We start from the raw sequence: 43,477 nt of genomic DNA, 5'->3' as shown, positions 1-43,477 counted from the left end.
ATGGGGAATAACCACACTTCATAGGCTCTGCCTTGCCTAAAAACCAAACATACTGCTGCAAACTCAATCATTAAAGATCAACACGCCCTACTCAAACAAACAGCGAGGTGATTCTCGCTGTTTATTTTTATTGTGCGATTACTATTTATGGCTAAAAATTCGCGCTAATAAGTCTGTGTAAATGGCCTCAATTTTAAGTAAATCATCAACCGGAACATGCTCGTTTACCTGATGAATAGTACTATTTTTAACGCCGCACTCAATAACTTGGGTATGCTGGTTTGCAAAAAATCGCCCATCAGAAGTACCGCCACTGGTACTTAACATGGGGTAACTCCCTGTTTGCGCATAAATGGTGTGCTCTAACTGCTGCAATAAACTCCACCCGTTTGTTGGTGCCGTATAATAGGGCTCACACGCTCGCTCCCATTCAACCTCCAGGTGCTGGGCGTATTCACTCAGCGCCGCTGATATACAGTGCTTTATTGCATTGCTTGTATAACCATGGCTATATCGCACATTAAAGGTAATTTCGCATTCACTAGGCACTAAATTATCAACAACATTTTTTATATTAATGCCGGTCACTTGCAAGGTGGTTTTAGAGCTTGGCTCATCGTCAGGCCATGTTAAATTACTTAAACAATTTACAATATTACCCGCAATATGCGCAGCATTTATAGTGTTCTGTGGGTAGGCAACATGTCCGGCCTTGCCGTGTACTTTTATACGAGAAGAAATAGCGCCTCGGCGACCATTTTTAATTGTATCGCCTACGTGTGTAGAGCTTGTCGGCTCACCAACAATACAGCCATCAAGTTGTATATTATTTTTTGCTAAACGCGCGGCTATTACCTCTGAGCCAAATTCGGCCTCTCCTTCCTCATCGGAGGTAATGAGCCAATAAAAACGCCCTTTTTTACTTTTAGTCTCTTTTAATAGTGCCTTAGTAGCACCAAGCATAGCCGCCACACCGCCTTTCATATCGGCAGCGCCGCGACCATACACGGCATTATTAATAATATTGCCAGCAAAAGGCGGGCTTAGCCAGTTGCCCGACTCTGCGGGCACAACATCAATATGCCCAGAAAACGCAACACATGGCCCTTCTTGCTCAAAACTAACGTAGGCAATTAAATTAGTAACGCCTTCACAAATAAACTGCTCACAGTTAAAGCCAAGCGCAGTTAACTCATTGCTAAGCCAATCTATGGCTCCGCCTTGATTAGGCGTTACAGACTCAAACCTAATAAGCGTTTGCGTATTTTTTACCACCGCGCTTAAAGGTTTACTTACACTGTTTTGTGATACTTTTGCAACAGACATAACAACACACTCAATAACCATAAGAGAGATTATTAAAGCGCGAGAATATGACCAAATAATGGCAAAGTTAATACAGTGCGATGACCGTTAAATACATAGCTGTGTCAATTAATTAAAATACTTTTTGCACTGACTTTAATCTAAATCAAGAAAAGGGTTCAGATACTTCAAACATTTTTGAAACTTTGATCTAGAACAGGTTTTCAACGCTCGGAGATTGTAATAATAGCGTCAATCAAAAAGTAGTTATTGGAGCACAACATGAAAACCCAAATCAGCATTGCCTTACTTACCTCTTTACTTGCTATTACCCCTGCGGCACACGCTAACCTTAGCGTTAATGTTGGCGCTATTAATGTAAATCCAGATAACAGCAGCTCGGCAATTAACGAAGCGCCAACACTGGGTCTCAAAGGCGACTCTGACACGCAGCTAGGTATTACAATCGATTATGCATTTAACGATAAGTGGGTGGTAGAGCTTATTGCCGCTACGCCGTTTTCGCACGATGTAAATGGCGCGGGTGAGTTAGCTGGCAATAAAATTGCCGACATCAAACAGCTTCCGCCATCATTAGTTGCGCAATACCACTTTTTAGATACAAGTTACGCGCTACGCCCGTTTATTGGTGTAGGGTTAAATTACACCACCTTTTTTGACGAACAGCCTTCTCAAGCGCTAAAAGCAACCCTAGGCACTGATGATGTTGAAGTAAAACTCGATGATTCGTTTGGCTTTATTGCACAAGTAGGCGCTAACTATAAAATCGATCAACATTGGGGGCTGCATGCCATGGTATCAATGATTGATATAGATACCGATGCCACAGTGTATGCAAACGGTGCAAAAGCCCTTACATCAACCGTTGAGCTTGACCCTGTCGTTGCCATGTTTGGTGTAAGGTACAGTTTTTAAATAAGTTTACAGCGCCTATGTTCTATGTGTTTAAGGCCGAAAGGCCTTATTTTATGAAAATTATTTAGGAAGGTTATTCACCTTTTTTTGCTCAAGCATTTCTTTCCAATGCATAATTTCACTTGGCAAAATAGGCGCTACACCATCAAACTCCGCTACTTCAAGCATTTCTTCAATACTGACAATGCCTTTTTTGTTTTTAAACACACCGCGCACATACGCTATAGCGTGCAGGCCACGCGCAGAATGAAACTTTTGTTCAATGTAAAAATATTTATGATCCCACCCCACCAGCTTGGTACTAATGGTATAACGCTGCATAGGTTTAATATCGCGAATATAAGTAATGGCTGTAGCATTAACAATAGGAAACCAACGGCGCTTCATTACTTGTTTTAATAGACCAATTCGCTCAATCATCCAAGTGCGTGACAAGTCCATCATAGCCAAATAACGCGAGTTTGTTAGATGCAGGTTTATATCGCAGTCTGTTGGCAGCGCTTTGTAATCAATATCGACAGTATCAAGTAACTGTTGGTAGTCGCGGTTGCGCTTAATTTTAAAAAATAATAAAAGAAGTCTAATATATAAGTTCACGAGAAGGTCTTACCAGTATAAAGTTAACTCAGTGTAACATAGCCACTTGTTAAGGCGAATGTTCTGTTTTAATCTCAAATTATAAATATAAAAAAGTCATAGTATGAAATATAAATTAGCGACACTTTTCACAACCAGTTTATTATGCATTAGCACCAGCGCACTGGCCGATTTTACAATTAAAGGCCCAGGTACGGTAACTTACCCAACAGGTATAGAAAAAACCTTTAATTTTGGCTTTGCATGGCAGCAGCAGCTTGGTAAATTTTCGATAGGTAGCAAAAGCTACGATATGTCGCAATTACCTAACTCATACTCGGTAGCAATCACTTTAGCTAAAGACGATAGCCAAGTGTGGGTACAAGAGTTTAATAATGGCTTTATTGAAGCGTTTGATTGGCAAATAGGTAAACATACTGTCAGTTTAAAAAAGCAGCAATTTAAAGACCCCGTAAAAGGCAATTACGTGATTGAGCTGAATGGCCGCAGTTACTTTTTTACTCGTAATAACGCAAGCATAGTGATTAATTTTGATGAAAATGGCATAGAAACTATCGCCATTGATGGGGTTACTAAAAACATGGGCACTAAGAGCTAGTGCCCAGTAAAGCGGCTATTAAACTTTAACAGTTTTGCGATTAATACCGTAATCTCGTAGTTTATTTGCCACTGCAGTGTGGCTAAGCCCTAAACGCTTAGCTAATTGTCTTGAGCTTGGGTAAGCCGGATACAATTTGCGTAGCAAGGTTGCTTCAAAACGTTTTACAGCTTGATCTAACGACCCTTCAAAATCTGACTCTAAGTAGCCTAAATCGTGGGTAAAGGTGGGCAATTGCAAATGCTCTACACGTAGCTCGCTATCATCAAGTAACGACACCGCCCGATAAATTGCATTTTCTAGCTGGCGCACATTACCTGGCCACGGGTACTCTTGTAAAAAGCGTAAGCACTCTTGTGATAAAAGCGGAATTGCGTGGCCGTTTTGCTGTGCGTACTTTTGAATAAAGTGCTCGGCTAATGGGCCCACATCAGCTTTACGGTCTCTCAGTGGTGCAATCTCTAATGTGAGTACATTAATTCGATAGTATAAGTCTTCTCTAAATACGCCCTCTTGCACCATCGCGGGTAAATCTTTTTGTGTGGCTGCAATTATACGCACGTTTACTTTTACTTCGTTTTCGTCGCCCACTTTTCTAAATGTGCCGTCTTGCAAAAAGCGCAGCAGCTTTGTTTGTAGCTGTGTAGACATTTCGCCAACTTCATCTAAAAACACAGTACCGCCATCTGCTTGCTCTAGGACCCCGCGTTTAGGTGCGGTGTTTTCTTCATATCCGGCGTAACCAAATAATTCAGATTCAGCCACATCATCGGGCAAAGATGCGCACGAAAGTGCAATAAACGGCTTAACCGAACGATTAGAGGCATAGTGGCACGCACGAGCAAGGAGCTCTTTACCTGTGCCAGTTTCTCCGGTTATTAAAATGGGGGCTTCTAGCTGCGACATTTTTCGTGCTTCGCGCACTACACGGCGCATAGCAGTACTAAAGTTGTGAATAGTTGCAAAGCTTTCTTGCCCGTAACGTCTAAAGGCACTGACCTGCTGACCAAGGCGGCTTTGCGATTTTATATTTATAACCGCACCAGCTAACACGTCACCTTCACCACCTTGCGGGACGGCAATCGGTAAAATATCGGCAATAAAGTCTTCACCGGCAACATCTACCCGGGTTGTTTGTCCAAGTACTTCTTTGCCTTCTAACCAACGCGTAAAGTTAAACCCTTTTAGTAGGTTATTAATATTGGCCCCTACCACTTCTTTTTCGCTCAACTGTAGGTCTTTACAGGCAGCGTCGTTACACAAACGTACCCACCCTTTTGCGTCAATCGAGATAACGCCATCGGGAAGTGCACGCAGCAGTGTATTTAATTCGTTATGCTCTCGCTCAGAGGGTAAAAAGGCGGTTGTGCGAACATCATGTACGCCATCAATCAAACGAATAGAAGGCATAATTTTTTGAAATTGCTCAAATTCAATTTCAGGAAAGCTTACATACATACGGCAATTTACCGAATCAACCTCAATCCCTTTTAAGTCAACATCGTAGTTTACTAAAATATTTAGGATCTCTTGGGCAATACCTACACGGTCGGCACAATGAATATCTAGACGCATACATCCTCGAATAAGGAAAAACTATATTAGCCGAATAATACGCTAACTCCGTTATTCAATACAGTAAATTGTAAACAAATTTGGACAAGCCATCGTCTTTATCACTGTAAACTCACGCCTATAAACATCAAACTGTAATAACGTGCAGCTTAAAACTAAAAAACGCAGCGTGTAAGCTGCGTTTTAAAAGGGGTCGTGCAAATATGCTATTAATTTTGCGGGTATGGGGTCCAGTCTCCGCCATCTAATTGAATATAAGGGCGCTTATTAACATACATCATTATTGTGTCAGCGTTTTCGGCTACTTTAGGTGCACGAGGCAGCGTATCAACTAAGTCGGCAATATTGCCATTACCTGCAAAAAAGTTTGTGCTAAGCACGCCACTAATTAGCTCCGATAAACCAAAGTAACTTGTTGATTCGCTTACAAGCGCTTGTGAATAGCTTTGTACATTTTTACCAATAAACTTAATCGCCACCGGAACAGATACAATACTTGGGCTTGGTATCTCACGAAGCCCAGCAAACTGCACTTTATCGCCTTTTAATGCTGCGCCGTGTTCAGGTACTATCATCAGCATGACATTACGACCACGTTTTTCTAGGTTTTTAATAAACCCGTTAATATCGTTAAATAAGTTTTTATGTCTAATTGGGTAACTTTCAAGGCTACTCATGCGGGCTTGATTCGCTAGTTGATTGCCATCATGCAAACTGGTGGTGTTGTAATACATAGCACATGGCGCGCAGTCTTCACCTTTATCATTTAACCATGAGTTTAGTACTGCCCCGTCTGAGTAAATAGGTTTGTTGTCAAACCCGTATTGAGCTACAGGTAAGTTAGTTATATCGTAAGGCTGCTCATCTATTTTACCAAACTTTTTCACCAAACCTTTAAACTCATCAAAGTGGCCGTCGTGGTTCATAACCACATTGCTTTTGTAACCTAAGTTTTCTAAATTTTTAAACAAATGACACTGCTCTGGTGCATTTTCAAATAAGGCAGTTTGGCTTGTTTGACCACAACTTGCTCGTAGAAGGCGAATTGCAGCAGGCCCAGAGTAAGAAGTAGCCGAATTAAAATCAGAAAACACCACATCAAAATCGCTATATAAATCATCAAGGCTTACGCCAATAGCCTCTAGATCAGCCACGGCCATCGAGCAAATATTTAGTACTATGACATCAAATAACTCGCCATTATATTGCTGAGGGAACTGGCTTGCTAGCAAACTTTGTTGCTGATAAAACTCTTTTAATTGCTGATCAGGCGATTTTGCTTCTTGTGTTACCACCTGTGCTTGTGCACGAGGCGCTGCTGTTTGAACATTATTAGCCGCCACTGGCTGTGTAATTAAATTATCCTCGTTGTTTGTCCCCTGCCAGGCTACAAACATAAGCCCAACTATTGTTACGGTGGTAAAGCGTATCCACTGTGAGCAATACCAAAAGCACACAGTAATAACAAACAGTGCCAATAACATATCAACATTAATGACACGCGCCATGAGCTCTAAAAAGTAGCCAAAGCTAAAGTCTTGCACGTTACCAGCTTGGCGTGTTAAACGGTCTATAGGGGGCAACCACGAATCTTTATAAAGTAAAACAATGGCCATTACTGCGCCTAACCAATGTTTGGCTTTATTTAGTAAAGGGTGCGTGTAAGAAATAGCAAAAAAAGCAGCCAGCGCAGCATTTGCTAATAAGCCAAAGTCGATTGCACCATAATAAAAAAGTGCAAACTTAACTAAAAAATAGAGGTTCCACACCCCTAAGCCTGATAATTTCACTATTTACCCTTCTTTATTCTATTTGGTTTGTAAGGTTCGAGTACTTCATGTTTAAACGTAAGCTGAGCATAGTATTTTTTTATTTTTTTCAGTATCAACGACCCCGACATACATAAAAATACGCCAACTAGCATCGCTAAAATTGCTGTAATCAATAATTGATTGATACTCATACGTTACTCTTTATGGCCATTTTAAACGGCACAGCATCTGCGCGCTCGTTTTTAGTAAACTCTGGTGTTTCTAAATCAGCTGCAACACTTGCATCTATTTTTTGCGAAAATTTATAGCTTTCATTCTCTTTTAATTGGGCAGAGTAATCGGTTATATCTTGGCCCGCATAATAACGCCTAAGCTGTTTACATTCTTGCTGAATATAAAAATGATCGGAAATAATATTTTGCTGCGCAAAAAAATCGTTTGTTTCTAATTTAAACAAGTGCTTTATCGCATTGTTTACATCATTTTCGCGACACGCATGTAAATACAAATACACGGTGTTTTCTACCAAACTGAATACGTCACCCTCTCGCTTTATATGAAATAAATGCAAAGGGTGGATTGGGTCAATCCGAGGCAAAAGCTCTAATTTAACTAACACCCCGCTTACCCCTAAATTTACAGCTGAGTCGCTGTGAACTTCTACCTGTTTGGTAAATTCTATAAAAGGCAGGTAACCTTTAGAAAAGGTATTTTCGGTAAATTGAAGTACATGTTCAATAGAAGGCGGTAACGGTCTTGAAAATTGAAACCCTTGAATTGACTGAACTTGTGAGAGCAACCTTGAAGGCTCTGAAAAACTATACAAAATAAGATTAACACCTAAGGTCAAAAATAAGCATTCATCTTGATGGCGGATCACCCCGTCAACGTTCTGAATCACTAATTTAAGCCAGCGACCACAGTTTTTTCTCAGCTCAAAACATTGCTTGGCAAGCAGGGCTAAATCGGTATAACGCGAAACTGCAAATACCAATGTTGCCGCCTCTAATTTAGGGCCTTTTGAAAAAAGCGCATTGTTGTCTTTTATTATTTTATATTTTGCAGGAAGCTTGGTCCCTTCAGGAATAGCTCCTTGTACAATCCACACGTCGTCTTCATCTGCAAATACACCCGATGTTGAGGTTTGTTGTTCCGTAATACTATTTTGCTGCACTTTAAAGCAGCCATTTTCAATCATTAATGGATACTGTACAGAGGCGATGATACCTGTACTGTGATGCCAATAATCGTACTCTAGTACGCGCACTGTGGAATCATTCTCAACATATACTAACCCGTCGAGGTCCGAATTTAACCGCCTTAATAAAAAGCGATAGTTAGTCACCTCAGGGCCTGAAACTAAAAATAAGACAGTTGCTCCTGATTGTGTACTAAATTTTTTATAGGCCTGAACACTTTGCATCAGTTGCTTTTGATCCAATGAAGCTAAATCAGTCGTACTAAAGTGAACAATGACTAATGCGTTATTTAGCTGTTTATAAGCATTTAGCTCTTTTAGGGTATTGTTAATTATTTGTTGCTTTGGCCAGTCGCGCGTATCTGCCGAAAACCTAAACGGATGCACTTTGTGTTGGTCAAATGCATGATTTAATGCATCGCTAAAAGGACCTTCAAAAAATGTTTCTATTTGAGAAGAAACAATATAAATATCAGAGACTGAGGGGTTATTAATTGCATGTAATGCCAGTTCAGTAGCAAAATTGTCTAAAGGGGCTAAAATTGCATATAACGATGCAGGTTTTAGCTCTGCAGCAGAGGGCTGCAAGCCTGAAATGTTAAAGTTTTGCACTGAATTTAGCCTATAAAAAATACTTTTTTACTAGTTTTACCCGCTATTCTATATATAATAGACAAATATTGTCCACTTTAAATAAAAATAATAAACTTTAGCACAAAGGCAACAATGCGTAATTTAACGACAAAAAGCTCTGAAACCTTAACATCAAATGACATTGAGAACCTTGCACGACGTTTTGGCGGCAAAAGTGAAGATTACGTTGAAATTGTTAATAAACAAAAAAATAAACAAACAATAAAAAAATATGCATTACTGAACGAAATACACCGTGCAGTAAATGCGTAAGTAGTAATTGAAACGACAGGTAAACAATCCTTTGCAAAGAATTTTTCTAAAAGGCATTAAAGGCGGCACTGGCGCTACTTCTATGGTTGCCAACTTAGCCTGCGTATTAAAAAAGTCGGGCTCTGACGTTATCACTATAGATTTAGACTCTAAAAGCGATTTGGGCCTGCACTTTGGCCTGCCTTGGCAGTACAACCAAGGCTGGAGTAACGAGCAGGACTTTGAACAAGCCCTTGAGCACTTTCATCAAGATAGTGATGGCATAGTGTTTTTACCTTTTGGCGATAAAAGTGTTAGTACCGCAGCGTTATTCGATTTTATAAACAATTGCAATAAACTGGATTATAACAATAATGCTTGGCTTCTTTTTGATTGCCCTGCACATATTGATATCACCCACTATCCGCTCGATAAAAACGACATAGTGATTGAAATAGTTAATTGTGATGCTATTTGCCACAGCTTAATTTATAAAAAACTACAAACGTTAAAACACACTGACAACCAGTGGAAACACTTCTTTTTAGTCAATCGTTATAACTCTGCATCAACACTTGAGTTTGACCTGTTTTCTTTATGGCAATCTACCTTGCCGCTTATGGCACCCTTTTTTATAAATAGTGATGAAGTAATTAAAGAGTCTACAGCCTATAGAAATGTAGCGCTTAATTGTGCGCCTTACAGTGTTGCTAACGATGACTTTGAAACACTTGCCGGCTGGCTTGTAAGTAAATCGGCCCTGTAGTTATGAGCTTTTCTTTATTTTATAAGCGCCCAATACACAGTACTTTGTATTTACTGTTAAGCATTATTTTTACTGAAAAACTTGTACGTTATATTTTATTTAAGTTTCATAGTTATTTTAACCAGCACAAAGTAAACGTAATAGAAGCCTTTTTAATGCCTTTTATTACGCTGATTAGTTCATTGTTTATCAATATAAAAGACCACAAAATTAACTTTGAACTTGTTTCGTATGATTACTACCCGCATCTTCGCTTGCCGTACCGCACGTTTATTTATTCAAATATTTTGCGCTTTATCATTCAAAGCGTTTATTTGTTATTTTTTAAATACAAACCTAAAAATAACTCTGTAAGGGAGCGGCTATCAAATCAGTTTTATAATGGGGTAAGTTATTCACTTAAACAGTTGCGTTGGTTTGACTTAAAACTAGGTAGATTACTAAAGCGTTTGTTATCAAAAAACGTTAAGGGTCCTAAAAAAAGTGCTTTTAAAACCATGGCTGACGCTAAGATTTGGCAAAATAAACTAATAAAATATGTGGTTGTAGCCTTTATATTGTTTTTACTGGCTATTTTTATAACCATTCCGTTTAGCCTAGAAGCGCAAGCCGTGTTTATTAGTTTTATTTTGATAGTGGCATACGGGCTTAAGCGCGTTAAAGGGCAAATGGCCACGATTGTAATGATCACCCTATCGGTAACCACTTCATCGCGTTATTTATGGTGGCGCTACACAGAAACCCTCAATTGGGATGACCCTGTTGCACTTACGTTAGGCGCAGGCTTGCTGCTGGCAGAAACCTATGCGTGGCTAGTGCTCATTTTAGGCTTTTTTCAAACTATAAACCCCCTTGAGCGTAAACCTGTTCCGTTGCCAGAAAACACTGACTTATGGCCAACAGTTGATGTATACATTCCTACTTATAATGAACCATTAAGTGTTGTACAACCTACCACGCTTGCGGCGATGAGCATTGATTGGCCTGCAGATAAGCTCAACGTGTATATTCTTGATGATGGCAAACGCCCTGAGTTTAAAGAATTTGCTCAAAAAGTGGGGGTGGGTTATTTAACACGACCCGATAATAACCACGCTAAAGCCGGTAATATGAATAGCGCCATGCGCTACACTAACGGCGACTACATTGCTATTTTTGACTGTGACCACGTACCTGCCCGCTCATTTTTACAAATGACCATGGGGCAATTTTTAAAAGACAGCAAAGTATGTTTAGTTCAAACACCGCATCACTTTTTCTCAGCAGATCCGTTTGAGCGTAATTTAAATAACCACAGCCAAATCCCTAATGAAAACATGCTTTTTTATGGGTTGATCCAAGATGGTAATGACATGTGGGATGCCACCTTCTTTTGTGGCTCATGCGCTGTTTTAAAACGCGAAGCACTCGACAATATTGGTGGCTTTGCATTTGAAACGGTAACCGAAGATGCCCACACTGCTCTGCGTATGCAACGTGCCGGTTATAAAACCGCTTATATAAATATCCCACAAGCTGCAGGCCTTGCCACCGACAGCCTCTCTGCACATATTGGCCAGCGTATTCGTTGGGCTCGGGGTATGGCACAAATATTTAGGCTCGATAACCCAATTTTAGGTAAAGGGCTCGATATACCACAGCGCCTGTGCTACTTAAACGCCATGCTGCACTTTTTATCGGGCATTCCGCGTATTGTATTTTTAACCGCGCCACTGGCGCTCATATACTTTAATGCTTACATTATCTATGCGCCGTTTTTAGCTATTTTTATTTATGTAGTGCCTACACTCATACAAATAAAAGCGACCAACTCACGAATTCAGGGTAAATATCGCTACTCTTTTTGGGGTGAAGTGTATGAGTCTGTTCTTGCCTGGTACATATTAAAGCCGACAACCGTTGCGCTAATAAACCCTAATAAGGGTAAGTTTAACGTAACAGAGAAAGGCGGCTTAAATGATAAAGAACATTACGATTGGGGTATATCTAAACCCTACTTGGTACTTTTACTCATAAACTTAGTTGGCATGCTTGTAGGTGTTTTACGCTTAGGCTTTGGCGATCCGAGCCAAGTGGGCGTTTTGTTAATCAGCATGGGCTGGGCAATTTATAATATTATTATTTTAGGCGCTGCGGTAGCCGTTGCTGCAGAAGCTAGGCAAGTAAGGCAGTCACACCGTATTAAGGCAAACTTTCCGGCGGGCGTGCGCTTAGCAAATGGGCATACGTTAAAAGTTAAAATAACCGATTACTCTGATAATGGGGTAGGCATTGAAACAGAGCACGCTCATTTATGCCGAGTAAACGACAAAATAGAGCTATTAATGAGCCGCGGTAATAAACAGTTTTCGTTTACAACGTATGTATGTAACACCCGAAACAAACAAATAGGCTTAACGTTAAAAGATCTCTCGCTCGAAAAGCAAAAAGCATTTATACAGTGCACCTTTTCAAGAGCGGATGCGTGGCTTGACTGGCAAAATAATTTTCGTCATGACCGCCCTTCATATAGCTTTAAAGAAGTACAAAAAACAAGTTTAAGAGGATTTAGCAATTTATTGTTTCATGCTCCTAAGCCATTACAACCCTTTGTAAAACTAATGACAAAAATTGTTGTATATATAAACTCTTTCACCCCTAAAAAACCAATAGTGCATAATAATTATGATTAAAAATTTGCTTAATACATTTCTAATACTGTTTTTAACATGCAGTGCTTACAAAGCATGTGCTATTGAGCCAATGCACGATAAATCTGTGTTTATAAATGGCTACCCAGAAAGCGCCAACGTGTCTAGTTTAAGATTAGACTTTGCTGCTTTGGGCTTTAATGGCTACAAGCTTGATGGCATAAACAACAACTCAAGAGTGGATTTTACCAACCGTATTGATAAATTAAGCACCGATTTACAGCTTAATTTTTCGTACACAAACTCGCCATCATTGATTGCTAACGTGTCGCATTTAAAAGTGTATTTTAATGAAAACTTGGTCACTGTACTGCCCATAAATGAGCAACTAAGTGTGGTTAAAAATACCGTTAACCATAGCCTAAAACTCAATGCTAAGTATGTACAAGACTACAACCAAGTACGGTTTGAGCTTGTTGGTTATTATGATTTACGTTGCCAAGATTACTTTAGTCGCTCTATTTGGACCGAAATTAATAAATCGAGCAATATCACGCTCAATCAAAAGCAACTGGCAATAGATAGCCGTTTAGAGTATTTACCAGAGCCCTTTTTTGATGCCAAAGATTACAATAAGTTAAGCTTACCGTTTGTGTTTGCAAAAACACCTAACACCAAAACAATTGAAGCGGCTGCGACTCTTTCAAGCTGGTTTGGCGCGCAAGCTGACTGGCGTGGTGCTGATTTTCCGGTGGTGATTAACAAATCATTAGATACGCACAGCGTGGTTTTTATTACCAACGATTCAAAGCCTGACTTTTTAAAAGACTATCCCGATGTGGAAAAGCCAACCGTTGAGATTATTTCAAACCCACTACATAGATACAGCAAAATGTTGCTTATTTTAGGGCGTGATGAAGACGATTTAAAAACCGCCGTCACGGGATTGGCCTTTGGCCATAAAGTCATGACCGGCAGAACAGCTAGCATAGAAGCAATTAACCAACTACCGCTTCGCAAGGCGTACGATGCCCCGCGCTGGTTACGCGCTGATAGAGCTGTACACTTTGACGAATTAATTGATTTTGACAATCAGCTACAAGCACAAGGGCTAAATAACGGACCCGTAAAATTAAACGTGCGTTTTGCTCCAGATTTATTTACTTGGCGCGAAAAAGGCATCCCCATTACATTGCAATATCGCAGCACACCCGAAAGCGAGTCTTTGGACTCTCGGTTAAATATGTTGATTAATCAAAAGTTTATTAGTGGATATTTGTTAGATAACGACGACTCTGCACTCAATACTACAAAAACATTATTGCCGCTTATTGCCAATACCGATACTACACAAAACGCAGAAAACTTTTCACTTAATGGCATAAACTTAGCCACTCGGAACGAGCTAAACTTTGATTTTAGATTTGGTGTGCTGAAAAAAGGTGAGTGTGCAATAGCACCACCTGGTGGTGAGTTTGGTGTTATTGATGGTAATTCTAATATTGATGTAAGTGGCTTTGATCATTACATTGCCCTGCCAGATTTGAATGTTTTTGCGAACAGTGGCTTCCCGTACACCAAATATGCCGATTTACAGCAAACACTTGTACTAATTGACCCGCAGCCTTCTGCAAAAGCGTTAACTTTGCTGTTTAATCTTACCGGTCATTTTGGCGCAATAACGGGGTATCCAACCCACAGAATGACAGTGGCCCATTTAAATGAAAATGTTGATTTAGACGACAAAGATATTTTAGTTGTTGCAAAGCCTGGCAGCAAAGCTCAGCAACTAGATGAAGATGCGCATACAAACGTACTTTTAACCAATAACCAACGTGAAATAAAGCAAGCAATTTACAACGGTGCATACGATGAGCAAGCCATAGATAAAATACAAGTGAGTGTAAAAAGTAGCGGAGATATGGCGGTAATTACAGCTTATCAATCTCCTTTTGATTCTGAACGCTCTGTTGTGTCACTTAATGCCACCACTGAAAAAGCATTTGGCTTAATTGATAAAACCCTTATGGATTCGCAAACATTAAGCCAATTAAAAGGCAGTGCTGCGGTTATAAACTCACAAGGCGTTAAAACAATAAAAACTGAAGAGCAATACTTTGTTGGTCATATTCCTGTACATACGCTGGTGTGGTTCCATTTATCTGACCATCCATTTATTTTAGCCCTGCTTTCTATATTAACGCTGTTACTAATTTCATTTATTTTATGGCGATTACTACAAGCACTCACCCATAAGCGTTTAGCTGAAGGAGATGAATAATGACATTACTTAACCGAGCATTATTAGTAGCCGCTTTTTTAAGTTTTTCTGTGTCAGCGCAAACGCAGCAGTGCGAGCCTTGGCAGGGGTGGCAAGTATTTAAAAATCACTTTATTAGTGATGACGGTCGCGTAATAGACCTAGGCTCAAAGCAAAATATTACCACCTCAGAGGGGCAATCATACGCACTATTTTTTGCGCTAGTAGCAAACGATAAAGCCGCGTTTGATACCATTTTAGATTGGACGCAGGACCATCTCTCTGAAGGCGATTTAAGTACACGTTTGCCTGCTTGGCAATGGGGTGAAACAGGTAATGATACCTATGGGATTATAGACTCAAACCCAGCATCAGATTCTGATTTGTGGATAGCATATAGTTTATCGCAAGCAGCTATTTTATGGGACGACCGCCGCTATAGTATTTTAGCTGCTGTATTAGCGCAGCGTATTATGCGAGAAGAAACCGCCTATATTTCAGGGTTAGGGCTTACTTTATTACCCGCCCCTGCTGGGTTTGAATTTGAAAATAACACCTATAAACTCAACCCTAGTTATTCACCGTTATTTATTTATCAGCAATTTAGCAAACTATACCCGCACTCACCTTGGCAGCAATTACATGAAGCGTCTGCAAAGCTTATTTTGGATACCGCTAAAAACGGGGTTAGCCCTGACTGGGTGATGTATAGCCCAGCAAAAGGTTTTTATTATGATAAAAAAGCAACCGATTTAGGCAGCTTTAACGCCATTAGGGTTTACTTATGGGCCAGTATGATGGCGAACGATGCGCCTTACAAAGCACAACTAAGCGAGCAGTTTACCCCTTTTGTAGAGGCTATAAACAGCCGTGGCTACGTTCCTTTAAATACCTATGCGCGCTCTGGCAAAACCCAAAAGCGTGGCCCATTAGGCTTTAATGCTGCTCTACTGCCCATGCTAAAAGAAAATGGCGATGATTCTTTGGTTATGGCCATTCAACAAAAGTTAATGGTCGATAAGTCATTCACACAAACACGCTATTACGACAGTGTATTAAACCTGTTTGGTAGTAGCGCGCTTAATAAGCGCTTTTTAATAACAGCAGACGGGACGCTCAAGCCAAGGTGGAGCACTGAATGTCGTTAAAATGGGCTGTTGTTTGTACGTTAGCAGTCAGCGCAAGTGTGCATGCTAAAACAAATAATGACATTGATACACACTCTGTTGAGTGGCTTTTAAGCCAAATCAATATTGGTGAAGTGCAAGAAAATAAAGATTTAATTGCCGATAGCTTACAAAAGCTATTGGCCATTGCCCCTAATCGAATAGAAAGCCAGTGTGCGCTTGCTCGTTTTGAGTTTGCCAATGGTAAGGCTATACAAGCAAATCAAATTTTAAGAAAAATTGACGGTAACAACACACGTACCCAGCCTTGTGTAGAACAGTTACGATTAATTGCTAGATTAGAAAACGAAGACAAAGCAGATATACAGCAAGCTAAATTACTTGCCCGTGCGGGACGTTACGAACAAGCGCGATTAATTTACAACAGGCTTTTTAAAAACACCTATCCAAGCTTAGCGTTTGAGCTCGAGCACTTAAGTTGGTATGCACAAGAGCAAAGCCAATGGAAAAATGTAAAAAAAGGCTACGAAAGGCTACTACGCAGTTACGAAAACATCGGCGCGGTAGATATTGCATACGCGCGCCACTTACTCAGAAATAACCCCACTGATAGCACCGCGCTAACGATTTTAAGTAAATATGGTGCCACCTCTCGCTACAGTAATGAAGTAGAAGCAATCTGGTTAGGTGCTTTATCTAACATGCAATTAAATAGCGCTACAGAAAAACAATTTCAGCGCTACTTTAGCGTGTATCCGTTTAGCAGCAAAGGCGAATTACAGTATCAAGATTTCAAAAAAGATTTAAAAGCGCGACAAAAATTATTAGCTAACCCGGCCTACCAACTATGGCTTAAAGGTGAGGCGTTACTTGAAAAAAACAAGCTCGTTGCCGCAGAGCCGCTTTTACTAAAAGCACTCAAAGGACGCCCTAACGATGGCGCAATTATGCGCAGCCTTGGCACCCTTTATTTGCGTATGGGTAAAAATCAAACATCTTATAATTATTTTACTAAGGCGTATTCGCATACCGCCGACTTTGCCGAGCGAGAAACGCTAAAAGACTTAGCAACCACAGCAAAGTTTTGGCTTTACATACGCCAAGCTAAAGAAGCCATAAATAATAGCCAGTTTAAAACGGCGTTGCTTAAATTAAATTTAGCCGACACACTTGAGCAAGACCCTGCTAGCGTTTTGTATAACCGCGGATTGTTACAATTTGCTCAAGGTAATTATTCACAAGCGGCCGCTATTTATCAAACCGTGTTAAAAAATGACCCGCTTAATAATGGCGCTCTAACAGGGTTATTAGAAATTGTTGAATTGGATAACAATGAGCAGTCGTTAATCAAGTTTTATAATGCTTTATCTCAGTCTCAAAAAGCACAACTTAAACCTGTGTATGTGGCAACGTTAAGTAGCCAGCTTCGCGAAAAAGCACGCCAACATAGTGATGCAGGCGATACAGAGCTTGCTGAGAAAACCTTAAAAGAGGCTATTGAACTGGCCCCTGAGCAGCCTTGGCTTTATTACGATTTAGCGTTTATTTATCAACAAAACGGGTTAACTCAAAAGGCAAAAACGTTATTTAATAATGTGCTTTGGCAGTTTCCGCTCAATCCACAGTTACGTTATAGCCATGCTTTATTTTTACGCTCAATTGATGATTATCAAGGCGCTTTAAACACCTTAGAGTATGTGCCGGTTAATGATCGAAATGACGACATAATTTCTCTTGAGCAACAACTTAGGCTCAACGAGTCTCTTCGACAAAGCGAGCGACACTTAAATACTAAAAATAGAACCACGGCTATTTTTCATTTAAGTAATTTAGAAGCGCAAAATTTAACTCCTGTAATGAAAGCCGAGCTATCGCGTAGCTGGTATCAAATAGATGAGAAAAAACACGCTCTAAAGTTAATTAATACTGCATTAAATACTGAGCCTACTTTATCACCTTATTGGCATATGCTTTACGCGCAGTGGCTATTAGAACAAAACGAGCGCCCTGCTGTAGAACAATGGTTTTCTCATTACAGCTTGCCTAATAATGCAAGTGCTGGCGAAGTAGAACAGTACGTCAATTTATACACCACGTATATTAATCAGTATTACGAAGGTGGCGAATTATTAGCAAAGCTGAACCAGCTTGATCAAAAGTACCAAAGTACACCCGCCATCACCACGGCATTAATAAATGCTAATTTAGCTCTGGGGCAACAAGAGTCAGCAATTATTGTTTATCAGCAAAAACTGAAAAACAATCAGCCAATTGAACCTCAAGCAATGCTTGCAATAGCAAAAGCTTACAGAGAATTAGGTAACGACTTTCAGGCAAAAGAAGTTACTGAGCGCGCAATAACGCAAACAGATGATCAGCAAGCCTACTTACAACGCCAAATAATGGCCTCGTTAAATGACTTTAATTACGCAGGTGATGCTTTAGCTTTAGCCAATCAATTAATTGCTAAATCACCCAATGATAAAGAGCTTAGTTATTTGGGCGCTGAAGTTGCCCGAAATTTTAATGAACAAGACCAAGCTAAGCAATGGTATTTAAAAACGCTATCAAGCGAGCAACGACTAAACGATGAATCGTTTTATAAACAAATTGCTCGCATAGATGAAAATGATGCGTGGTATATTAATGGCGCTAAACGCGAGCTTATAAATGAGCAAAGCAAAAACCAAGCATACATTGCTATTGGGGTAAACTTTAGTGGCCAAACAAGCACCGAAAGCGAGGCAACTCTTGGCGCAGGCTTAGTACCTATTGAGGCCTACTTTCCACTTTGGCAAGGCCAAGGGTTTATTAAAATAGACCCAACCACTATTAGCGCACAAACAACTCGCTTTGATGAGCAATTTGCTGGTAGCCGCTACGGCCAAGGTGCACTTTGTATATTTACCTGTGCTATTGATGAAGTAAGCCCTGAGCAAGATGGGGTCGATATAGGTATTGGGTGGCAAAATGAAAATTGGCGTGTTGATGTAGGCACGACCCCACTTGGCTTTTTAATTGAAGACATAGTATGGGGTGTAAATTACGCCAACAGTATTGGCGACTTTGGTTATAGCCTAGAGCTCGAAAAACGCCCAGTAACAAGCTCCGTGCTCTCTTATGCTGGGCTTGAAGATGTAAATACCGGTGAAATTTGGGGCGGCGTGCGCTCAACAGGCCTTACCGCCAACCTATCTCATGACTTAGGTGGCGATTGGGGCTTTTGGTCAAGCGCCGACTTTACGCTCTATAAAGGGCAAAATGTTAAAGATAACCAACGCTATAGAGTAATGGGCGGGTCTTATTATCGCGTTATTAGTAATCAAGAACGCGAGTTTACCGTCGGCGCAAGTCTATTGCATTGGGCATATCAGTATAATTTAAGTGAAGAAACATGGGGTCACGGCGGTTACTATAGCCCACAAAACTACGTTGGGTTGTCGGTGCCTTTAAGCTACGATGCGCGCTGGGGCGATGATTTTGTTTATCGCTTAAAAACGGGGGTTTCGTATTCGCAAACAAAAACCCAAGCCATTGATTTTTATCCTAACGACACTGACTTGCAGCTACAAGCCTACGATAGAGAATCGATTACCGGGGTGGACCCTGTATTTGAGAGTGATGACAGCTCTGGCGTGTCATACAATCTTGAAGGAAGCTTTGAGTACCGTATAACGCCGCATTGGTTTTTTGGTGGTTATTTAGCCATCGATCGTGCTGACTTTTACGAACCAAACTTTGGCCAGCTCTATATTCGCTATTACTTCAACCCTGTGTACGGGACGTTAGAGTTTCCTGGCACCCCAATTATTCCCTATGCAGACTTTTAACGCAGTGCAAGGTGATATATCGCGAATGCTTCCCCTCGCACTAAGGTATATGTATACTTGAGCGCAATTGTAACTAGGATAAGGGTGTGTCTCTTACCTTGTGGTGTTACTACCATTTAGCAAATCATTATCTTAGCTACAAATAATATACAGATGGTCGAGCGTTTTAGTGCCCCATGGCACAAAACAGCTAAAGCAAAAAATTATAAGGCCATTACAACAATTCTTAAAGTTAGGAAGTAAATATGAGTTCAGCTCCAGATAGTGGTTGGTTTGGCCACCCTAAAGGACTTTCGACATTGTTCTTCACTGAGATGTGGGAACGAATGAGTTACTACGGCATGCGAGCGATGCTCGTATTGTTCATGACAGCAAGCCTACAAGAAGAAGGCCTTGCCTTTACTGTTGCATCAGCTGCTGCAATTTACGGTTTATACACAGGTGCCGTTTATTTCTTAGGCTTACCGGGTGGTTGGCTAGCGGATAGATTATTCGGTGGTCAAAAGGCTGTATGGTACGGCGGTATCATCATCATGTGTGGCCATATTATTTTGGCCGTGCCTCATGAGTATTCATTTTTTATTGGTTTGATCTTTGTTGCTACAGGTACTGGTTTGCTAAAACCAAATATCAGCGCAATGGTAGGCCAGTTATACAGCGATGCTGATGAGCGCCGTGATGGCGGTTACGCTATATACTACATGGGTATTAACTTAGGTTCTTTAATTGGTTACTACGTATGTGGTTACTTTATGGAAAACGTAGGTTGGCACTGGGCATTTGGTGCAGCTGCTGTGGGTATGGCTATTGGCTTAATCCAATATAAGCGTACGCTTAACAACCTACCAGAGCACAGTGCATTACCGGCTAACCCATTAAGCGCTAAAGGTACATCTCGTGCATGGTTTGGTATTGCTGCTTTTGTTGTTATTGCCGCTGGTGTGACCGCTGCAGCAATGACGGGCGCAATTATTATTAACCCAACTGTTGTAGCAGGCTACACAGCTGTTGTGTTTACTATTATATTCTTTATTTATTTCGGGGTTATTTACTTTACAGGTAAATTAACAGCGGGCGAAAAACAAAGAATGTGGGCACTATTTTTAGTGTGTGTTGCCTCTGCGTGTTTTTGGTCTGGCTTTGAGCAAGCGGGTTCATCACTTAACCTATTTGCCCGTGATTACACAGATCGCCTTATTGGCACTTTTGAAATTCCGACTACGTGGTTCCAATCTTTAAACTCACTATTTATTATTGCTTTATCGCCATTTTTTGCCGCGCTTTGGATTAACTTATCTAAAAAGATGGTATCGCCGACTTACAGCGTAAAATGTGCAATGGGCTTAATTATTATGGCTTCTGGCTTTTTAGTTATGTTTATGGCCGCTCACTACGCAGCTGAAGGCTTAAAAGTAGCGCCATACTGGCTAGTAACAACTTACTTTTTACATACAGTAGGTGAGCTTTGTTTAAGCCCTGTAGCATTAAGTGCGGTAAGTAAACTTTCGCCACGTCGTTACACAGGCCAAATGATGGGTGTATTTGTATTAACTTATTCAATTGGTAACATTATTGCTGGCTTACTGGCTGGTAACTTTGATCCAAATAACGTTGAAGAAATCCCTAACTTATACTTACAAATTGCCTTATTTAGCATTGGCGTAGGTATTGTTTTAGTGCTTATGAGCTTTAAAGCGAAAGTATGGGAAAAACAAGGCCTAGAAGAAAAAGCTGCATAATATTGCACGTTTAATTACGCGTAATACTATTTATAATTTCCCCCATAGCCGCTATGGGGGAAATTTTCTCAAATTTCTATATCACCTCGCTGTAAACTGCTATCATCTGCTGATTAATTTTTAACTAGTCTCAGGGACGCAGTACATGCGCTTGTTAACTTTATCTCACACCCTATTTTTAACCTTAAGCATTGTTTTTTTATCAGCCTGTGGTGGTTCAGACGATCAAGTTACAACTAACCCTAATGATCCCGTTGAGCCTGAGCCTAGCGAGTTAACCGTATCTACAACTACAGGTTTAGATGTCAGCCTTGATGAAGGAAGCTTTTTACTGACTGTACCTGCCAATGCCGTCTCTCAAAACACTGAACTTACACACGAAAAAACAGTATTAGATGATGCAAATGCACTACTAAATATTATCTCAGATATACACCTACTCACCCCAAGTACGCTTTCTTTTAGTGATCCAATTACTATCAGCATAAAAATACCTGATGATTACCAATTAGGAGGCCAGCTATTTATTGCTAGACAATCTGGCGATGGCTGGGAAGTTATTGATAACTCTTTTGTTGCAGATGGGTTTGTAAGTGCGCAAGTAACAACACTAGGAACCTTCGCTATTATGATGCAGCGCAATGAGGCCTTTGCTGCTATAGGCCCAACGTGTGATGCCACAGCCACAGAGCAATCGGTTAGATTTGTTCATGTTGCCGACCTACATGCGCGATTCGGTTATGAGGAGCAATACTTTAGCCGCATAAAAGCCTACTACAACCAAGTACTTGCACAAACGCCGCATACCCTTTTTACCAACGGGGGTGATGACTACGAAAAAGGCACTGTTGCTGAGCAACTATCACAAGGTAGCGCTACAGAAGAAGCCATTAAAGCCATGCAGTTTGATTTACGTGTGGTAGGAAATCACGACTATGCATGGGGGCCAGAAAAATTATTAAGCTACTCGCAAGATGATAACGCCATAGTACTTGCCAGTAATACACGCTATGAAGGCGAACAATTACAAGATTTTGCTGCTGTAGGCTTTGCTAAAGTACAAGTAGGCTGTGTGACCTTAGGTGTATTTGGCATGACCTCAGTACCTTGGAACGAGCTAGACGAACCGATAGATGATGAGCCTATACCTGATTTTATCAAACAATTTAAAATGAGCTGGCAGTGGCAACAAATAGCACAAAGTATAGTAAACCAATACCAAGACGATGTTGACTACATGGTAATGCTAAGCCACTTAGGTGAAGGCTTAGACATTGATATGGCAACCGATGTAAGCGGTATTGATTTAGTGTTAGGCGGACATACCCACGGCGGTGAAAGTTATAATACGCTCGAGAACGGCGCTGTGGTTATTCAGCCAGATTTTTACGCCAAAGGCATCACCGATATTACTCTTACGTTTAACTTGCAAGATAAAACATCGCCAACAATAGATTACAGCACCATTGAAACTGACAGCATTAGCGAACGTGATGAACCAACTAAGCTGGCAATTGATGAAATTATGGGCCGCTATGCGCCTGATGCAAACACAGAAATTGCTATTTCTGAAAACTACCCAAGTAGTTTAGAACTTGCAGAAATAACGGCTTTAGCTGCAGCCCATGCAAGTGATATAACGGCGGCCCTGCTTAACCCAGGATTAGTACAAACAAGGTGGACACCAGGGACCTTAACACAAGAAGACTTTCATAAAGCCTACTATGTTGAGCGCCAGCCCTCTAACACTCCTGGCTTTAATTCGTTATATAGCGTAACGGTTACAGGTAGCGATTTAAACACCATGTTTGCCAGTCAGCCAGATTGGTTTTTACTCAAACCAGATGATATACAAGCTGCGAGCACTTATCAGGTTGCGTTGTTTAAAGGCGCAGCACTTAATCCCGAGCTATTTTTTAGCGGTGTAACGTTTTCAAACGTTGAAGCCATTGACGAAGCATGGTGGTTACTCGATCAATATGCGCGTTTTAGAACAAGCCAGTGCTTATACCTAGATACCGATAATCAACTCTTTTCATGTAATGAGCAAAGCACTGTCACAGTGTGGAATTTTGATGATGCAAATAGCCCTTTGGCAGCAGATTATGGCCCTTCAGTATTGAGCTATTTTGACCCAGAACAAACAAACTGGGGCCCTGAAGAAACGCAATATAATACAACTCAAGCACTTGGTATTGCTGATTTTGCTGATGGCAGCTCAGGTGTAATGGCGTTTTCACGCCACGCCCCTACCGAGGGGTTATTAATAACCTTAAATACACCTGCCAATGGTGATTATGCAAGTGAAGGAATGGTTTCTGATTACACCTTAGTAATGGATTTATATTGGCCAAAAGAAGGCAAAGATATTTATCGCGCTATCATGCAAGCAAACACACAAGATTACCTCACTGATGATGCCGATATGTTTATCGACCCAACGGGCGGTTATGGTAAATCAACCAGTGATAGTGGTTACTTTGGACAAACAGAGCCTGAAAACTGGCACCGAGTTGCATTTGTATTTTATACCGCCCCCAGTAATGGGGTATTTGAAGTGTACATAGACGGCGAGCTTGCTGGTGTTAAAGAAGACGGTGAAATAAATAACACCTGGGCATTAACGTCATCTGTTTTACTCTTTACAGATAACAACTTTGAAACAGTGCCCGGTTATTTAAACGCCCTTTTATATGCTGGGCGCGCCCTGACTCGAGACGAAATTAAAAGCATAGGCAGTGCACAATCAAAGCTGACATTTACCCCTACAACACGGGTATTAAACCAAGCTATTGAGCGCCATTACCAAGCAGCTCCAACCGTAAAACCTAACCTTTGGCTCGAGCAGCGCAACACGTTTTTTAACAATCGCACACAAAGTGTAAACAATTAAATACAAAAAACATTACGTAACTACATTTTTAAAAGAGGTTTTATCTTTATAAAACCTCTTTTTTATTTATTTATATCAATACCTTAAACTTAAATAAACTAAAAGCATCAAGCTAATACATGCTCGTTTACCCTAAAGCGTAAGGTATAAACCTATTGACTAAGTAAACGTCTTATTAAATTTACAGTTTGCTCAAATGCTAAATCTGCTCCCCCTCTTCCCCAAACTTAAAATCTAGTTGATTATCTAGCTCAACACGACAACAACACATAATCGCAGTAGCAATATTTATTGCAGGAGTAATAAAAATGAGTGAAGCAAATAATCCACTAGGTTTAGTTGGTATTGAGTTTACTGAATACGCAACACCTGATGCAGACTACATGGATAAAGTGTTTACTGATTTTGGTTTTTCAAAATTAAAAAAATTTAAAGGCAAAGATATTGTCTATTACAACCAAAACGACATTCACTTTTTACTAAATAACGAACGCGATGGTTTTTCTGCTGAATTTGCAAAAAGTCATGGCCCAGCAATTTGCTCTATGGGTTGGCGCGTTGAGGATGCACAGCATGCATTTGAAACAGCTGTAGCACGTGGTGCAAAACCCGCAACCGACTCAACCCATAAAGACTTACCTTACCCCGCCATTTACGGTATTGGCGATAGCCTGATTTACTTTATTGAGCAATTTGGTGATAAAGGGTCTATTTATGAGTCTGACTTTGAAGATTTATCATCACCTAATGTAGTTGAAGATAAAGGCTTTATACGTATAGATCACTTAACTAATAACGTTTACAAAGGCACTATGGAAACATGGGCAAACTTTTACAAAGACGTGTTTGGTTTTACAGAAGTACGCTATTTCGATATTAAAGGTCAAAAAACAGCGTTGCTATCGTATGCATTAAAATCACCGTGTGGCACCTTCTCAATTCCTATTAATGAAGGTAAAGGCAATGACAACAACCAAATTGACGAGTATTTAGGCGAATATAATGGCCCTGGTGTACAACATCTCGCGTTTTTAACTGACGATTTAGTTAGCTCGCTTGATAAGCTTGATAAATCGACCATTGCTACTTTAGACATTATTCCTGAGTATTACGACACTATTTTTGACCGTGTGCCGTGGGTTGCAGAAGATAAAGAAAAAATTCGCGAGCATCAAATATTAGTCGATAGCCAAAGTGAAAACTGCTACCTATTACAAATTTTCTCTAAAAACCTATTTGGACCTATTTTTATAGAAATGATCCAACGTGTAGATGATGGTGGTTTTGGTGAAGGTAATTTCCAAGCATTGTTTGAGTCAATTGAGCGAGACCAAGAGCGCCGCGGCGTTTTATAACTTTTTTGAGTAAATTAAAAGCAGCGATCTTCGCTGCTTTTTGTCGTTTTAATATTTAAAAAGTAGGGTGCAAGATACAAGTATGCTTAAATAAATGCATGCACCCAACATCAAACCTAAAGGATAAGTAATGAGCCAAATTAACGAAACCCACGACATTAATTTAACTAGCTGGGTAGAGTCGGCCAATATTAAAGGCTGTGACTTCCCGATTCAAAATTTACCTTTTGCAGAATTTCGTACTAAAAACACAAATGAAGAATTTAGAGGCGGGGTTGCTATTGGCGATCAGGTTATTGATTTAGCAAAATTGAGCCACTTAAACATTTTTACCGGTGATGCTAAAACAGCTCTGGATGCAGCAAGCGAATCAACACTAAATACATTTATGGGTTTAGGGGAGCAATACTGGTCAGCACTGCGCTTAGCGCTTTCAAAAGCATTGCGTGAAGGCGCACAGCAACAAAAAGAAATGCAAAGTACCCTTATTGCTCAAGCTGATATAGAGTTTTCACTGCCGTGTCGTATTGGTGATTACACCGACTTTTATACCTCAATTTACCATGCAACCGCCGTTGGTAGCTTGTTTAGACCAGACAACCCGCTTTTACCAAACTATAAATGGGTGCCGATTGGCTATCATGGCCGCTCTTCATCTATTGATGTATCGGGGCAAACGTTTCACCGCCCTAAAGGGCAAACTAAAGCGCCCGATGCAGATACCCCATCATTTGGCCCATGTAAACGCCTAGATTATGAGTTAGAGCTTGGTATTTACTTAGGCAAAGGCAATGCGTTAGGTGATGCTATCGCCATTGAAAACGCTGAAAACCATGTATTTGGTTTTTGTGTATTTAATGATTGGTCAGCACGAGATTTACAAGCATGGGAATACCAACCATTAGGCCCGTTTTTAGCTAAAAACTTTGCATCAACCGTATCGCCTTGGATTGTCACCACTGAAGCACTTGCACCTTTTAGAACTAGCTGGACACGTGATGAAAACGATCCACAGCCAATGCCGTACCTAGAATCTGCCGCTAACCGCGAGCAAGGTGCATTTGATATTCAAATGGATGTTAAAATTCAGACTCAAAAAATGCGTGATGACAACCACCAACCTACGCAGGTCTCTGCCTCAAGCTTCAAACATTCATATTGGACTGTGGCGCAAATGGTGACCCATCACACTGTAAATGGCTGTAACTTTATGCCAGGTGATATGCTCGGCTCTGGCACGCAGTCAGGCCCTACACATGAAGAAGCGGGTTCTTTATTAGAGCTTTCTCGTGGTGGTAAAGAAAAAATAACCCTGAGTAATGGTGAGCAGCGCAGCTTTTTAGAAGATGGCGATAATGTAATTATGCGCGGCTGGTGCGAAAAGCCAGGCTATGCCCGTATTGGCTTTGGTAGTGTAGAAAGCACAGTATTACCTGCTAAATAACTTATTGGTTATTGATATGTCCTAAATAAGCAAACACATTTGAGGACAACACATAGCAAATAAAAAAGCCACCTAGTTAAACTAGGTGGCTTTTTCGTATCTAAAGTACGGGTTTATTAAAGGTCTTTTTCAACCTCATCAAATAGCGCAGTAATATTTGGCGCTGGCTCTTTCGTCGCTAAGCTTACAACGACAATTGCAATACTTGCTAAAATAAAGCCTGGTACAATTTCGTACATGTAACTGCTTAAGCTTTGCCCATCAATCATAAATGGTGAGTAAATCCAAAACAGAACCGTACCAGCACCAACAACCATACCTGCTAGTGCGCCTTCAAAGTTCATGCGTTTCCAGTACAGGCTAAATAAAACCAGTGGGCCAAATGCCGCACCAAAACCTGCCCATGCATTACTTACTAAGCTTAATATTGAGCTGTCTCTATCGTACGCTAAGTAAATAGCACACAAAGCGACTGCTGCTACACTAATACGCCCTACAGTAACAAGCTCTGTGTCGCTTGCTTCTTTGCGTAAAAACGTTTTGTAAAAATCTTCAGTTAACGAACTTGAGCTAACAAGTAACTGCGAAGAAATTGTACTCATGATTGCAGCTAAAATAGCCGCCAATAAGAAACCAGCAATTAATGGGTGGAATAATAACTCAGAAAGAATTAAGAAAATGGTTTCTGGGTCTTCAACAACAATGTTGTTTTCATAAGTGTACGCGGCACCAAATAAACCAGTACCCACAGCACCAATTGCTGCAACTATCATCCATGTCATACCAATACGGCGAGCCGTTGGCATATCTTTTACGCTACGCACCGACATAAAACGTACAATAATATGAGGTTGACCAAAGTAGCCCAAGCCCCACGCCATTGCCGAAATAATCCCTAATGCAGAGCCTGCACCTATCCAATTAAGCATATCGGGGTTAACGCTATGAAGCGTTGACTCTAGCGGTTGATCTAATAAAGAGTAAGCAACGGTCGGTACCAGTATCAAGGCAATAAACATAATACAGCCTTGCACAAAGTCAGTTAAGCTAACGGCTAAGAAGCCACCAAATAAGGTATATAAAACAACAACACCAGTGGTGATGTATAAACCCATTTCGTAACTTAAGCCAAACGAGCTTTCAAACAATTTACCGCCTGCTACAACACCTGATGATGTATAAAGTGTAAAGAACACAATAATTACTACCGCAGAAACTACACGTAAAAGGTTTGATTTATCATTAAAACGATTAGAGAAGTAGTCTGGGATTGTGATTGAGTCGTTTGCTTTTTCAGTGTAAACACGCAAACGAGGCGCAACTAAAAAGTAGTTTAACCACGCACCAATAACCAAGCCTATTGCTATCCATGTGCTACTAAAGCCAGTAACGAACATAGCGCCAGGTAAGCCCATTAAAATCCAACCACTCATATCCGATGCGCCAGCAGATAATGCTGCAACACTTGGAGATAAGCTACGTCCACCTAGCATATAACCCGAAACATCACTTGTAGACTGTTTGTATGCATAAAGTCCAATGCCAAGCATGACTATAAAATACAATACCAGTGAAATAATCATTCCTGTTTCCAAATTCGCCTCCACAAAGTTGTATAAAACAGGCTTTTAATCCTAATAATGACTCTTAAAATATTATAATAAAGACACTATTGGGGTAAAAACCATCCGTCTTGACTATACCATGCTTAAAGGTGATAACTCCAACTTGTTACACTGAAGTGAACAAAAAACAGCCGCATTGACTATTTAACCCTCAAACACCCGATATACGGTAAATTTATTTACATATATAGCTAATATTTAATAACAATTCATTAAATCAATAATAATTACCTAATGCTATTTCGAACGTTTTGCCATATATTATAGCCATTGCTAATAATTATTATTTTGTACGGAACTATTTATGTATTTTTATGCTGCACGCCAACCTATTTTAGACCGCGAAAAGGAGCTTGTTGGATACGAGTTATTATTTCGTGATGGCGTTGATAATGTATTTCCAGACATAGACGGTGACGAAGCAACAACGAAACTAATCGAAGGGAGTCAGTTTAATTTTGGCTTAGAAGATTTAACTGGCAACAAACCCGCCTATATTAACTTTACCCTAGAAACCTTACTTAAAGGTTACCCTACTATGTTAGGGAAAGAGACGGTCGTTGTAGAAATCCTTGAAACCGTGCAACCAGGTAAGCGCTTACTGGCTATTGTTAAAGATTTAAAAGAAAAAGGCTACACCCTAGCGCTTGATGATTACATTCACCAACCAGTATGGCGCCATTTTTACCCGTTTATCGATATTTTAAAAATAGACTTTTTAACCACTGATGAAGATGCAATAAAAACCATAATTAACGATATTAAAGCCTATCCACACATCAAGCTTTTGGCTGAAAAAGTAGAAACCTATGAAGCCTATAATTTAGCTCTTGAGCTTGGGTTTGAATATTTTCAGGGGTTCTTTTTTTCAAAGCCTGAAATGGTACAAAGTAAAGCACTGCCGCCATCAGAAATGGCATTAGCAGAGCTGCTTTACGAAACCTCATCTGTTGAAATGGATCTTAAAAAGATAACCGATGTGTTTGAACGTGACGTAAATCTATCTTACAAGTTATTGCGTTATTCAAACTCAGCTGCGTTTGCGCGCAGAGCCGAAATAAACACAATCAAACAAGCACTCATCGTCCTTGGCGCTAACGAAATTAAAAAGCTGTTATCTTTATTATTCGCAGCGCAAGTTTCTGCCGATAAACCTGTCGAGCTAATTAGGCTTTCGCTAACACGTGCACGATTTGGTGAACTACTTGCTATTTCACACGGGCAGTTTAAAGATACCGGTATGGCCTTTTTAACTGGCATGATGTCGCTTATGGACGCCATTTTAGATGAAACCATGGAAAGCGTTATGCAAAAGCTCCCGCTGTCTGCAGAGATAAAAGCTGCGCTATTGAATGACGAAGGCCTGCTTGCTCAGTATCTAAACTTGGTTAAGTTTTATGAGCACGCAGATTGGGAAGCCGCCAACGAAATTGCTAAACAATTAAATTTAGGCGAAGAAGTTGCCAACGCATACCATGACGCCTTAACCTGGGTTAATGAGCAAATGCAGCTGATGGTTAAAGAATAATAAACATTAGAGCTTATTTAAGCTCAAAATACACATAAAAAATGCCAGCAATTGCTGGCATTTTTTATAGCTGTTATTTATAGGCTTTCTAAGAAGTCTTCATCAAAGTCTTCAGGCTCTTCTTTGATTGGTGGGTTGCCGTCGTATAGCTCATAAAGCTGACGCTGAAAGTATATGTCTTTAACAAATAAATACGGGTCAAGAGAGTCATTAAGTAGGCCTTCTTGCGGGATAAGTGAAGCACGAGCTTCGACCGCTTTAAGCGCAAAAACTAAAATAGTTTGAGGCGTAGTCAGAGCGATTTCTGGTAACACAAAGTTATCAACTACATCGCCTGTTAAGTTACGTGCTGTAGTCGGTCCCATTGCTGGCAGCATAATATATGCGCCATCGCCAACGCCCCACACGCCCAATGTTTGGCCAAAGTCTTCATCTACCAGCTCAAGTCCAAGCGAACTTGCAACATCAAAAATACCAAACACACCTACCGTAGAGTTAACTAAAAAACGCGCTAAACTCACGCCTGCGTTGCCCGCTTTACCTTGTAGCCCTGCGTTTATCATATCAACAGGCGCACTAATATTATCGGTAAAGTTAACAATCCCATTGCGTACAGGTACAGGGGTCACTTCTACATACCCTACAGCCACAGGGCGTAAAATATAAGCATCAAGAATATCCATATTAAAGTCGTACAATGGACGGTTAATGCTTTGTAGCGGGTCGCGCTCATCAACTTTGTTTTCTGGTACTTGTGCACATCCGGCTAGCACCAATAAACATAAAAAAGTAAAACTATGCTTTAACATCTAATGTCCTTAAGGTATTAATGTATCAATTTGAAGTTGGTAGTCACTTACGTTTTCACGTTGTAGTGTCTCAGAGTGACCCTCTAACTCACCACTACTTGGCATAACTGACTCATCGATTGAGATCCGCGCTGTGATCACAATATCTTTAGCACTTGATAAGTTTAACCCATCAACCATTGCATTAGCATCAGTGAGTTGCACCGTTAGCGGAAAGCTGTATTCATTTAGTTTAACAACCGCTAATGGCATAGGAGAGCCTTGAGCAGCCTTGGCAAAAATAAATAAAGTCCCCTGCTGTGGCTGCTTATCGAAAAGCTCATCTGCTAAGCTCACAGTAACACTAATAGCACTATTAGCAGAGACCGGTATTACAGAGCCCTCATTTTGCATTTGTTGCTCTATATCGGAAATACGCTGCGCTATCATTGAGTAACGCGTATCGCTTTTATCCATGCTTGCAAGTAATACTTCAAACGCCGCTTTGGCTTGCGGCCAGTCCTTGCGCTCATAGGCAATAAGCGCTAATAAAGAAATAGCATCAAGGTTTGTTGGTTCAACCTTTAGTACTTTAGATAGCATACCCGCTGCATGCGTCATGTTCTCTTCACTGCCTTCAAGCAGTAAAACTTGGCTGTAGCTAATGAGTACTTGCATGTTGTCTGGATTCATTCGAAGGGCTTTATCAAACGATTGCTGCGCCATATCAAATTCGTTTAACGACATGGCTACACGTCCAAGCAACATCCACGCAACTTCGTCATCGCCTGATTCACTAAGCTTAGTGCGCAGCGCTAAAGCAAACGCTTGCAACTCGTTTTGAGTTAGTGGCTCACCTTTTTGCATTACCGCACGCTCGCCATAATCTGCAAGGTTATCCATTGCATCATACCACGCTGCTATTTGCTGCTGGCTCCCTGTAAAGGTGTAAAAAACACCGGTGAGGGCTAATAAAAATGCTGCGCCTGTTAAAGCAAAAATACGGTTATTACCTTTGCTATTAAGCGATTTTTCTGGCGAAAGCTCGTTCAATAAACGACGTTTTAGCTCAATAACCGATTCACTGTGGCTTTGTGCATCAATACGTTGATTGTCTAAGTCGTTTTGCAGCTCAACTAAACGCTGCTCGTAAATGCTGATCAATTCTGCATTAGCATTGTGAGTAATGGTTTGCACGCGCTCTTTTTTTAAAAAAGGCAACATAATAAAAGCCAGTGCAATTAGTGTGAGTAAAGCAAAACACGCCCACATTAAAATCATTAATTTTGCTCCTGACGTTTATTTTCTGCAATTAACTTAGCAAGTTTTGCTTCATCATCGCTGTTCCAGGTTTGCTTAACTGACGCCTTACGCTGGCGAATTACAATAAAACCAAAACCCAAAATAACAATAAGCACAGGTAAAACCCAAAGTACTAATGTGGCCGGTGTTACAGGCGGATCGTAATGAACAAAATAACCGTATCTGTCTATCATGTAATCGATTACTTCGTCTTTTGTTTTACCTTCTTTTACCAGCGCTAGCACCTTGTCGCGTAAATCTTTTGCAACAATGGCATCAGAGTCTGCAATATTTTGGTTTTGACATTTAGGGCACCTGAGCTCTTTGGTTAACTCTTCAAAGCGCACAGCTTGTTGGTTATTGTCAAACTGGTAGCGATCTTGCTCGGCATACACTGCCATACTTATAAAAAAGCTCAGGGTTAATAAAAACACTCGCATTAATTTAGCTCCTGCATAACAGGGGCAAATTTAGCACGCCATACGCGCGGGTTTAGATCCCCTGTATGGTGTAATAAAATTTTACCCGTTTTATCCACTAAAAATGTTTCAGGGGCACCTGATACACCTAAATCAAGTGACAAGGTACGGTGCAAGTCTAAAATATTAAACTGGTATGGGTCGCCAGCACGGCTGAGCATATCGCTCACATCGGTGCGCAAAGCCTGCATATCGAATGGGCCATCAAAATCGGCATCGTACCCTTGTACATAGTACAAACCAATAATTTTTACGCCTTGCTCACGTAGCTTAGTTAAATACCCAAGTTCAACTAAACATGTAGGGCACCAAGTCCCCCATACATTAAGTAAATAAACTTCGCCTTTTAGGCTTTCATCTGTCCAGCGCTTATCATCTTGCATTAAATCAGGCAGGTTAAACGCAGGCATCGTTTGGCCTAGTCGTCCGGTTTGAATTTCACGCGGGTTGGCAAACAAACCTTGATACAAAAATACACATAAAAATATGAATATTAATAACGGTGCTAAAGCTAAAATTTTACGGTTCATTACGCATTCTCCAACGCTTTTTTGCGTGTACTTGCTGATGTACGGTAGCGTTTATCGAATAAAATCATAAACCCTGCAAGCGATATAAGTACACCGCCTATCCACATCCAACGCACGAAAGGTTTGTGATAAATACGCAGTGACCATGCCCCTTTACTTAATTGCTCTCCGAGCGCTAAATATAGGTCGCGAGTAAAGCCGGCATCAATTGCCGCTTCGGTCATAAATTGCATACCAATATCGTATTTGCGTTTTTCTGCGTGCAGCTCAGTCACTAGCTTATCGTTATTAAATACCGACACTACACCAGCATGTCCACTGTAGTTAGGGCCGCGTATTGCTTTAACGCCATCAAATCGGTATTCGTATTGATTAAGCGTAACAATATCGCCTTGCTTCATAGAAACATCACGCTCTACCGAGTACGCCGAAGTAAGTGTTACGCCAGCAATAACAAATGCTAAACCAACGTGACCTAGCACCATAGCCCAGTAGCTAATGCCTAAACGTTTAATGCCTTCTTTTAGCGTCCCGTGAACCGACGCCTTGGCGTATAAATCTATGGCAGTAGATACAGCAACCCATACACCTAATGTGGTGGCTAATAATGTAAGTGGTTTTACGACATCGTAGCTTGAGAACAACCACGCACAGGTAATAACAACACTTATTAACACACCTATTAATACTTTATTTTGTAGTACAGCCCACTTGTTTTGTTTCCAACGAAGAAAAGGCCCTATTCCCATTAATATGGCAAATGGTACTAATAAAATGGCAAACATTTTATTAAAGAACGGTTCGCCAATAGAAATACTGCCTAGGCCCATTTCTTTATGCACCATAGGTAACAAAGTACCTAAAAGAACAATTAATGTGGCTACCACTAAAAAGATGTTGTTAAGCCATAAGGCCACTTCGCGTGATACAAACTTGTAACGGCCTTCGCTTTTAACTTGTGATACGCGCAGCGCATACAACGATAAACCGCCGCCAACAACAATGCCTAAAAAGGCTAGAATAAATAAACCTCTATCGGGGTCAGTGGCAAATGCATGCACCGATACAATAATGCCTGATCGAACAATAAAGGTGCCTAATAAGCTTAGGGAGAATGCAGCGATGGCAAGCAGCACAGTCCACGATTTAAATACACCGCGCTTTTCTGTCACGCTCAAAGAGTGCAATAAAGCCGTAGCGACTAGCCAGGGCATAAGCGATGCGTTTTCTACCGGATCCCAAAACCACCAGCCACCCCAGCCAAGCTCAGAGTAAGCCCACCAGCTGCCTATGGTTATTCCTAAACTTAAAAAGCCCCAAGCAGTCATCGTCCATGGGCGAGACCATTTAGCCCAGGTGTTATCAAGTTTACCTGTTAAAAGTGCTGCAATAGCAAATGAAAACGCAACCGATAACCCTACATATCCCATATACAGTAATGGCGGATGAATGATCATACCAGGGTCTTGTAGTAGCGGATTTAAATCACGCCCTTCAACAGGAAAATACGGCAGTAAGCGTTCAAATGGGCTTGAAAGCAGTAGTGTGTACATCATAAAACCGACACCTAAAAAGCCAAGCACACCTAAAACACGTGCACGCAACACCCAAGGTAGCGATTTAGAACGCATAGCAACTACGGCAGTCCACCCTGCTTGCATTACAAGCCACAGTAAAATAGCGCCTTCGTGCCCACCCCACGTAGAGGTAATTTTATAATACCAAGGCAAAGTACTACTTGAATGGTACGCCACATAAGATACCGTAAAGTCATCTGTTAAGCTGGCATAGATAAGCGCAGCAAACGAGAGAAGTACAAAAGCAAATTGGCCAACGGCTAAAGACGGGGCCGCACGCATTAAACGAAGATTACCGGTATGCGCGCCCCACAGCGGAAAAATACACAGTAAAACGCTTAGCACCATGGCAAGCGTTAAAGAAAAATAACCAAGTTCTGGGATCATATTAGCTACCGCTATCTAGGTTGTATTTTGGTTTTTCGTGTTTAATTCCTTTTACGGCTTCTGCTACTTCTGCTGGCATGTATTCTTCATCATGCTTAGCCAGTACTTCAAAAGCTTCAATCACGTTTGGTTCTACAAGCACACCTTGCGCTACAATACCTTGGCCTTCGCGAAATAAGTCAGGCAAAATGCCTTGGTATTTAATTGTTACCAATGGCCCGGTATCAATCAATTTAAAGCTGACTTGTAAACTTTGTTCATTACGAATGACAGAACCCGGCACAACCATACCGCCAATACGCAACTTTTGCCCTATTTGCGGTTTTTCTTTATCTGGGCCTTTGCCGTCTATTAGCTCGCTTGGTGTATAAAATAAGTTTATGTTTTCTTGTAGTGCATAAAGCACTAGGCCTACAGAGGCACCAATACCAAACAGTACTGCAATAATTACCAATAGGCGTTTTTTACGTCTTGGGTTCATGAGATTTGTTCCTGCTTCGCTTTTTTAATTCGCGCTTCGCGCGCAACTTGCTGCTCTACTGAGGCCATAATACGTTTTGTATCACGTAAAGAGCTAAATAAAATGCCCAACAAAATTAAGGCGCATGTACCAAATGAAAGCCACACATAAAACCCGTAGCCTCCCATTGCAATAAAATCAGAAAAAGAGTCAAACTGCATAATTTACCCCTTACTTAACAAGGCTCGAACCCAAGGTCGATGCTTTTCACGTTGTAATATTTCATTTTTAAGGCGAGTTAACGTTACAGTGCCCACAAACGCTGCAAATGCTAAAATATTTACCATAAGCGGCCAAAACATACTTGGGTCAATGGCTTTTGTATCAAGCTTTGTGATTGTTGCGCCTTGGTGCAGGGTGTTCCACCACTCTACGGAGTAGTGAATAACAGGTAAATTAATTACCCCTACAATGGCTAAAATAGACGCTGCGCGCCCTGCTGATTTTTTATCTTCAAAGGCATGGTAAAGCGACAGCACGCCTAAGTATAAAAACAATAAAATAAGTTCAGAGGTTAAACGTGCATCCCATACCCACCAAGCACCCCACATAGGTTTACCCCATGCAGCGCCGGTAATTAAGGCAATAGCTGTAACACATGCTCCCACCGGGGCAATAGCAATTACAGCAAGTTCAGCGTTACGTAATTGCCACACTAAAGCGACAATAGCTGCTATAGCCATAGAAGAGTATGCGCCCATAGACAAAATAGCCGATGGAACATGAATGAAAATAATACGGTAGCTGTCTTTTTGTTGATAATCAGCTGGTGCAAAACCTAAGCCCCAAATCCAACCAACAAGCATACTTATAACCGTAACAACGGCAAAATAAGGCAGTAACGTATTACATAATTGATATGCGCGCTCTGCTTTTGCGTAGGGATGTAACCACTTCCACATATTAACTTACACTCACTTTTAATGCTGACGATATGGCGATGGGTGCACACATAATAGCAACTACTAACATGGCCCCAAGAATGGCAAGCTGCCCGCTATAATCCAGCGACATAGTACTGGTATCAATGGCTGACGTTGCAAAAATTAAAACAGGAATATACAAAGGCAACACTAATAGGCTCATTAAAATGCCGCCTTTTTGTAATCCCACAGTAAGGCCAGCCCCAATTGCACCAATAAAGCTTAATAATGGCGTGCCTAATAATAATGTTAATACGGTCGCTAACAGCGCAGAGCTCTCTAAATTAAGCAATAAAGCAAATAACGGTGTCATTAATACTAATGGTAAACCGGTAACAACCCAATGCGCCGCGACTTTAGCCAACACGGTGAGTGATAGCGGGTACGATGATGCAATTAACTGCTCTAACGAGCCATCGTTATAGTCGTCTCTGAATAATTTATCGAGTCCAAGCATGGTAGAGAGCAAAGCTGCTACCCAAATAATACCTGGCGCCATTCTGTTTAATAGACCGGGCTCTGGGCCAATTGCTAACGGAAATAAAGAAATAACAATGAGAAAAAACAAGATAGGATTGATAATTTCAGCACGCTGGCGAAACGCAAGCTTTACATCTTTACTAAATACCGCACTAAACAGCAGCCAATATGAATGTTGACGAGTCATCAGTAACGATACTCCAAGGTCACCGTTTGTAGGTTTTCAAACTGTGTTGTTAAATCTTGATGGGTTGTTAGTAAAATAGCGCCACCACTTTTTAAATGCTCAGAAAAACGTTGTTGTAAAAATGCAACGCCATTTTTATCAAGTGCAGTAAAGGGTTCATCAAGCACCCATAGTTTTGCATCGCTTAACCATAATCGCACTAAAGCGACACGACGCTGCTGCCCTGCAGAGAGCATTCTTACCGGCACATCTTCAAGGCCCACTAAGCCAAGCTTAGCTAAAATTGGATATAAGTCGGGCTCATTTGTATAGCCGTTAATGTGCAACCAATGGCGTACGTTTTCCAGTGCGCTGAGCTGCACATTGACACCGGTTTTATGGCCTATAAATAGCAGGTCTGTGGCGTACTCTTCATAATGCTTGGTAATAGCTTGCTGGTTATAAAAAATAGCGCCTTCATCAGGCACACTAAAGCCTGCGACAATACGCAATAATGATGTTTTGCCAGCCCCGTTAGGACCCGCTAATTGCATGATTTGACCGCTATTTAGGCTAAAATTAAGATCCGCAAACAAACAACGTTCTTGCTTGATGCAGGTGACGGACTTAATGTGTAACAAGATGACGTTTCTCTATGCCAAAAATTAGGCGTTAGTCTACCATAATGATAGGGTAATACGAATATTGCTTTAAAATCGATTCACGAAAATTAGCGAAAACTTGATTTAAAATAATGAATAATCCAACGCAAATCACATTATCTAATTCATTGGTTAATAACCAAAGCGCCCCGAGCACTTCGCACGAATTAGTACAATTACCAGAGCAGGTACTTGCGGCTAAAAATATTCAGTTTTCAAAAGGCTCAATTACACTCGATGTTTTAATAGATAAACACTGGCAAACACTACGCTTAGGCATAGCGCATGCCCCTCAAAATACAGACAAAATAGCAAGTGCTAACATACAGCTCAGCGCTGATGGAAAGCAGCTAAATATTACTCCCAACAATACTAATATTACACTTAGCAACGCATCACAACTGCAGCGTTTTTTAAATTATGTTAGTACCGGTAGTGAAATACAAAGTAAACCCTTGCCAGTCAATGTACAGCTTTCGCCGTCACCGCAGCTTATGATACCTAGCCTTAATGCCAGTATTGCAATTAACAAAGAAACCGCACAGCTGTTAAATACCGAGCAGCCATTACAGGTACTTATTAATACAACCAATAAGGGCGCACAAATAAATGTTATTAACCGCTTTGCTGACACCGTCCATACTCAAACTCTCAGCCAACATAAAATTTCGCAGCTATTAACTAACTTACTGCCCAGCGCGCAACTACAAGCAACGCCTAAATTAGCTATTATTTCGCACCCTCAGCATAGCGGCTCGTTCACAACCCCGATAACCAATAAACAGCTTAGTGAATTGCCTAGCAAGCCCGTGGCAGTCAATATTACTAATCAAGCAGATAAGCTGCTCATTAAAACTAACTTACCTAAAATGCAGGTCGCACTTAATAACTCATTTAGTAAACCCTTTACCGACTTGGTTTTATCACAGCAGCAAAATGCAGCCAGTCCCCTCGCTGATAAAACAAGCCCGCAGTTAAGTGCACAAAGCCCTATAAAGTCATGGCTACAAAGTAGCTTTAGTGATATAAAAACGCGAATTAACGATGCCGTTAAATACTTTGAAAACAAACCCTTTGCGAGTAAAACGCCACCTTTGCAGGCTCAACAAGCTAAGCTTGATGTAAATAAAACGCCTACACCAATAAACACACTAACAAACCCTAATTTAAGCAAGCTAAATATAACCGCAGAAGTGGCTAATCATTCTTTTACCCCTAACAGCCTTTTAGCTAAACACTTTGCGCAGCTACCTCCTTTAGTGCAAATAACCCAGCAATTAAAGGCGAGTGTGACGTTATGGCAATCAGCAAACAATAAAGCTCAGCCCCAAGCAGTGAGCACCCAACCAACAAATGTACGTACGCAAGGCAACGCTTCTGTGCCGCTGAGTTTAAAAACACTACATGCCACAACTTCACAGGTAAATACTCCTAACCAACCCAGTTTGTCTCACTCACTTTTTAACACAGCTGTAAGTCAGCAGTTACAACCAACAGAGGCTAAACTTTTAACCTCGCTTTTAAATTTGCCAACAGAGAGTGAGCGCCCAAATAGCGCTTCCAACCCTAAAACATTGTTGAGTAGCCAAATTACTGACATAGCAAGTAAAGCTACTCAAAATACACCTGATCTTACGCGTTTAGTGAATCAAGCTTTTAATAGAATGGTCTCCAGTACTAATGTGCACCCAGCCACCATACAGCGAGAGCTTTTAAGTACCTTACAACCGCTTACTACGCCAAACGACACACTACAAAGTAGCTTTACAAAAGGGCTTGAGCAACTTGCGGTTACTATTTTAGCGGCGCCAATAATAAGCCAATCAAGTACTTCGCTAACGTTTAATAACCACACAGGCGTGGATGCCCTACTTAATGTGCTTTTACCTACTTTTAAAGTAGGTAATGGCGCGGATAAACTATTAGAGCAACTTCAACAAACACAAATACAAGAGCTTGCCCCAGAGCTGCTACAAGTTAAAAATACCCTTAGCCAAGTACAAGTAACTACGCCAAACCAACAAAGCGACACAAACCCGCTAGCACAGTTTTTATTTCCGATGAAACTTCCGCCTGAAGCGGGACAAACAGAGATAACCTTAGGGCAATATAAAAAAGCCAGTGTAGATAAAACCGAAAAAAACGTGTGGTTTGTTAGATTAAATTTTGATTATGCACAGCAAGGGCAATTACAAATAGTGGCTGAGCTTATGGACAAAGCGCTCGATTGCCAGCTGCTTGCCTCTAGCCAAGAAGTAAGTGCAATTGCACACACTCACTTAGATAGCCTCAGGGCTAAATTAGCTCAGCATGGCTTGCAAGTAGGCGAGCTAAACTTAAAACGCGGAGATGCTAGTCATCAAGCGTTTTATCAATCGCATGCCATTATAAATATTAAGGTTTAACATGACTGACACCTCTAATTTAGCAGCAAATAATAAATCCGCGATTGGCCTGTTGTATGAAGCAGGAAGCACCCCCGCGGTAAGTGTAAAAGGGTTTGGCGAGTTGGCCGATGAAATAATCGCAGCAGCGAAACAAAAAGGCATTATGATCCACCAAGATGAAGCACTTGCTAAAACACTCTCACACTTAGAATTGGGAGAGGAAATACCTAAAGAGCTTTATTATGTTATTGCTGAATTGATTGCTTTTTCGTACGTGCTTCGTGGGCAGTTCCCACCTGGCTGGCAAGACTTTCAAGGTAAGCTAAATGTAAAGGCATAACTAGGTGGATAAATTATATCTCCCCATTTATTAAGTATTACTGCACATTGGTATTGTGTAGTTAAAAGCAAAAAAGACGCTAGGCGTCTTTTTGTTTATGTAACGAAAATAATAGTTCAGCTTCAGCCCTAGGAAGCTCACACTCGCGTATCACCTCATCTAAATCTGCGCCAAGCTCAACCATTTTAACAGCACGAGAATATATTTTTGCGTCTGGGTCATCATATTTTTGGGCAGCTTGTTGTTGCATCAACTCTTGATTTTGTTGCTCAACTTCAAGTACGCGCTTACCAATACTTAAAAGCCCTGTTCTGAGCTCAGACACTTCACTGCGTAATATATGTGTTTGCTCTGAGGTATCTTTTAATTGCTGTGATACCGCATTAAGCTCCGCCGACTGTTTATTTTTTAATGCAACAATTAGCGCCAGCGATATTAAACCTATCCCTAGCGCTGCTATTGCGATACTGAGTAACAACATAATTTTAGTGGTAAAGCTTAAATATCGCTTAACTCATCCCATTCGTCATCGCTAAGTAATTTATTTAAATCGACTAAAATAAGTAATTCGTTATCGCGGTTACATACACCTTGGATAAACTTAGCGCTTTCTTCGGTACCAACATTTGGGGCGCTGTCTATTTCAGAGCTGCGTAAATACACAACTTCAGAAACACTATCAGCTAAAATACCAATTACTTGCTCTTCTGCTTCAATAATTAAAATGCGAGAGTTATCAGTTGCATCTGCAGCAGGCAAACCAAAGCGTGCACGAGTATCAATAACAGTGACTACGTTACCACGTAAATTTATAATGCCAATAACGTATGAAGGTGCGCCAGGTACTGGGGCAATTTCGGTATAACGTAAAATTTCTTGCACCTGCATTACGTTTACGCCATACGTTTCTTCTTCAAGCTTAAACGTTACCCATTGTAAAATTTCATCGTTGTTATCTGCGTTTTTATTCGCTGATAATAGTCTATCTTCGCTCATGCTGTTACCCCGTAATGGTCGTTACTACTGACGGCTATCTAAGCCTTTTTCTAATAGTGCATTTAAATTATCTACATCTATTAAAGCACACATTTTTTCTTTAATAACACCGGCAAGCCAAGGGCGTTTGCCACTGTTTTTTCGCCATTTTACATCTTCTTTACTCAATGTAATGTTATTTATTAACTTTTCGGCCAATAAACCCCAGTTGCTATCGCCTAGGGTTATTAAATACTGATAATTAAGAGACGCCTCTAACTTTTCATCGTACTTTTCAGGCATTACCCAACGGGCAGTATCAACTACGTTTAGCTTTTCATCTCTATTAAGCATAACGCCTTTAAACCACTTTGGCTTACCAAATAAATGATTTACTTCACCTAATTGATGAATTCCTCCAAGCGCTTTCAAAGGAACAGCCAATGTTAAACCAGCCACTTCAAAAAACAGAGCCTGAAATTCACCTTCAAAGTAATCTTCTTGGCTATGTAATAAAGGGGCAGGTTCTGTACTTAACTGGGTTTGCACCTCAGCTGTCTCTACTGGCTCAGGCTCAATAGGTGCAGGTGGCGAAATAGTGGCGTCAGCCTCGCTATTACTCTCTTTTACTTGCTCAGAATAAAGCTGCTCGGTTACTTTTAATTGTGCTTTAGGCTTTAAAAGTACTTCGTCGTTTTGTAAGGCACTAGGTACTTGCTCAAGTAGCTTTGCTACAGGCTCAAGGTTTTCCTCAGGTTCGTCTTCGCATAATAGCGCCCCTAAGTATTGAGTCATTACTTTTTCATTAGCAAATAATTGCTTACTCATTCATTAACCTTGTCCAATTAAATAATCTAATAACGCTTTATAAGCGTAGACCCCACGTGAACGTGGGCAAAACTCTATGGGTACCTTTTGTGCAAGGCTTGCATCTCTAAACTTTGTATCAACGGGGATCACCCCTGGCCATACTTTATCTTTATATGTATTTTGCAACGTTTTGTAGGCTTCAAGCGACGCTTTAGTGCGCTTATCATACATAGTAGGGATTATAGTATATTGGTACTGTTTCGCTTGAGAGCTTTGCATTAACTCCATAGTGCGCATCATTCTATCAAGCCCTTTGAGCGCCAAAAACTCAGTTTGCACAGGCACTAAAATACGTTCGCTGGCGGCTAATGCGTTCACCATTAAAACACCTAAAACTGGCGGGCAATCAAGCAGCGCATAATCGTAATGTTCACTAATTTTTGCAAGTGTTTTTTTTAAAATTAAGCCCATCCCCGTTTTATTACCCATACTTCTATCGAGGGTTGCTATAGCCATCGTCGCGGGCAATATATCTAGGTTTTCCATGGTAGAGGGGCACAATGCTTGAAGTATTTCTTCACTTTGCATTGAGGTGCCGCGAGCAAAAATATCGTACACACTGACTTCTAAATCTTCAGAATCAATACCAAAATAGTACGTTAGTGAGGCGTGAGGGTCGGTATCAATGAGTAATACGCGTTTACCTTGCAAGGCCAAAATACCAGCAAGACTGACAGCCGTTGTGGTTTTACCTACACCGCCCTTTTGATTTGCTACTGTCCAAATCTTCACATTAAGTCCTAATTACTGTTCATTGCGCGTGGTGATTCTGATGCCACCATGAGGTAAACGAATTATTTTAATAGAGTTATCATCAGAGGGAAGTTCCACCTCTGGCTCAGGCGCAGCTTGTTGCACTTGCTCATCAGGCTCAGCTTCATTTTCGGTGGTTTGTTGTACTAAGCCATACTTAGAAAGCGCAATAACAACTTTACGATTCTCTGCTCGACCCGCTGCGGTGTCGTTATCGGCAAAAGGTGAGTATTGCCCATACCCCTCGATTGCCATTCGCGCTGGGTTAATTCCTA

Annotated in this window: 36 protein-coding genes (1 of these 36 running past the window's edge); 15 read left to right on the top strand and 21 right to left on the bottom strand. The window is 40.8% G+C overall.

Translation table 11 applies throughout. From position 1 onward, the window contains the following. Positions 1 to 141 precede the first annotated feature (141 nt). On the bottom strand, positions 142 to 1,326 hold the full coding sequence (gene dapE, locus CWB60_RS03170) for a succinyl-diaminopimelate desuccinylase (RefSeq protein ID WP_138579247.1): 1,185 nt from the start codon (positions 1,324 to 1,326) through the stop codon (positions 142 to 144). A 261-nt stretch (positions 1,327 to 1,587) separates the two neighbouring features. Between dapE and CWB60_RS03165 the strand changes: the two genes are divergently transcribed. Beyond that, on the top strand, positions 1,588 to 2,241 hold the full coding sequence (locus CWB60_RS03165; RefSeq protein WP_138579249.1) for an OmpW/AlkL family protein: 654 nt from the start codon (positions 1,588 to 1,590) through the stop codon (positions 2,239 to 2,241). A gap of 60 nt (positions 2,242 to 2,301) precedes the next feature. Here the strand turns inward: CWB60_RS03165 and CWB60_RS03160 are convergent, their stop codons facing one another. Further along, positions 2,302 to 2,838, bottom strand: coding sequence for a thioesterase family protein (locus CWB60_RS03160; protein WP_004588346.1), 537 nt, complete (start codon positions 2,836 to 2,838; stop codon positions 2,302 to 2,304). A 103-nt stretch (positions 2,839 to 2,941) separates the two neighbouring features. Here CWB60_RS03160 and CWB60_RS03155 point away from each other — a divergent pair, with 103 nt between their 5' ends. Beyond that, complete coding sequence (locus tag CWB60_RS03155; RefSeq protein WP_024032286.1) at positions 2,942 to 3,436, top strand: hypothetical protein; 495 nt, start codon at positions 2,942 to 2,944, stop codon at positions 3,434 to 3,436. A gap of 18 nt (positions 3,437 to 3,454) precedes the next feature. Here the strand turns inward: CWB60_RS03155 and tyrR are convergent, their stop codons facing one another. From tyrR to bcsE, 3 genes are all read right to left on the bottom strand, one after another. After that, on the bottom strand, positions 3,455 to 5,011 hold the full coding sequence (gene tyrR, locus CWB60_RS03150; protein WP_004588344.1) for a transcriptional regulator TyrR: 1,557 nt from the start codon (positions 5,009 to 5,011) through the stop codon (positions 3,455 to 3,457). Positions 5,012 to 5,220: 209 nt separating this feature from the next. Next, positions 5,221 to 6,801, bottom strand: coding sequence for a cellulose biosynthesis protein BcsG (bcsG, locus tag CWB60_RS03145; protein WP_138579251.1), 1,581 nt, complete (start codon positions 6,799 to 6,801; stop codon positions 5,221 to 5,223). A 169-nt stretch (positions 6,802 to 6,970) separates the two neighbouring features. Continuing rightward, positions 6,971 to 8,593 (bottom strand): cellulose biosynthesis protein BcsE, encoded by a 1,623-nt coding sequence (gene bcsE / locus CWB60_RS03140; RefSeq protein ID WP_138579253.1) that lies wholly within the window; start codon positions 8,591 to 8,593, stop codon positions 6,971 to 6,973. A gap of 114 nt (positions 8,594 to 8,707) precedes the next feature. Between bcsE and bcsR the strand changes: the two genes are divergently transcribed. The 10 genes from bcsR to fahA all read left to right on the top strand — a co-directional run bounded on the left by bcsR (position 8,708) and on the right by fahA (position 26,910). Beyond that, positions 8,708 to 8,887: a BcsR/BcsP family cellulose biosynthesis protein gene (gene bcsR / locus CWB60_RS03135; protein ID WP_055253153.1), complete on the top strand. Its 180-nt coding sequence runs from the start codon at positions 8,708 to 8,710 to the stop codon at positions 8,885 to 8,887. A gap of 31 nt (positions 8,888 to 8,918) precedes the next feature. After that, the gene (bcsQ, locus tag CWB60_RS03130) at positions 8,919 to 9,632 is read left to right on the top strand and encodes a cellulose biosynthesis protein BcsQ (RefSeq protein WP_024032290.1); all 714 of its coding nucleotides are present in this window, start codon (positions 8,919 to 8,921) and stop codon (positions 9,630 to 9,632) included. A gap of 2 nt (positions 9,633 to 9,634) precedes the next feature. Further along, positions 9,635 to 12,304, top strand: coding sequence for a UDP-forming cellulose synthase catalytic subunit (gene bcsA / locus CWB60_RS03125; protein ID WP_138579255.1), 2,670 nt, complete (start codon positions 9,635 to 9,637; stop codon positions 12,302 to 12,304). Beyond that, positions 12,297 to 14,543 (top strand): cellulose biosynthesis cyclic di-GMP-binding regulatory protein BcsB, encoded by a 2,247-nt coding sequence (gene bcsB / locus CWB60_RS03120; RefSeq protein WP_138579257.1) that lies wholly within the window; start codon positions 12,297 to 12,299, stop codon positions 14,541 to 14,543. The genes bcsA and bcsB overlap by 8 nt, the downstream gene beginning before the upstream one ends. After that, on the top strand, positions 14,543 to 15,670 hold the full coding sequence (gene bcsZ, locus CWB60_RS03115) for a cellulose synthase complex periplasmic endoglucanase BcsZ (RefSeq protein WP_138579259.1): 1,128 nt from the start codon (positions 14,543 to 14,545) through the stop codon (positions 15,668 to 15,670). Before bcsB ends, bcsZ begins: the two co-directional genes overlap by 1 nt. Beyond that, positions 15,661 to 19,479, top strand: a complete 3,819-nt coding sequence (locus tag CWB60_RS03110) for a cellulose synthase subunit BcsC-related outer membrane protein (protein WP_138579261.1) — start codon at positions 15,661 to 15,663, stop codon at positions 19,477 to 19,479. Before bcsZ ends, CWB60_RS03110 begins: the two co-directional genes overlap by 10 nt. A gap of 245 nt (positions 19,480 to 19,724) precedes the next feature. Next, complete coding sequence (locus CWB60_RS03105; RefSeq protein WP_138579263.1) at positions 19,725 to 21,218, top strand: peptide MFS transporter; 1,494 nt, start codon at positions 19,725 to 19,727, stop codon at positions 21,216 to 21,218. A gap of 145 nt (positions 21,219 to 21,363) precedes the next feature. After that, positions 21,364 to 24,111 carry a metallophosphoesterase gene (locus tag CWB60_RS03100; protein WP_138579265.1) on the top strand — a complete coding sequence of 916 codons (2,748 nt, stop codon included), beginning with the start codon at positions 21,364 to 21,366 and terminating at the stop codon, positions 24,109 to 24,111. A 308-nt stretch (positions 24,112 to 24,419) separates the two neighbouring features. Next, a complete protein-coding gene (gene hppD / locus CWB60_RS03095; protein WP_055253161.1) occupies positions 24,420 to 25,466 on the top strand; it encodes a 4-hydroxyphenylpyruvate dioxygenase in 1,047 nt (348 codons plus the stop codon). A gap of 130 nt (positions 25,467 to 25,596) precedes the next feature. Continuing rightward, positions 25,597 to 26,910, top strand: coding sequence for a fumarylacetoacetase (gene fahA, locus CWB60_RS03090; protein ID WP_138579267.1), 1,314 nt, complete (start codon positions 25,597 to 25,599; stop codon positions 26,908 to 26,910). 116 nt (positions 26,911 to 27,026) lie between these two features. Here fahA and putP read toward each other — a convergent pair whose 3' ends face one another. After that, on the bottom strand, positions 27,027 to 28,505 hold the full coding sequence (putP, locus tag CWB60_RS03085; protein ID WP_121637789.1) for a sodium/proline symporter PutP: 1,479 nt from the start codon (positions 28,503 to 28,505) through the stop codon (positions 27,027 to 27,029). A 334-nt stretch (positions 28,506 to 28,839) separates the two neighbouring features. On the opposite strand from putP, the gene CWB60_RS03080 reads away from it, so the two are divergent. Next, positions 28,840 to 30,063, top strand: a complete 1,224-nt coding sequence (locus CWB60_RS03080; protein WP_096041370.1) for an EAL and HDOD domain-containing protein — start codon at positions 28,840 to 28,842, stop codon at positions 30,061 to 30,063. A 77-nt stretch (positions 30,064 to 30,140) separates the two neighbouring features. Here CWB60_RS03080 and CWB60_RS03075 read toward each other — a convergent pair whose 3' ends face one another. The 10 genes from CWB60_RS03075 to ccmA are packed head-to-tail and all read right to left on the bottom strand — an operon-like array spanning position 30,141 to position 37,856. Next, positions 30,141 to 30,872 carry an MlaA family lipoprotein gene (locus CWB60_RS03075; protein WP_004588329.1) on the bottom strand — a complete coding sequence of 244 codons (732 nt, stop codon included), beginning with the start codon at positions 30,870 to 30,872 and terminating at the stop codon, positions 30,141 to 30,143. A gap of 9 nt (positions 30,873 to 30,881) precedes the next feature. Then, the gene (gene ccmI, locus CWB60_RS03070) at positions 30,882 to 32,132 is read right to left on the bottom strand and encodes a c-type cytochrome biogenesis protein CcmI (protein ID WP_138578903.1); all 1,251 of its coding nucleotides are present in this window, start codon (positions 32,130 to 32,132) and stop codon (positions 30,882 to 30,884) included. Further along, positions 32,132 to 32,593, bottom strand: coding sequence for a cytochrome c-type biogenesis protein (locus CWB60_RS03065; protein WP_004588327.1), 462 nt, complete (start codon positions 32,591 to 32,593; stop codon positions 32,132 to 32,134). Before CWB60_RS03065 ends, ccmI begins: the two co-directional genes overlap by 1 nt. Next, positions 32,593 to 33,162 (bottom strand): redoxin family protein, encoded by a 570-nt coding sequence (locus CWB60_RS03060; protein WP_029773820.1) that lies wholly within the window; start codon positions 33,160 to 33,162, stop codon positions 32,593 to 32,595. The genes CWB60_RS03065 and CWB60_RS03060 overlap by 1 nt, the downstream gene beginning before the upstream one ends. Continuing rightward, positions 33,162 to 35,126 (bottom strand): heme lyase CcmF/NrfE family subunit, encoded by a 1,965-nt coding sequence (locus CWB60_RS03055; protein ID WP_004588325.1) that lies wholly within the window; start codon positions 35,124 to 35,126, stop codon positions 33,162 to 33,164. The genes CWB60_RS03060 and CWB60_RS03055 overlap by 1 nt, the downstream gene beginning before the upstream one ends. 1 nt (position 35,127) lies before the next feature. Further along, positions 35,128 to 35,607 carry a cytochrome c maturation protein CcmE gene (gene ccmE, locus CWB60_RS03050; protein ID WP_004588324.1) on the bottom strand — a complete coding sequence of 160 codons (480 nt, stop codon included), beginning with the start codon at positions 35,605 to 35,607 and terminating at the stop codon, positions 35,128 to 35,130. Next, positions 35,604 to 35,807 (bottom strand): heme exporter protein CcmD, encoded by a 204-nt coding sequence (gene ccmD / locus CWB60_RS03045; protein WP_004588323.1) that lies wholly within the window; start codon positions 35,805 to 35,807, stop codon positions 35,604 to 35,606. The genes ccmE and ccmD overlap by 4 nt, the downstream gene beginning before the upstream one ends. Before the next feature lie 3 nt (positions 35,808 to 35,810). After that, positions 35,811 to 36,548 carry a heme ABC transporter permease gene (locus tag CWB60_RS03040; protein WP_138578901.1) on the bottom strand — a complete coding sequence of 246 codons (738 nt, stop codon included), beginning with the start codon at positions 36,546 to 36,548 and terminating at the stop codon, positions 35,811 to 35,813. A 1-nt stretch (position 36,549) separates the two neighbouring features. After that, positions 36,550 to 37,236, bottom strand: coding sequence for a heme exporter protein CcmB (gene ccmB, locus CWB60_RS03035; RefSeq protein WP_004588321.1), 687 nt, complete (start codon positions 37,234 to 37,236; stop codon positions 36,550 to 36,552). Continuing rightward, positions 37,236 to 37,856 carry a cytochrome c biogenesis heme-transporting ATPase CcmA gene (gene ccmA / locus CWB60_RS03030; RefSeq protein ID WP_086004334.1) on the bottom strand — a complete coding sequence of 207 codons (621 nt, stop codon included), beginning with the start codon at positions 37,854 to 37,856 and terminating at the stop codon, positions 37,236 to 37,238. Before ccmA ends, ccmB begins: the two co-directional genes overlap by 1 nt. A 113-nt stretch (positions 37,857 to 37,969) precedes the next feature. On the opposite strand from ccmA, the gene fliK reads away from it, so the two are divergent. After that, complete coding sequence (gene fliK, locus CWB60_RS03025) at positions 37,970 to 40,282, top strand: flagellar hook-length control protein FliK (RefSeq protein WP_138578899.1); 2,313 nt, start codon at positions 37,970 to 37,972, stop codon at positions 40,280 to 40,282. Position 40,283: 1 nt separating this feature from the next. Continuing rightward, positions 40,284 to 40,604, top strand: a complete 321-nt coding sequence (locus CWB60_RS03020) for an EscU/YscU/HrcU family type III secretion system export apparatus switch protein (protein ID WP_004588318.1) — start codon at positions 40,284 to 40,286, stop codon at positions 40,602 to 40,604. A gap of 79 nt (positions 40,605 to 40,683) precedes the next feature. Here CWB60_RS03020 and CWB60_RS03015 read toward each other — a convergent pair whose 3' ends face one another. The 5 genes in view from CWB60_RS03015 to CWB60_RS02995 are tightly spaced (at most 24 nt apart) and all read right to left on the bottom strand, a layout consistent with a single transcriptional unit that may run on beyond the window. Beyond that, positions 40,684 to 41,085 carry a DUF2802 domain-containing protein gene (locus tag CWB60_RS03015; protein ID WP_004588317.1) on the bottom strand — a complete coding sequence of 134 codons (402 nt, stop codon included), beginning with the start codon at positions 41,083 to 41,085 and terminating at the stop codon, positions 40,684 to 40,686. Between the two features lie 17 nt (positions 41,086 to 41,102). Beyond that, positions 41,103 to 41,600 (bottom strand): chemotaxis protein CheW, encoded by a 498-nt coding sequence (locus CWB60_RS03010; protein ID WP_004588316.1) that lies wholly within the window; start codon positions 41,598 to 41,600, stop codon positions 41,103 to 41,105. Between the two features lie 24 nt (positions 41,601 to 41,624). After that, a complete protein-coding gene (locus CWB60_RS03005) occupies positions 41,625 to 42,407 on the bottom strand; it encodes a chemotaxis protein CheW (RefSeq protein WP_004588315.1) in 783 nt (260 codons plus the stop codon). Positions 42,408 to 42,410: 3 nt separating this feature from the next. Continuing rightward, positions 42,411 to 43,181 (bottom strand): ParA family protein, encoded by a 771-nt coding sequence (locus tag CWB60_RS03000; protein WP_004588314.1) that lies wholly within the window; start codon positions 43,179 to 43,181, stop codon positions 42,411 to 42,413. A gap of 12 nt (positions 43,182 to 43,193) precedes the next feature. After that, positions 43,194 to 43,477: the end of a flagellar motor protein MotB gene (locus CWB60_RS02995; protein WP_054983007.1), read on the bottom strand. 682 nt of this gene lie beyond the right edge of the window; 284 of the gene's 966 nt are visible here — the last part of the coding sequence; its start codon lies beyond the right edge, outside the window; it ends in the stop codon at positions 43,194 to 43,196.

The organism is Pseudoalteromonas sp. S327, assembly GCF_005886415.1.
Lineage (GTDB): Bacteria > Pseudomonadota > Gammaproteobacteria > Enterobacterales > Alteromonadaceae > Pseudoalteromonas > Pseudoalteromonas atlantica.
Note: the sequence above shows the minus strand (reverse complement) of the source record. Positions and strands in the feature narration are given on the sequence as shown.

Coding starts and splice junctions, on each gene's coding strand:
- dapE (WP_138579247.1), bottom strand. CDS start 1,326: ATGTCTGTTGCAAAAGTATCACAAAACAGTGTAAGTAAACCTTTAAGC.
- CWB60_RS03165 (WP_138579249.1), top strand. CDS start 1,588: ATGAAAACCCAAATCAGCATTGCCTTACTTACCTCTTTACTTGCTATT.
- CWB60_RS03155 (WP_024032286.1), top strand. CDS start 2,942: ATGAAATATAAATTAGCGACACTTTTCACAACCAGTTTATTATGCATT.
- tyrR (WP_004588344.1), bottom strand. CDS start 5,011: ATGCGTCTAGATATTCATTGTGCCGACCGTGTAGGTATTGCCCAAGAG.
- bcsR (WP_055253153.1), top strand. CDS start 8,708: ATGCGTAATTTAACGACAAAAAGCTCTGAAACCTTAACATCAAATGAC.
- bcsA (WP_138579255.1), top strand. CDS start 9,635: ATGAGCTTTTCTTTATTTTATAAGCGCCCAATACACAGTACTTTGTAT.
- bcsB (WP_138579257.1), top strand. CDS start 12,297: ATGATTAAAAATTTGCTTAATACATTTCTAATACTGTTTTTAACATGC.
- bcsZ (WP_138579259.1), top strand. CDS start 14,543: ATGACATTACTTAACCGAGCATTATTAGTAGCCGCTTTTTTAAGTTTT.
- CWB60_RS03110 (WP_138579261.1), top strand. CDS start 15,661: ATGTCGTTAAAATGGGCTGTTGTTTGTACGTTAGCAGTCAGCGCAAGT.
- CWB60_RS03105 (WP_138579263.1), top strand. CDS start 19,725: ATGAGTTCAGCTCCAGATAGTGGTTGGTTTGGCCACCCTAAAGGACTT.
- CWB60_RS03100 (WP_138579265.1), top strand. CDS start 21,364: ATGCGCTTGTTAACTTTATCTCACACCCTATTTTTAACCTTAAGCATT.
- hppD (WP_055253161.1), top strand. CDS start 24,420: ATGAGTGAAGCAAATAATCCACTAGGTTTAGTTGGTATTGAGTTTACT.
- fahA (WP_138579267.1), top strand. CDS start 25,597: ATGAGCCAAATTAACGAAACCCACGACATTAATTTAACTAGCTGGGTA.
- CWB60_RS03080 (WP_096041370.1), top strand. CDS start 28,840: ATGTATTTTTATGCTGCACGCCAACCTATTTTAGACCGCGAAAAGGAG.
- CWB60_RS03075 (WP_004588329.1), bottom strand. CDS start 30,872: ATGTTAAAGCATAGTTTTACTTTTTTATGTTTATTGGTGCTAGCCGGA.
- ccmI (WP_138578903.1), bottom strand. CDS start 32,132: ATGATTTTAATGTGGGCGTGTTTTGCTTTACTCACACTAATTGCACTG.
- CWB60_RS03065 (WP_004588327.1), bottom strand. CDS start 32,593: ATGCGAGTGTTTTTATTAACCCTGAGCTTTTTTATAAGTATGGCAGTG.
- CWB60_RS03060 (WP_029773820.1), bottom strand. CDS start 33,162: ATGAACCGTAAAATTTTAGCTTTAGCACCGTTATTAATATTCATATTT.
- CWB60_RS03055 (WP_004588325.1), bottom strand. CDS start 35,126: ATGATCCCAGAACTTGGTTATTTTTCTTTAACGCTTGCCATGGTGCTA.
- ccmE (WP_004588324.1), bottom strand. CDS start 35,607: ATGAACCCAAGACGTAAAAAACGCCTATTGGTAATTATTGCAGTACTG.
- ccmD (WP_004588323.1), bottom strand. CDS start 35,807: ATGCAGTTTGACTCTTTTTCTGATTTTATTGCAATGGGAGGCTACGGG.
- CWB60_RS03040 (WP_138578901.1), bottom strand. CDS start 36,548: ATGTGGAAGTGGTTACATCCCTACGCAAAAGCAGAGCGCGCATATCAA.
- ccmB (WP_004588321.1), bottom strand. CDS start 37,236: ATGACTCGTCAACATTCATATTGGCTGCTGTTTAGTGCGGTATTTAGT.
- fliK (WP_138578899.1), top strand. CDS start 37,970: ATGAATAATCCAACGCAAATCACATTATCTAATTCATTGGTTAATAAC.
- CWB60_RS03020 (WP_004588318.1), top strand. CDS start 40,284: ATGACTGACACCTCTAATTTAGCAGCAAATAATAAATCCGCGATTGGC.
- CWB60_RS03015 (WP_004588317.1), bottom strand. CDS start 41,085: ATGTTGTTACTCAGTATCGCAATAGCAGCGCTAGGGATAGGTTTAATA.
- CWB60_RS03010 (WP_004588316.1), bottom strand. CDS start 41,600: ATGAGCGAAGATAGACTATTATCAGCGAATAAAAACGCAGATAACAAC.
- CWB60_RS03005 (WP_004588315.1), bottom strand. CDS start 42,407: ATGAGTAAGCAATTATTTGCTAATGAAAAAGTAATGACTCAATACTTA.